This is a genomic window from Thermotoga caldifontis AZM44c09, from assembly GCF_000828655.1.
In the GTDB taxonomy this organism is placed as follows: Bacteria; Thermotogota; Thermotogae; order Thermotogales; family DSM-5069; genus Pseudothermotoga_A; species Pseudothermotoga_A caldifontis.
Genome location: NZ_AP014509.1, coordinates 1,441,789 through 1,499,459 on the forward strand (window position 1 = coordinate 1,441,789; position 57,671 = coordinate 1,499,459).

Annotated in this window: 53 protein-coding genes (2 of these 53 only partly in view); 34 read left to right on the plus strand and 19 right to left on the minus strand. The window is 49.2% G+C overall.

Going from position 1 to position 57,671, the window contains the following annotated elements; all coding sequences use genetic code 11:
* The 21 genes from TSP01S_RS07140 to TSP01S_RS07240 form a co-directional block, all read left to right on the plus strand.
* Positions 1 to 98: the 3' end of a glycosyltransferase family 2 protein gene (locus TSP01S_RS07140; RefSeq protein ID WP_041077410.1), read on the plus strand. 721 nt of this gene lie to the left of the window's left edge; 98 of the gene's 819 nt are visible here — the last part of the coding sequence; its start codon lies beyond the left edge, outside the window; it ends in the stop codon at positions 96 to 98.
* Positions 95 to 1,255, plus strand: coding sequence for a GDP-mannose 4,6-dehydratase (gene gmd / locus TSP01S_RS07145; RefSeq protein WP_041077411.1), 1,161 nt, complete (start codon positions 95 to 97; stop codon positions 1,253 to 1,255). Before TSP01S_RS07140 ends, gmd begins: the two co-directional genes overlap by 4 nt.
* A gap of 15 nt (positions 1,256 to 1,270) precedes the next feature.
* Positions 1,271 to 2,341: a GDP-L-fucose synthase family protein gene (locus tag TSP01S_RS07150; RefSeq protein WP_041077412.1), complete on the plus strand. Its 1,071-nt coding sequence runs from the start codon at positions 1,271 to 1,273 to the stop codon at positions 2,339 to 2,341.
* A gap of 79 nt (positions 2,342 to 2,420) precedes the next feature.
* Positions 2,421 to 3,548 (plus strand): glycosyltransferase family 4 protein, encoded by a 1,128-nt coding sequence (locus TSP01S_RS07155; RefSeq protein WP_041077413.1) that lies wholly within the window; start codon positions 2,421 to 2,423, stop codon positions 3,546 to 3,548.
* A gap of 56 nt (positions 3,549 to 3,604) precedes the next feature.
* Positions 3,605 to 3,823 (plus strand): hypothetical protein, encoded by a 219-nt coding sequence (locus tag TSP01S_RS07160; RefSeq protein ID WP_041077414.1) that lies wholly within the window; start codon positions 3,605 to 3,607, stop codon positions 3,821 to 3,823.
* 116 nt (positions 3,824 to 3,939) lie between these two features.
* A complete protein-coding gene (locus tag TSP01S_RS07165; RefSeq protein ID WP_231848628.1) occupies positions 3,940 to 5,112 on the plus strand; it encodes a glycosyltransferase family 4 protein in 1,173 nt (390 codons plus the stop codon).
* 233 nt (positions 5,113 to 5,345) lie between these two features.
* On the plus strand, positions 5,346 to 6,485 hold the full coding sequence (wecB, locus tag TSP01S_RS07170; RefSeq protein WP_231848540.1) for a non-hydrolyzing UDP-N-acetylglucosamine 2-epimerase: 1,140 nt from the start codon (positions 5,346 to 5,348) through the stop codon (positions 6,483 to 6,485).
* Positions 6,486 to 6,741: 256 nt separating this feature from the next.
* Positions 6,742 to 8,181 (plus strand): lipopolysaccharide biosynthesis protein, encoded by a 1,440-nt coding sequence (locus tag TSP01S_RS07175; RefSeq protein WP_041077416.1) that lies wholly within the window; start codon positions 6,742 to 6,744, stop codon positions 8,179 to 8,181.
* Between the two features lie 474 nt (positions 8,182 to 8,655).
* On the plus strand, positions 8,656 to 9,894 hold the full coding sequence (locus TSP01S_RS07180; protein ID WP_041077417.1) for an exopolysaccharide biosynthesis polyprenyl glycosylphosphotransferase: 1,239 nt from the start codon (positions 8,656 to 8,658) through the stop codon (positions 9,892 to 9,894).
* Positions 9,891 to 11,177: a glycosyltransferase family 4 protein gene (locus TSP01S_RS07185; protein WP_041077418.1), complete on the plus strand. Its 1,287-nt coding sequence runs from the start codon at positions 9,891 to 9,893 to the stop codon at positions 11,175 to 11,177. The genes TSP01S_RS07180 and TSP01S_RS07185 overlap by 4 nt, the downstream gene beginning before the upstream one ends.
* Positions 11,178 to 11,181: 4 nt before the next feature.
* Complete coding sequence (locus tag TSP01S_RS07190) at positions 11,182 to 12,210, plus strand: SDR family oxidoreductase (RefSeq protein WP_041077419.1); 1,029 nt, start codon at positions 11,182 to 11,184, stop codon at positions 12,208 to 12,210.
* Between the two features lie 31 nt (positions 12,211 to 12,241).
* Positions 12,242 to 14,431 (plus strand): bi-domain-containing oxidoreductase, encoded by a 2,190-nt coding sequence (locus tag TSP01S_RS07195; RefSeq protein ID WP_052463543.1) that lies wholly within the window; start codon positions 12,242 to 12,244, stop codon positions 14,429 to 14,431.
* A gap of 320 nt (positions 14,432 to 14,751) precedes the next feature.
* Entirely contained in the window at positions 14,752 to 15,726 is a 975-nt protein-coding gene (locus tag TSP01S_RS07200) for a glycosyltransferase (protein WP_231848541.1), read from the plus strand.
* A 423-nt stretch (positions 15,727 to 16,149) separates the two neighbouring features.
* Positions 16,150 to 17,508, plus strand: coding sequence for an O-antigen ligase family protein (locus TSP01S_RS07205; RefSeq protein ID WP_041077420.1), 1,359 nt, complete (start codon positions 16,150 to 16,152; stop codon positions 17,506 to 17,508).
* Positions 17,480 to 18,574, plus strand: coding sequence for a glycosyltransferase family 4 protein (locus TSP01S_RS07210; RefSeq protein WP_041077421.1), 1,095 nt, complete (start codon positions 17,480 to 17,482; stop codon positions 18,572 to 18,574). Before TSP01S_RS07205 ends, TSP01S_RS07210 begins: the two co-directional genes overlap by 29 nt.
* A 17-nt stretch (positions 18,575 to 18,591) precedes the next feature.
* On the plus strand, positions 18,592 to 19,707 hold the full coding sequence (wecB, locus tag TSP01S_RS07215; protein WP_052463545.1) for a non-hydrolyzing UDP-N-acetylglucosamine 2-epimerase: 1,116 nt from the start codon (positions 18,592 to 18,594) through the stop codon (positions 19,705 to 19,707).
* Complete coding sequence (locus TSP01S_RS07220) at positions 19,704 to 20,897, plus strand: glycosyltransferase family 4 protein (protein WP_041077422.1); 1,194 nt, start codon at positions 19,704 to 19,706, stop codon at positions 20,895 to 20,897. The genes wecB (TSP01S_RS07215) and TSP01S_RS07220 overlap by 4 nt, the downstream gene beginning before the upstream one ends.
* Positions 20,891 to 22,153, plus strand: coding sequence for an oligosaccharide flippase family protein (locus TSP01S_RS07225; RefSeq protein ID WP_052463546.1), 1,263 nt, complete (start codon positions 20,891 to 20,893; stop codon positions 22,151 to 22,153). Before TSP01S_RS07220 ends, TSP01S_RS07225 begins: the two co-directional genes overlap by 7 nt.
* A 22-nt stretch (positions 22,154 to 22,175) precedes the next feature.
* On the plus strand, positions 22,176 to 23,903 hold the full coding sequence (locus tag TSP01S_RS07230; RefSeq protein WP_041077423.1) for an asparagine synthase-related protein: 1,728 nt from the start codon (positions 22,176 to 22,178) through the stop codon (positions 23,901 to 23,903).
* Between the two features lie 493 nt (positions 23,904 to 24,396).
* Positions 24,397 to 25,626 carry a DNA recombination protein RmuC gene (gene rmuC, locus TSP01S_RS07235; protein WP_171816814.1) on the plus strand — a complete coding sequence of 410 codons (1,230 nt, stop codon included), beginning with the start codon at positions 24,397 to 24,399 and terminating at the stop codon, positions 25,624 to 25,626.
* Between the two features lie 12 nt (positions 25,627 to 25,638).
* On the plus strand, positions 25,639 to 26,085 hold the full coding sequence (locus TSP01S_RS07240; protein WP_041077424.1) for a hypothetical protein: 447 nt from the start codon (positions 25,639 to 25,641) through the stop codon (positions 26,083 to 26,085).
* 745 nt (positions 26,086 to 26,830) lie between these two features.
* Here TSP01S_RS07240 and TSP01S_RS07250 read toward each other — a convergent pair.
* A complete protein-coding gene (locus TSP01S_RS07250; protein WP_041077426.1) occupies positions 26,831 to 28,228 on the minus strand; it encodes an ATP-binding protein in 1,398 nt (465 codons plus the stop codon).
* A 407-nt stretch (positions 28,229 to 28,635) separates the two neighbouring features.
* On the opposite strand from TSP01S_RS07250, the gene TSP01S_RS10400 reads away from it, so the two are divergent.
* The gene (locus tag TSP01S_RS10400; RefSeq protein WP_331708175.1) at positions 28,636 to 28,806 is read left to right on the plus strand and encodes an RAMP superfamily CRISPR-associated protein; all 171 of its coding nucleotides are present in this window, start codon (positions 28,636 to 28,638) and stop codon (positions 28,804 to 28,806) included.
* A gap of 11 nt (positions 28,807 to 28,817) precedes the next feature.
* On the opposite strand, the gene TSP01S_RS07255 is transcribed toward TSP01S_RS10400, so the two are convergent.
* The 5 genes from TSP01S_RS07255 to TSP01S_RS07275 all read right to left on the minus strand — a co-directional run bounded on the left by TSP01S_RS07255 (position 28,818) and on the right by TSP01S_RS07275 (position 32,473).
* Positions 28,818 to 29,222, minus strand: a complete 405-nt coding sequence (locus tag TSP01S_RS07255; RefSeq protein ID WP_041077427.1) for a putative toxin-antitoxin system toxin component, PIN family — start codon at positions 29,220 to 29,222, stop codon at positions 28,818 to 28,820.
* Positions 29,219 to 29,485: a hypothetical protein gene (locus TSP01S_RS10390; RefSeq protein WP_041077428.1), complete on the minus strand. Its 267-nt coding sequence runs from the start codon at positions 29,483 to 29,485 to the stop codon at positions 29,219 to 29,221. Before TSP01S_RS10390 ends, TSP01S_RS07255 begins: the two co-directional genes overlap by 4 nt.
* Before the next feature lie 469 nt (positions 29,486 to 29,954).
* Positions 29,955 to 30,311, minus strand: coding sequence for a nucleotidyltransferase domain-containing protein (locus TSP01S_RS07265; protein ID WP_041077429.1), 357 nt, complete (start codon positions 30,309 to 30,311; stop codon positions 29,955 to 29,957).
* The gene (locus TSP01S_RS07270; RefSeq protein WP_041077430.1) at positions 30,262 to 30,672 is read right to left on the minus strand and encodes a HEPN domain-containing protein; all 411 of its coding nucleotides are present in this window, start codon (positions 30,670 to 30,672) and stop codon (positions 30,262 to 30,264) included. Before TSP01S_RS07270 ends, TSP01S_RS07265 begins: the two co-directional genes overlap by 50 nt.
* A gap of 634 nt (positions 30,673 to 31,306) precedes the next feature.
* Complete coding sequence (locus tag TSP01S_RS07275; protein WP_041077431.1) at positions 31,307 to 32,473, minus strand: ATP-binding protein; 1,167 nt, start codon at positions 32,471 to 32,473, stop codon at positions 31,307 to 31,309.
* A 256-nt stretch (positions 32,474 to 32,729) separates the two neighbouring features.
* Here TSP01S_RS07275 and TSP01S_RS07280 point away from each other — a divergent pair, with 256 nt between their 5' ends.
* Entirely contained in the window at positions 32,730 to 33,470 is a 741-nt protein-coding gene (locus TSP01S_RS07280) for a tetratricopeptide repeat protein (RefSeq protein WP_231848542.1), read from the plus strand.
* A 12-nt stretch (positions 33,471 to 33,482) separates the two neighbouring features.
* Here TSP01S_RS07280 and TSP01S_RS07285 read toward each other — a convergent pair whose 3' ends face one another.
* The 6 genes from TSP01S_RS07285 to TSP01S_RS07310 form a co-directional block, all read right to left on the minus strand.
* A complete protein-coding gene (locus TSP01S_RS07285; RefSeq protein WP_041077432.1) occupies positions 33,483 to 34,592 on the minus strand; it encodes an AAA family ATPase in 1,110 nt (369 codons plus the stop codon).
* 173 nt (positions 34,593 to 34,765) lie between these two features.
* The gene (hcp, locus tag TSP01S_RS07290) at positions 34,766 to 36,061 is read right to left on the minus strand and encodes a hydroxylamine reductase (RefSeq protein WP_041077433.1); all 1,296 of its coding nucleotides are present in this window, start codon (positions 36,059 to 36,061) and stop codon (positions 34,766 to 34,768) included.
* Positions 36,062 to 36,443: 382 nt separating this feature from the next.
* On the minus strand, positions 36,444 to 36,797 hold the full coding sequence (locus tag TSP01S_RS07295) for a hypothetical protein (protein ID WP_144380649.1): 354 nt from the start codon (positions 36,795 to 36,797) through the stop codon (positions 36,444 to 36,446).
* A complete protein-coding gene (locus tag TSP01S_RS07300) occupies positions 36,797 to 37,042 on the minus strand; it encodes a hypothetical protein (protein WP_041077435.1) in 246 nt (81 codons plus the stop codon). Before TSP01S_RS07300 ends, TSP01S_RS07295 begins: the two co-directional genes overlap by 1 nt.
* Positions 37,043 to 37,317: 275 nt before the next feature.
* Positions 37,318 to 38,628, minus strand: coding sequence for an MFS transporter (locus TSP01S_RS07305; RefSeq protein WP_231848543.1), 1,311 nt, complete (start codon positions 38,626 to 38,628; stop codon positions 37,318 to 37,320).
* 31 nt (positions 38,629 to 38,659) lie between these two features.
* The gene (locus tag TSP01S_RS07310; protein ID WP_041077436.1) at positions 38,660 to 39,538 is read right to left on the minus strand and encodes an MBL fold metallo-hydrolase; all 879 of its coding nucleotides are present in this window, start codon (positions 39,536 to 39,538) and stop codon (positions 38,660 to 38,662) included.
* Between the two features lie 88 nt (positions 39,539 to 39,626).
* Here TSP01S_RS07310 and TSP01S_RS07315 point away from each other — a divergent pair, with 88 nt between their 5' ends.
* Positions 39,627 to 41,159, plus strand: coding sequence for an L-lactate permease (locus tag TSP01S_RS07315; RefSeq protein ID WP_041077437.1), 1,533 nt, complete (start codon positions 39,627 to 39,629; stop codon positions 41,157 to 41,159).
* Between the two features lie 10 nt (positions 41,160 to 41,169).
* Positions 41,170 to 42,051, plus strand: coding sequence for a lytic transglycosylase domain-containing protein (locus TSP01S_RS10185; RefSeq protein ID WP_070098363.1), 882 nt, complete (start codon positions 41,170 to 41,172; stop codon positions 42,049 to 42,051).
* Positions 42,052 to 42,078: 27 nt separating this feature from the next.
* Here TSP01S_RS10185 and TSP01S_RS07325 read toward each other — a convergent pair whose 3' ends face one another.
* Positions 42,079 to 42,288 (minus strand): DUF2922 domain-containing protein, encoded by a 210-nt coding sequence (locus tag TSP01S_RS07325; RefSeq protein ID WP_041077438.1) that lies wholly within the window; start codon positions 42,286 to 42,288, stop codon positions 42,079 to 42,081.
* Between the two features lie 15 nt (positions 42,289 to 42,303).
* Entirely contained in the window at positions 42,304 to 42,498 is a 195-nt protein-coding gene (locus tag TSP01S_RS07330) for a DUF1659 domain-containing protein (protein ID WP_052463548.1), read from the minus strand.
* 311 nt (positions 42,499 to 42,809) lie between these two features.
* Between TSP01S_RS07330 and TSP01S_RS07335 the strand changes: the two genes are divergently transcribed.
* Genes TSP01S_RS07335 through hisIE form a run of 8 tightly spaced genes read left to right on the plus strand, consistent with a single transcriptional unit; the run spans position 42,810 to position 49,261 of the window.
* Positions 42,810 to 43,655, plus strand: a complete 846-nt coding sequence (locus tag TSP01S_RS07335) for an ATP phosphoribosyltransferase regulatory subunit (RefSeq protein WP_052463549.1) — start codon at positions 42,810 to 42,812, stop codon at positions 43,653 to 43,655.
* Positions 43,643 to 44,278, plus strand: a complete 636-nt coding sequence (hisG, locus tag TSP01S_RS07340; RefSeq protein ID WP_041077439.1) for an ATP phosphoribosyltransferase — start codon at positions 43,643 to 43,645, stop codon at positions 44,276 to 44,278. Before TSP01S_RS07335 ends, hisG begins: the two co-directional genes overlap by 13 nt.
* Positions 44,253 to 45,542 carry a histidinol dehydrogenase gene (gene hisD, locus TSP01S_RS07345; RefSeq protein ID WP_041077440.1) on the plus strand — a complete coding sequence of 430 codons (1,290 nt, stop codon included), beginning with the start codon at positions 44,253 to 44,255 and terminating at the stop codon, positions 45,540 to 45,542. Before hisG ends, hisD begins: the two co-directional genes overlap by 26 nt.
* Positions 45,539 to 46,573 carry a histidinol-phosphate transaminase gene (gene hisC, locus TSP01S_RS07350; RefSeq protein WP_041077441.1) on the plus strand — a complete coding sequence of 345 codons (1,035 nt, stop codon included), beginning with the start codon at positions 45,539 to 45,541 and terminating at the stop codon, positions 46,571 to 46,573. Before hisD ends, hisC begins: the two co-directional genes overlap by 4 nt.
* On the plus strand, positions 46,570 to 47,166 hold the full coding sequence (gene hisB / locus TSP01S_RS07355; protein WP_041077442.1) for an imidazoleglycerol-phosphate dehydratase HisB: 597 nt from the start codon (positions 46,570 to 46,572) through the stop codon (positions 47,164 to 47,166). Before hisC ends, hisB begins: the two co-directional genes overlap by 4 nt.
* 20 nt (positions 47,167 to 47,186) lie before the next feature.
* The gene (locus TSP01S_RS07360; protein WP_041077443.1) at positions 47,187 to 47,912 is read left to right on the plus strand and encodes a HisA/HisF-related TIM barrel protein; all 726 of its coding nucleotides are present in this window, start codon (positions 47,187 to 47,189) and stop codon (positions 47,910 to 47,912) included.
* Positions 47,905 to 48,669: an imidazole glycerol phosphate synthase subunit HisF gene (hisF, locus tag TSP01S_RS07365; protein ID WP_041077444.1), complete on the plus strand. Its 765-nt coding sequence runs from the start codon at positions 47,905 to 47,907 to the stop codon at positions 48,667 to 48,669. The genes TSP01S_RS07360 and hisF overlap by 8 nt, the downstream gene beginning before the upstream one ends.
* 1 nt (position 48,670) lies before the next feature.
* Positions 48,671 to 49,261, plus strand: coding sequence for a bifunctional phosphoribosyl-AMP cyclohydrolase/phosphoribosyl-ATP diphosphatase HisIE (gene hisIE, locus TSP01S_RS07370; protein WP_041077445.1), 591 nt, complete (start codon positions 48,671 to 48,673; stop codon positions 49,259 to 49,261).
* Positions 49,262 to 49,264: 3 nt separating this feature from the next.
* On the opposite strand, the gene TSP01S_RS07375 is transcribed toward hisIE, so the two are convergent.
* A complete protein-coding gene (locus TSP01S_RS07375) occupies positions 49,265 to 50,023 on the minus strand; it encodes an acyltransferase (RefSeq protein WP_041077446.1) in 759 nt (252 codons plus the stop codon).
* A gap of 79 nt (positions 50,024 to 50,102) precedes the next feature.
* Between TSP01S_RS07375 and TSP01S_RS07380 the strand changes: the two genes are divergently transcribed.
* Positions 50,103 to 53,084: an SLBB domain-containing protein gene (locus tag TSP01S_RS07380; protein ID WP_041077447.1), complete on the plus strand. Its 2,982-nt coding sequence runs from the start codon at positions 50,103 to 50,105 to the stop codon at positions 53,082 to 53,084.
* Positions 53,085 to 53,095: 11 nt separating this feature from the next.
* Here the strand turns inward: TSP01S_RS07380 and TSP01S_RS07385 are convergent, their stop codons facing one another.
* The 4 genes in view from TSP01S_RS07385 to TSP01S_RS07400 are tightly spaced (at most 40 nt apart) and all read right to left on the minus strand, a layout consistent with a single transcriptional unit that may run on beyond the window.
* Positions 53,096 to 55,012: a GumC family protein gene (locus TSP01S_RS07385; protein WP_041077448.1), complete on the minus strand. Its 1,917-nt coding sequence runs from the start codon at positions 55,010 to 55,012 to the stop codon at positions 53,096 to 53,098.
* Positions 55,013 to 55,052: 40 nt separating this feature from the next.
* Positions 55,053 to 55,925, minus strand: coding sequence for an acetamidase/formamidase family protein (locus TSP01S_RS07390; protein WP_041077449.1), 873 nt, complete (start codon positions 55,923 to 55,925; stop codon positions 55,053 to 55,055).
* A complete protein-coding gene (locus tag TSP01S_RS07395) occupies positions 55,903 to 57,210 on the minus strand; it encodes a replication-associated recombination protein A (RefSeq protein ID WP_041077450.1) in 1,308 nt (435 codons plus the stop codon). The genes TSP01S_RS07390 and TSP01S_RS07395 overlap by 23 nt, the downstream gene beginning before the upstream one ends.
* Positions 57,207 to 57,671: the 3' portion of an SDR family oxidoreductase gene (locus TSP01S_RS07400; RefSeq protein ID WP_041077451.1), read on the minus strand. The gene runs 462 nt beyond the window's last position; only the last 465 of its 927 coding nucleotides appear in the window; its start codon lies off the right edge, out of view — the gene reads right to left on this strand; it ends in the stop codon at positions 57,207 to 57,209. The genes TSP01S_RS07395 and TSP01S_RS07400 overlap by 4 nt, the downstream gene beginning before the upstream one ends.

Below are 57,671 nucleotides of genomic sequence, written 5' to 3' on the forward strand. Positions count from 1 at the left end.
AGATGCTGTGGAAAACGAAGATGAAATTCCTCACACCGTTCGTGAAGATCGATGAGGAAGTCAGACAGTTTCTCGAGAGGGGCGTCATGAGAGCATGAAGAAAGCCCTCATAACGGGGATCACGGGCCAGGATGGCAGTTTCCTTGCGGAACTGTTGCTCGAGAAAGGCTACGAAGTTCACGGCATAATCCGTAGAAGTTCCTCCTTCAACACGGCGCGCATAGATCATCTTTACCGCGATCCTCACGAAAAGGACGTTCGTTTGTTTCTCCACTACGGAGATCTCACAGATTCCACCAACCTGATCCGCCTGCTTCAGCAGATCCAGCCGGACGAGATCTACAACCTCGGTGCCCAGAGCCACGTGAAAGTTTCGTTCGAGACACCGGAATACACAGCCAACGCGGACGCGCTCGGTGTGCTCAGGCTGCTTGAAGCCATCAGGCTGCTCGGCATGGAAAAGAAGGTGAAGTTTTACCAAGCCAGCACGTCCGAACTGTTCGGGAAAGCCGTCGAAGTTCCACAGAAAGAAACGACACCGTTCTATCCGAGGAGCCCATACGCCGTCGCCAAGCTCTACGCCTACTGGATAACCGTCAATTACAGGGAGGCTTACGGTATCTTCGCCTGCAACGGTATACTCTTCAACCACGAATCGGAGAGAAGGGGTGAAACCTTCGTCACCAGAAAGATCACCCGCGCCGCAACCAGGATACTCGTCGGCACGCAGAAGAAACTTTACCTCGGAAACCTCAACGCGGTGAGGGACTGGGGCTACGCGAAAGATTACGTCGAGGGCATGTGGCTCATGCTGCAGCAACCTGAGCCCGACGATTACGTCCTCGCCACCGGTGAAGGCCACACCGTGAGGGAATTCTGTGAAAGGGCGTTCAGAGAGATCGGCATCGAACTGGAATGGGTGGGCCACGGTGTCGATGAAAAGGGCATCGTGAAAAATGTAGACAGGTATAAAACGCAGGAGCACGTTGAAAAACTGAAAGAAAAGCATCCCGATCTCAGGAACTTCAAACTCAGCGTGGACCATTTGAAAAAGGGTGACATCGTCGTGGAAGTCGATCCGCGCTACTTCAGGCCGACGGAAGTGGACCTTCTCATCGGCGATGCGACGAAGGCGAGAACAAAACTCGGCTGGAAACCGCGCGTGAGCTTCGAAGAGTTGATAAAGATCATGGTCGAACACGATCTGGGTCTGGCGGTCAAGGAGAAGTGGAGAAACGAGCGCATCAACGAGTGATACCGGGGTGGGACCGTGAAGAGGGATTCGAAGATATACGTCGCGGGCCATAGGGGAATGGTCGGCAGTGCGATCGTGAGAAAGCTGAAGGAAAAAGGATACACGAACATAATCGTGAAGACCCACCAGGAGCTCGATCTGACGGACCAGAAAGCGGTGCGCGAGTTCTTCGAACAGGAGAGGCCCGAGTACGTCTTCCTCGCGGCTGCGAAAGTCGGCGGCATCCTCGCGAACATGACCTACAAGGCCGATTTCATATACCAGAACATCATGATCGCAGCCAACGTGATCGAGGCTTCGTACAGATACGGAGTCAAGAAACTCCTCAACCTCGGCTCGTCCTGCATCTATCCCAGGCACGCGCCACAGCCCATGAAAGAAGAATACCTGCTCACAGGACCGCTCGAACCGACGAACGAACCCTACGCGATAGCGAAGATCGCAGCGATAAAGTTGTGCCGGTACTTCAACGAGCAATATGGGACGAATTTCATATCCGTGATGCCCACGAACCTCTACGGTCCCAACGACAACTACAATTTGGAAACGGCCCACGTGCTACCGGCGATCATGAGAAAGTTCCACCTCGCGAAACTGCTCATGAGGCAGGACTGGGATGGATTGATCAAGGAGATGAAGAGATACCCGCTCGGTTTCGGGCTGGACGGCAGGATAGACTTCAGCAGTAAAGACAGCGTCCTTCAGGCGCTCGAAATGGTGGGCGTGAAAAAGAACAGCGTGGTCGTTTGGGGAACCGGAAACGTCTACAGAGAATTTCTTCACGTCGACGATCTCGCCGACGCGTGCGTGTATCTGATGGAAAACGTCGATGCGGAAGACATGAGAAAGATCTGTCCAGACTATTTCGTGAACGTCGGAACCGGTGAAGACATCATGCTCAACCATCTGTACGAGCTGGTGAAAAACATCGTGGGATACGAAGGTGAGATAGAGCACGACACGAGCAAACCAGACGGAGTGGTGAGGAAGCTTCTGGACGTTGGCAGATTGAGAAGCTTGGGATGGAGACACAGAATCACGTTGAGTGACGGTGTGAGAAAGGTTTACACGGAAACTTTCAGTTGAGATGTGATCGTTCATTTGGTTTGGGAGTTTCGGTGTGACTTTCCAGCTGAGTGCCCCAGGGCTTCACGGGAGGTAAACGATGCGCGTAGGTATCAACTTACTCTGGTTGAAACCGAAAGCCATAGGTGGGGTTGAGGTATTCGTCAAGAACCTGCTGAGAGGCATCGATGAATTGTCTCCAGACATGGAATTCGTTGTGTTTGTCAACCGCACGGCGCTCGACTACGTGAAGTCCTGGAGGATAAGCGATCGGTATCGACTGGTCGTGAAAGATGTGGATCCTTTCAACGTCTTCAGAACGTTGATCTACCAGCGTCTGCACATGAAGAAATTGTGCGAGGAATACAGGATCGATCTACTGTACCATCCTACCCCGATTTACCCGATTGGAAAGATCAGGAAAGCCAAGCAAATGGTCACCATTCATGATCTACAGTTTCTCCATTATCCACAGTACGCGACGAAACTTCAAAGACTCAAATATCTCTACTCGTGGAAGAAATGCCTTCAACATGCGGACAAAGTGATCGCCATTTCGAACTTCACCAAACAAGATATACTGAACAACTTCCACGTGAAAGAAGACAAAATCACTGTCATCCACAATCCCGTGGTTCTACCGGAAACGCCGGCTGACTTTTCAGAAATCAGCAAACGCCTCGGTGTTGGGAAGAAGGAATATTTTTACACCATAAGCTCCCTGCTGCCACACAAGAACACAGAAGTCCTCATAAGGTTGATGAAATTGATAGAACAGGAAAAACCACTGGCACTTCCCAAAAAATTGATCATCTCTGGTATCGGAAAGATGCGAGGAACGAGGCTTGAACGAATGATCAACGAATTCGGTCTATCGGACCGGATAATATTCACCGGTTTCGTCAGTGACGAAGAAAAACGAGCCCTCCTGGAAAATTGTTACTGCTTTCTTTTTCCAAGTCTTTTCGAAGGTTTCGGAATGCCGCCAGTTGAAGCGCTGATGCTGAACGTACCGGTCGTAACAACGAAGGCAGGAGCCATTGAAGAAACCACCATGGGTCTTGCAATATATGTGGACAACCCTACTGACGAACGAGAATGGCTCGAAAAGATCGTGCACCAAGTACCGAAGTTCAGTGTCGTTGATGCAGACCGCTTGAAGGATGAGTACGACTTCAGAAATATATGCCAGCGGTATATAAATGTGTTCTACGAACTTGGCGGTTGAGATAAATGTGCCAAGTGGTAAAGCCGTATTTCATGTGATGTGCGGAGGGACCGTACTTGAAAGTCCTTTTTCTCACGAACATCCCGAGTCCATACCGGGTGGATTTTTTTGAAGAACTCGGCAAATACGTCGATCTGACAGTCTTGTTCGAAAGATTGCATGCGAAAGATAGAGAAAGAGATTGGCACAAACTCGCTTTCAAGAACTTTCGGGCTGACTTCTTGATATGCTGGCGATCGCACGCTGGAGGAAAACTATCCGACGGTGGACCTTGAAGCGCAGGCACGTGGCAGCTATGTGATCACGTCAGATTCAGGTGGGTGCAAAGAAACCATAGCTTTTTATACGCAGCCACATGGAGGCACGGGTGAGGTGACAAGATTTGAAGATTGTGCACGTTCACATAGGCCCTTACTCGGAAAAATGGGCTTATCATGAAAACCTACTCCCTAAGTATCACAAAAGGCTTGGTCACGAAGTGACATGCATAACCTCCACTCTGGCTTTGTCAGAGACCGGAAGGATCATCGTCGAGCCTGAAAAAACGTTTGTGAATAGCGAAGGAGTAAAGGTGATCAGATTACCCCTTTCAAAGTTTTTACCCGCGAAAGTCGCATACAGGCTTGGATTAATTGATGGATTAGGAGACGTGCTCCGGGCGGAAAGACCTGACCTGATCTATGTGCATGGCGCAGGGCGACTTTCTAACCTCGAGCTTGTTCGATACTTGCGTGAATGTGTGAAATCTCACGGAAAACCTATCCTGCTCGTTGACAATCACGCCGACGAGTTCAACTCAGCTCGTAATTGGTTAAGCAGGTTGATCCACAAAACACTGTGGAGATTTGTGGTTAAACAGTTAGACACGTACGCCACCGAGTTCTACGCGGTAAACGAAGCGTGCAAGAACTTTCTCACTAAGTACTATCGCGTGCCATCCGATCGCATCGAAGTACTCCCAATGGGGGGTGATCCGGACTGGTTTTCTCCTCAGAAAAGAGCATCAGTACGCAGAGCCCTCGAGATAGATGACGAAGATTTCGTTATGATAACCGGGGGCAAAATCGATGCCAACAAAAAGACCATCGAACTCATGCAGATAGTATCTAAATTACCGTTCGATAGGGTAAGGTTGATTGTCTTTGGTTCAATTCACGAGTCTGTGAGGAACAAGTTCAATGAACTGCTCGAGCGTAACAAAGAGAGAATCAGATTCATTGGCTGGCTTTCTCCCAGAGATATGTATGACCACTTCGTCGCAGCCGATCTTGGAGTCTTTCCAGGCACCCAGTCCGTGGTCTGGAATCATGCGATATTTTGTGGTTTACCGCTCGTGCTAAGACGATGGCCCGGCATGGTCGATTTCACACTCGGTGGGAAGTACTTATCCTGCTTGCTGATTGATGACGTTTTCGAACTCGAATCGGTTCTCCGGAGAATAATCACAGATTCCGAACTGTACGCAAAGATGAAAGAAGACGCAAGGAAAGTGCGAGACTTCTTCTCGTACGAGTACATTGCAATGAAGACAATAGAAAAAGTACATCCTAAGAGTCAATTCTAAAAGATTTAGTCTCGAAGGTCGTGAGTAGAGGGTCAAGTAATAGCTATCGTGGATTCTCAGGTACACATCGATTAAATCCAACGCGAGATCGATATTCAAAACGGTCGAAAAATTTTGTTGCAGAAACTCCTGCTTGCTACAATATAACGCGGTTAAGTTCGCGCAACTGCATGTACAAGGTGTGAGACCTTGTCAGCTCAGCTGAGTCAAACGACGGAAGGCAATTTTAAGGGATGGAATCCGACATTGCGATGAGTTTAGGGGTGCCTTCCCTCGTCCGGGCACGACCGCAGATCACAAAGGAAGCGGTACTGAATAAAGAATTTCAAAAAGCCGGGATAAATGAAATCCTGGTCCATTCAGACCAGCACTACGATTACAACATGTCCGACGTGTTCTTCAAGGTGTTGAACATAAGACAACCGGATTACAACTTGAACGTGGGCTCTGGCACCCACGCAGAAATGACAGGGAAAATCATGATAGAGTTTGAGAAAGTCGTGCTCAAAGAAAAACCGGACTTTATATTAGTCTACGGTGATACGAACACTACCTTAGCTGGAGCGCTGGTGGGAGCGAAGTTGAAGATACCTGTCGCACACGTCGAGGCTGGCTTGAGACAGAAACCGAAAGACATGCCTGAAGAGATAAACAGGATAGTCACGGACCATGTTTCGAGCTTGCTCTTCTGTCCGAGTGAGCTTGCCGTAGAGAATTTGAAGAAAGAAGGCATCATTGAGGGAGTGCACTTCGTTGGTGATGTCATGTACGAACTGTTTTTGAAGATGAAGCCTTATTTCACATACGAGCTGATAGAACAGCTGGGCTTAAAAGAGAACAACTACATCGTGTGCACGATTCACCGGGACTTCAACACCGATGCGAAAGAGAACCTTGAGGCCATTTTCAAAGAGCTTTCAGAAATTGCCAGAGAAATTCAGATCGTTTTTCCAATCCATCCCAGGACAAGAAAGAAGATAGCCGAGTTTGGACTCGATGATTATGCAAAGAATTTGACTTTGATCGATCCTGTGGATTATTTGAGCATGATGGGATTGGTTGAGAAAAGCCTTTGCGTGATCACGGACTCAGGCGGGCTGCAGAAAGAAGCGTACTGGTGTGAAAAAAGAGCCATAGTTGTGATGCCGGACACAGGCTGGAGAGAACTGATCCAGTGCGGCTGGAACATGCTCGCTGATCCAGGAAAGATACGCGAAACATTGAATGAATTGTTGAAAAGTGATAACATCGACTATCCCAGAAATGTTTACGGCGAAAGTGATTCGAGTCAGAGGATCGTTAGAATACTGCAGACCTGTGGAGCAGGTTGGAACGCGGGTCTGGTGAACCCTGGAGGTAGAATCAGATTGTGAAAGTCCTCGTTGTAACCAACCTCGCTTCATGTTATTGAAATCACGTTAAGGAGATAATGGCCATGGATAATGGTCATACTGGTTGTTCGTGTGTGATTTGCAAAGCTTTCATAAGGTGTTGAAACAGTGATACAGCTCAGAAATGCCATCATGATCCAGTTGTGAGAGTTGCCGAAAGGAATCAAGAATCAAAGAATTACTTGTTCATTGGATTACGAATTGCTAAAGAACTCCGACTACGCTTGGGAGGACCTCTATGACTCTCAACGAACGTGATCTTTTGAAGAAATACATCTCCTTCTCTCTTGGCACCTGGCTCAGAACGCTCATTTCTTTCTTCACCACACCCATCACAACCTGGTTGATCAACCCCGAAGAGTTCGGTAAAGCCACCATGTTCTCCACAGTGTATTCGATCCTTCTTCTTGTAGCTCTCCTCGGTACTACAAATTCTTTCCTCAGATTCTTCCCGCAGAAATCAGAACAGGAAAAACAAACTCTCCTGTGGAGTTGTCTGATCCCACCAGTCCTTTTGAGCATCTTGGCGAGCCTTGTTGTTTTCATCTTTAGATCTTCCATAAACACATTTCTCGTGGGAACATCTGATTCAAAAGCTCACGTCATTTTGATCGCTACGCTCATGACTGGAATTTTCCAAACCTTCAATTTGAACCTCGTGAGGTCCAAGGGAAGAGCCATTCTTTTCTCAACGATCGAAGTGGTTCAGTCTCTCAGTCAAGTGGGCTTCATCCTGCTCTACGCCCTGCTTGTGGGCCGCAACTTCTACGCTCTGCTGTATGCTCAGCTTTTTTCCAATCTCGTAGCACTCATGGTCGGTATGGCCTTCGAAAGATCGTACTGGTTTCCAGTAAAGGTAAACAGAAAGCTTGTCCTCGAGATTATAAAGTACGGATATCCCTTCGTTTTTTCTGGCCTTGTCTGGTGGCTTCTCCACTGGATAGACAGACTCGTGCTCCGTTTGTACACAAACTTTTCTGAGATAGGTCTTTACTCTGCCGCGTTCAAAATAATCTCAGCCATGAACCTTTTCACAACTGGTTTCTCCACCCTTTGGTATCCTTTCGCATACGAGCAGTACGAGAAGAACCCTGAAAACCAGACGATCTTCAAAAGAGCGCTCGATTATGTGGCTTTCCTGGTGTTCTCTGCCGGGTTTCTTCTTCTTTCCTTCAAGGACGTTATCTTCCTTCTGCTCGCAAGATCTTACCGTCCAGCTTCGGCAATTGCTCCGTTTCTGATCCTGAACCCTGTGATGATAACCATGGCCATCGTCGTTGCAAGAGGAATAGATTTTTCCAAAAAAACGTACTGGTTCATCGTGAGCGATGGAACAGCCGCCGTGCTCAACCTCGCTGGAAACTTCTTGCTGATTCCCATCTTCGGTGCAAGAGGAGCCGCCGTCTCCACAGGGTTGTGTTTCATAGTCGTGTTCGCCATCGAGGCGGGTGTGTCCAAAAGGTTGTATCCTGTTCCCTACGATTTGAAAAAGGTCTACTACCTCGTGGCTGTTTTTGTTTTCTCGGCGATCTTGCACACATTCTCTCAAAATCTGTTTCTGCCAGTTCTTTCGTCTGCATTGGGGCTTCTTGCCACGATCTTTCTGTACAGATCGGAGTTTTCAAAAGTTTTGTCCATAGCTGCCGATTTTCTCAAAACCATTCTCCACCGTAAATAGTTTCGACATCTTCATCCCAAAACACACAGAAAAACTTGCAGGAAAGAAAGCGCACCGAAGCGGAACCAGATTTTCACAGCTCCTGCGTCCTGGAAACTCCATTTTATGATTCACGTAGTTCACACCCTGTCAGCAAATGTTATGTTAGCCCAGTGCTTAGCTTGCCCATGATTATGTTCAACAAGCTTGACAGACATTCACTAAAATGTTATCATGTACGTGGAAATCACTTTAGAACACTTGCAAAATATTTTGACAGTCTGAAGCGAATGCGTTCGTCAGAACCGATTTGAAAAATGAAGATTCGACGTTTCCTGAATGGCTCTGAAGTTGTCTCATTCGAACGGATTGGGTATATAATGTTACTGCTCAGGGCGTTGAGCAACAGGCAGGAAAGTAATGTATCAATTATCCCCCGCTTGGTAGACGAAGCAAGGGTCCAGAAAATTGCTCAAGGGGGATCAAGGTGAAGAGATGAAAAAAGCAGCAGTGCTGTTCTTTCTGGATTGGTCGGTGCTCTTGCTTTTGAATTACACACTGAGTGAAGCTTTGCTTGCCAGTGTTGTATTTTCTTTCATCTGTTGTGTTCTTCTGTTTGCCTTCAGGGTGTACGAAGACGAGTACCTGACCGATCTTTATCAGCAATTTGTGAGAATTCTGGTCGCGCTGCTCCTTTCAGGTTTTGCCAGATACATACTCTATCCCTTATTTCACGACGCGATTGGGCTGAGACATCTTGCCATCAATGTTTTGCTTGGAAGCGTTACGATCGGCTCTGTTAACTGCTCGCTGGGTGTACTGTTCAGAAAGAAAGTCAAGCCGAAAAGATGTGTGGTGATCGGAAAAGCGGAGATAGAACCCGTGCTTGAAGAAATCGCGAAGAAGAGCAACGGTGAGTTCGTCTTCGTCGAAAGGATCAATCCAGACCCAGCCAAACTGAGGCAAAAAGCAAGCAGCGTCGATGCCGTCGTTGTGGCCGACTACGGACTGTTCCAGTCTGTGAGAAACCAGCTCGATGGAAAGTACCAGATACTCTTACTCCCGGAGCTCGCAGAACGCGTTCTGAAGAGAATACCACTTGAAGTGGCTGAATCTTTCAGAAGTTACTACGAAATACTCTTCACTCAGGCAAAAGAATCACCGGCAAAGCGTGTGCTGGATATCGTTTGTGGCCTTGCAGGTTTGATAATCTTTTCCCCCGTGATGCTCGTCGTGGCTTTGTGTATACTCGTAGAAGATGGAAGGCCGGTGGTATTCAAACAGCAGCGCGTTGGTAGAGACGGAAAAACCTTCACCATCTACAAATTCAGAACGATGAGGAACGAGAAGCCAGGCGAAGCGAGGTTCGTTGACAAGGAAGCACACAGAATTTTGAAGATAGGCAGGTTGATCAGACCGATAAGGCTCGATGAAACTCTGCAGTTCGTCAACATTTTGAAAGGCGACATGAGCATCGTTGGACCGAGACCGGAGCAGATCGATTTTGTGAAAGAGTTCGAGCAAAAACTTCCCTTCTACAGCTACAGGCACAAATTGAAACCCGGTCTCACCGGCTGGGCGCAGATCATGTACAAATACGCATCAAATCTGGAAGAAACCAGAACGAAGCTGTCTTACGATTTGTACTATGTCAAAAACAGAACGATCTTCATGGATATCGCGATACTGTTGCAAACGATAGAGGCAGTCATCTGGAGGAGGGGGGCTAAATGAGAAAAAGTAGGTTATCGATTTTGTTGATAAACAATTACTTTCCACCGGAGATCGGAGCAGCTTCGCATCTGTACTACTACCTTGCCAAGCAACTTGTCGCAAGGGGTCATGAAGTCACCGTTTTGACCGGTGTGCCGAGGTACAACGTTGCAAAGCAACTGTATCAAAGCTATTCCGATAGGTTCAAAGATAGGTCTGTACTCGAAGAGAACTACGAAGGGATAAAAGTCCTCAGAGTCAAGCTGCCCTACGTCGATCGTCGGAACGTTATCAGAAGAGGCTTTGAACACTTTGAAATCGCTTGGAAGTTGTACAGGAATTTCGTCAAACTTCTTGATCGTGGTTCACATCGTGTCGACGTGTCGCTCGTTTATTCTCCTCCTCTCACACTTTACTGGACTGCTGAAAAGGTGAGACAAAAAACGGGCGCACCTTACGTGCTAAATGTTCAAGATCTTTTTCCTCAAGCCGCGATTGACTTAGGACTTATGCGAAGTCCACTCATAATTAAGTTCTTCCGTTGGCTCGAGAAAAAAGCGTATGAATCTGCCGATTTGGTCATGACTCATTCAGAGAAAAACAAGGAATACGTTGCTTCGGTTGTTGGGAATCACAAGAAAGTCTTGTTCATTGAAAATTGGGTTGATACAGAGGAGATACTGCCAGGGCAGAAAAAGAACGAGTTCTCCGAGAAGTATGGCTTGGTCGACAAATTCGTCGTTTCTTTCGCAGGAACACTGGGTTTTTCCCAGGACATAGAAGTGATACTTCGCGCTGCCCAACTGTTGAGACAGCAAAAGGATATCGTTTTCGTGATTGTCGGGGACGGTACACGGCTTGAAGAAGCAAAAAGGATGGTGCATGAGCATAAACTGGAAAATGTTCTGTTGTTACCACCGGTTACTAAGGAAAAATACCCTCTGGTGCTTCAATCCTCCGATGTTTCCCTTGTCACGCTGACGAAGGATGTAAAAACACCAGTGGTACCCTCCAAAATCCTGAGCATAATGTCAGCTGGTATTCCTGTACTTGGAGCAATGAACCTGGATGGAGACGCCCCAGATCTCATAAGAAGAGCAAAAGCGGGTTACGTGGTGGCAGCGGGCGACTATGAGTCTCTTGCGCAGAAAATAATCTACTTATACCAGAATCCAGAGATCAGAAGGGAACTTGGTACGAACGGAAGGAAATACATCGAAGAGAACCTTTCTGTTAAGAGAGCTGCTGTGAAATTGGAATGCATATTTAACGATCTCTTGATCAGAAGAGAAGGGAGGCATTAGGTGAATGGACTATCTAAGTTATTACAAGGGCAAAAGAGTGCTGGTAACGGGTGGCGCAGGAGCGGTAGGTTCGAATTTGGTTAAAAAGTTGGTTGAGCTTGGTTCGTTCGTAGTTGTCATTGACAACCTCTCGAGCGGATACACCTGGCTTTTGCCTCAAGATTCTTCCAACTTGCTGTTTATCAAAGGGGACATAACCAACGATATCGACTTGAAACGTGTTTTCAACGAAGAACCAGAAGTAATTTTCCATTTGGCTGCTTTCTTCGCCAATCAGAATTCCGTTGACTATCCAGAAAAGGACCTAATGGTGAATGGGTTAGGAACTCTTAAACTACTTGAGTACTGCAGAATTTACGGAAAAGTGGAGCGCTTTGTGTACGCATCAAGTGGATGTTCCATATATCCATCGGACGCGCCGATGCCGTACAAAGAAGACCTCCCGCTCTCTTCATGGCTCAGCACACCTTATCAGATAACCAAGGCTCTGGGTGAACTGTATGGAAATTATTACTACAAGATGTATGGGATCCCCTTCACAAAAGCACGTTTCTTCAATTCGTTTGGTCCTGGTGAAGTGCCAGGTCAGTACCGCAACGTGATACCAAACTTCATCTACTGGGCTATGCTTGGTAAGCCTCTCCCAATAACCGGCACCGGTGAAGAAACGAGGGACTTTACATATGTTGGAGATATCGTTGACGGTCTCCTTAGGATGGGATATTACAAAGAAGCTATTGGTGAAGCTTTCAACCTGGCGGCTGGGAGAGAAATCAAAATAAGGTATCTGGCTGAGAAAGTAAACGAACTCACCGGCAACAATGCTGGCATTGTGTTCAAAGAAAGAAGAAAGTGGGATACGAAGCCAAGGATGCTTGCATCGAACGAGAAAGCGAAGAGGATCTTGGGCTTTCAGCCCGACACAGACTTTGAAAGACGGCTCAAAGAAACGGTCGAATGGTTCAAGGAAAATTGGGATAAAATCGTTGAGTGTGCTGAGTTTGGTCCTGGGATCAGCTCTGCGGTGAGGTAGAACTGTATTCTTGCTTAGTGAAAGGGGGTTAATGTTTCTGCTCCAACTCATTCAGAACTACAGAACAGGAAAAATCGAGCTCGTTGATGTACCCGTACCGAGGGTGGGATCGAAGTTTGTGCTGGTGAAGAACGCAGCCTCTGTCGTCAGTGTGGGTACTGAACGCTCGATGATTGAACTTGGTAGAAAGAGCTTACTCGGAAAAGCAAGAGCAAGACCTGATCTTGTGAAGAGATTTTTCGAGAAAGCGAAGCAACAAGGGTTCATCAAAACTCTCCAAGAAGCACTCGAAAGGCTGGACGAACCAGTCCCTCTTGGTTACTCGTCTGCAGGTGTGGTTGTTGAAGTTGGTTCAGCAGTGAGGAGTCTTTCTCCAGGTGACCGCGTTGCTTGCATAGGAGCTGGTTTTGCTTCTCACGCAGAGTACGTCTGTGTCCCTGAGATGTTGTGTTCGAAGATTCCGCCCAATGTGGATTTTGATGAAGCAGCATTTGGAATGCTTGGAATCATCTCGATGCATGGTATAAGATCCGCGAATTTGTCCGTAGGGGAAAAAGTAGCTGTCGTCGGACTGGGCCTATTAGGGATTCTAACCTGTCAACTCCTCAACGCGTACGGTTTCGACTTTGTGGGATTCGATATAGATTCATCTAAGGTCGAATTTGCGAAGAAACTGGGATTTTCAGGTGTTTATTCGGATGTCGAAAAATTCAAGAAAGCAGTACTAAACTCAACTAAAGGTTTTGGAACCGATTCCGTACTGATCACAGCAGCTACGGAAAGTTCTGAACCAGTGCGACTTGCCGTCGATCTTGTTCGCCCCAGGGGGAAAATTGTGGTTGTCGGAGTAGCTGACATCCATCCGAACCGCAACGAGTTATGGCACAAAGAAGCAGAAATAGTAGTTTCAAAGGCAGAGGGGCCTGGTATTAGCGATCCAGTTTATGAAATGGAAGGCGTAGATTATCCTATCGGCTATGTACGATGGACTGAGAACAGAAACCTCGAAGAATTTCTCAGATTGCTGTCAAAGAAGTCGATTAACGTAAGAAGCCTGATCACTCACAGAGTTAAAATCCACGATTCTGTCCAGCTTTATGAAGCAATTCTATCCGGTCAGATAAAGCCAATAGGAGTGGTAATTGATTATGATACAACCCAGGAAAACAAAAACAAGTTTGCTCTTATCAATCAAAGAAATGTCTCTTCTAATCAAACCGATCACAATGTTACAATTGGCGTAGTTGGTTCAGGTCTTTTCGGCAAATCCGTGCTGTTACCTAGGTTACGAAAGCTGGTCAAAAAAGATCCACGGGTGAAGTTGAAATGGCTTGTTAGTTCGCGTGGATATACAGGATTTCATGCCGCACGGAAATTTGGCTTTGAGGCTTGTTCTACCCAGTTTGAGCAAGTGCTAGAAGACCCTGAAGTTTCTGCCGTCATGATACTCACACGACATAGTCAGCATAAGCATATGGTGATAGAGGCGTTGAAGAACGGGAAGAAGGTGTACGTAGAAAAACCCCTCTGTGTGAACGAGCAGGAGCTGGAAGAAATAACGAGCGCCTATACTGACCTGATAAAGCAGGGTGGATCTCCCGTTGTGTTCGTTGGTTACAACAGAAGGTTTTCGTCCCATGCAAAGATGTGCAAGGAGTATTTCCGCGATCGACGTTCGCCAATGATGATAAACTATCGCGCCAACGTTGGTCCAATACCAGCAGATCTCTGGGTACACTCTGAGAAAGAAGGTGGGGGAATGATCATCTCAGAGGTGTGTCATTTTGTCGATTTGTTGATATACTTGATCGGTTCGAGACCTATCAGAATATATACTGAAGCGATAAGAGGTGATGGACAAACGGTGATCCATAAAGACAATGTGGTCATAAGTATTGGATTCGAAGATGGATCAGTTGGTAACATCTTTTACACTGCTGTGGGTTCACGATCGTATTCAAGAGAAAAGGTGGAAGTCTTCTGTGACGGTAAAGCAGCTGTTATAAACGATTTTCGGCGAACAGAGTTTTTTGGAGACCGCAGATGGAAATTCCAGACAATCAGCCAGGATATGGGATATGAGAATGAGTTAAAGCATTTCCTGGAAGTTATCAAGGGTAAACAACCGCTTTCCCTCACGTACGAGGAGATATACTATTCCACACTCGCGATTTTCAAAGCTGTGGAGTCACTCAACAAGTGTTCATCGGTGAATTTGTGAGGGTAGTTTGATGAAGGTGTTGCAAATAAACACAGCATGTGGTAGAGGAAGTACAGGACGAATAGTTCTGAACATTCATAAAACGCTCCTGCAGATGGGTCACGAAAGTTATGTGGCGTACGGTAGACCTCTTGCTATCTGCTGCCCGGAAGCCATAAGGATATATAAAGGCGACTGAAGGAGGAAGTTCCGCCTTGCGAGTTTGTGTAGTATCATTGAAATTCTCACCCGGGCATTTTTCACATATGATTGCGTACGCTGAGCTGTTCCGCGAATTGGGCCATGACGCGTTCTTATTTCTGTCAAAAGATTATTCCAAGATGATCGAAGGGCAAGAAATACCGGTTTTATTCTTCGAAGAAGATGCCCGATATCCGGAAGCTGATCTTGTGTTTTTCCAAAATGTATCAACAATCAATCACAAGGTTGCAGCTTACTACAGGAAGATTGGTAACAAAATTCTATATCTTTATCACGAGCCATTCGACAGTATCTCCGAGTATCTGAAACAAGGAGTAAAGCAGGCAATAAAAGCTGTAGTAGCGCATCATTTCTCCGTCAAGCTGTTGAAACTGTCAGATTTGGTAATTGTACCCTCTAATTTCGCTTTGAAGCTTTACCAGAGAGGCGACGTAAAGTACTGCAAAAATGTAGTAGTCATACCACTCCTGTTCACGGATGAACTGCAGGAAGACCTGGATATTCAGAAAAAAGAATACTTCTCGTACATCGGCCATGCTGTGATTGGCCATGCGTTTGATGTTTACCTGGATTTCATCAAGTACGCCTACAAAAACCAGAGCAGGCTTAAATTCATGATCGCAACCAGAACAGATCTGAGCAAAGTTATCTCGAAGGACGAAATCCTTCAGGAGATGATCTCAAAAGATGCTTTGAAGGTAATGCACGGAAGGCCCTTGAAGAATTCCGAGATAAACGATGCGTATGCAAAGAGTTTTTGTGTGTGGAACATTTACAGAAGAAGTACTCAGAGTGGAGTTCTGCCAAAAGCCTTCATGTTTGGAACACCAGTTTTGGCGTCCAGTGTTGGTAGTTTTCCAGAGTATGTTGTGAACGGTAAGAATGGATATATTTTTGACATAGACAGTGCGAGGAACTACGAGAACCTCCTGCGAGTTGTTTGCGAAGTCCAGGCTAGATTAGAAACCATGAGTCTGGAAGCAAGAAGAACCTTTGAGAATATCTTCCACTATAAATCGCAGGTAGAGAATGCAAAAAATATAATAGGCTCCCTTTTCGTGCGTACTTTCGAAGATGGCAAGACTTTAGATTAAACGAATTCCCACCTAGAGGTGAAAGCAAGAATAACGGGGAAGGGACTAGAAAGCAAGGTTTGGATACAGGGAACTTACAAGATTTCTTTGAAGGAGGTGGAACACTTGGGGCAAAAAATCTTAAGCGTTGTAATTCAATTCGATGAGGGCCGACAGTCAGGGAGTTATATATTACGTGTTTTATGGTAAGATGCGGAGCAGAGGAGTTGGAGTTAGCTGGTATCGAATACAACAATAGAGCGGAGCTAGGAAAGAAAAATTCAGCGGAAGGCATTGCTACAAAATCTTTAAGATCATGAGAAAAGAGATAAATTGACAGAAGATCCTGGCCAGCACATTCGAGATGTGTTTGGCGTGCCGAAAGAGAAACTGCCACAGCGAAATTCCTGTTGCGTGTTTATGTAACGCTCAAGGAGGACGATGATGACTTACAGAATTGACGTTTTGAAGGTAGTTTTCATAGGGTGGTTGCTAGGTATCTCTTCGCTGATTTGGACATCATCCGATTTGCTTAAACAGCAAACGTTTCTGCTCTTCGTACTACTTGTTCCTTCCGCGCTGTTTTGTCTTGACGACTCGCTTGCCTTGCCTACGTTCCTATATTTTTACCTCTTGAGGAGATTCTTCATAATATTCGACAACTATATTTCGACATACCTTATATATTTCCTGGGCAGCGCTGCAATCGTCAAAGTTAGTTTTAGAAAGGTTCCATTAACCGCGAGTTTTCTCAGATCACTGCTATTACTTTTTACTGCTCTTGCTGGGTACGATCTTTTGATCAAGTTTGCACTTTATGGCACGAACAATGGTATTGAATCATTTCAGACAGTTGCTTCAAGCCATCTTTTATCGTGGCTCTCAACCTTTGCGACTATTATTTTGGCATACTATTACTGTTACTTTTTCGAAACGCGACTAGCAGGTAATAACGATAAAAGCCTCTTTGTTACTTTGTTTTTAGCCAACATCTCGTACGCTTTATTCCTGGTGAACAACGCTTCCATTTTACAAAGAGTTGTAGTTGTTAGTGAAGTCATCGGTCTCGAAACGACAAGTTTTACAAGGGTAGATCCGAATTTCTATGTATCTGAAACGCTGATTATAGCTTTACTGTTTTTAAGGAGGAAAGGTCTCCTAGTTGCATTGCTCATGCTGCTCTTCGTTCTCAATGCACTTTATCTCAACTCAATGACTGGTTTCGTTCTGATCATATTTGTTACAGTTTTCCTATTCCTCCGAAAAAAGACTCCAGCTAGGTATGCTGTGACATTAATTGCAGTCGCATTGATACTTTTTATTGCTTCAATACCTGCGTACTTGAAGTATCTGGAAATTACAAACACCATAGGTGTCTCCCAATATGGTGCTTTGAATCTCATCCTCACTGGCAGAATCGAAAAGTGGTTTGGCTATATCCGACTAATATTAGACAATCCATTCGGTTTAGGACGGGATAGCGCTTGGAAGTTCACCACAAAATACATAGGTTATGCAACGTATGCACACAATTTCTACATTCAGACAATGGCGGATCATGGGATTTTACTCGGTGGGGTATTGATAATTTACCTTCTTGCGCAACTGAGAGACCTTTATCGAATCAGAAAAAGCGAACCGCAAATGTACATTGCGTATCTTCTTTTTCTTTTGGCAGGTACCGTTCTTTCTAACAATTATACTGTTCCTATGTTCTTTTTGCTAGCTATGCGGTACACTAAAGAGTTGAAAGTAGAAAGTAGGAGGAACATTTATGAAGATCGCTATTCTCTCAGCACATAAGAGTTATGATTACAGAATCCACAGGCATATTAGAATGCTCCTGTCATTAGGACATGAGGTGGATTACTACAACATCAGCAATGAATCGGCGCCGGACCCAGGTATAAGTGACTCTCGTTTTAACTATATACACCTTTATTTGAGGAAGAAATTTTCACCACAAACTCTCAAAGTAGCGTATAAGCTGATCAAAATGCTCATGAAAACGCATTATGATTATTACTTCGTTCAGGACGAGGAACTACTTGCCTTGTTCCCTTTGGTTCGAACCATCGAAAAGGGAAAAATCATTCTTGATGTTCATGAAATGCTGCGCGGTGATTTTCTAAAGCGCATCTTGATACGTACTTTGCTTAGTTTTCCAAAAAAACACAGGGCTTGTCTAACTGCGTTGCACAGCAACGTTGAATACCTGAAGCGTTATTTCGATGATGTCTATGTTCTCGACAACCTGCCTTTATACACCGACTTCGACGTCTGTGCTGAAATGAAACAAAAGGAAAAACTGAACGTCATTTATGTTGGAATGATAACCGAAGAAAACAGGCAAATGTTGAAGACCTTGGATGTCATGCACAAATTAATCGATACAGGTCGATTCACGGCAACGTTGATAGGACCTATCGCAAACCGCACTCGTCGTGATGAGATTGAACGCAGAATAAAGCATCTTCAATCAGAACACCCACAGGACTTCCATTACCTTGGTCCACTTGGAAGAAAGGAAGTGGTTGCTTATCTTTGTCATGCTGATATCATGATAGTGTTACTAAGCTTTCCAAGCGAATGTAAGGTGGCGTCAAATAAATTTCTCGAAGCAATCGCCGCCGGGTTGGTTTTGGTCACTGACCACGTTAATTTCTCGCCAGCTGTTCCCGAGCATTTGATTGTGAAGGTGGACAAGAATGATACACCAGATTGGATTGCTGATAGGATAGTAAGTTTGTATGATTGCCAAGAGAAAATTCTCACGGCGAAAAAAGAGATAAGAAAATGGTTCAAAAATTCTAGGCTATTTTGGGAATCATACGAGTACGTTTATAAGCAATTGTTCCGAACAAATTGACTCGAAAGTGAAGGAGCATGAAAATCCTTTCCCTTGTTGGGGCACGACCGCAGATCATAAAGGAAGCGGTGCTGAATAAAGAATTTCAAAAAGCCGGGATAAATGAAATCCTGGTCCATTCAGACCAGCACTACGATTACAACATGTCCGACGTGTTCTTCAAGGTGTTGAACATAAGACAACCGGATTACAACTTGAACGTGGGTTCTGGCACCCACGCAGAAATGACAGGGAAAATCATGATAGAGTTTGAGAAAGTCGTGCTCAAAGAAAAACCGGACTTTATATTAGTCTACGGTGATACGAACACTACCTTAGCTGGAGCGCTGGTGGGAGCGAAGTTGAAGATACCTGTCGCACACGTCGAGGCTGGCTTGAGACAGAAACCGAAAGACATGCCTGAAGAGATAAACAGGATAGTCACGGACCATGTTTCGAGCTTGCTCTTCTGTCCGAGTGAGCTTGCCGTAGAGAATTTGAAGAAAGAAGGCATCATTGAGGGAGTGCACTTCGTTGGTGATGTCATGTACGAACTGTTTTTGAAGATGAAGCCTTATTTCACATACGAGCTGATAGAACAGCTGGGCTTAAAAGAGAACAACTACATCGTGTGCACGATTCACCGGGACTTCAACACCGATGCGAAAGAGAACCTTGAGGCCATTTTCAAAGAGCTTTCAGAAATTGCCAGAGAAATTCAGATCGTTTTTCCAATCCATCCCAGGACAAGAAAGAAGATAGCCGAGTTTGGACTCGATGATTATGCAAAGAATTTGACTTTGATCGATCCTGTGGATTATTTGAGCATGATGGGATTGGTTGAGAAAAGCCTTTGCGTGATCACGGACTCAGGCGGGCTGCAGAAAGAAGCGTACTGGTGTGAAAAAAGAGCCATAGTTGTGATGCCGGACACAGGCTGGAGAGAACTGATCCAGTGCGGCTGGAACATGCTCGCTGATCCAGGAAAGATACGCGAAACATTGAATGAATTGTTGAAAAGTGATAACATCGACTATCCCAGAAATGTTTACGGTGAAGGTGATTCGAGTCAGAGGATCGTTAGAATACTGCAGACCTGTGGAGCAGGTTGGAACGCGGGTCTGGTGAACCCTGGAGGTAGAATCAGATTATGAGAGTTCTCGTTGTAACCAACCTTGCTCCTTTGAAGACGAATCCGAACGCTGGCATATTCGTTGTTCGAAGATTGCAGCATTATAGCGTGCATGGTGTGAACTTCGATGCTGTCTCACTGGGTTTCGAAAACAGCAAAACGGTGTTGCTGTTGAAAAGATTTCTGCGAAGGTCCACTACAGGAAATCCCTTAGAAGAACATGAAGGTGTGAAGTTCAAGCCAGTCTTGATCCCGAGGAACCTGGGCATAGTTTTGATGAACAAAGTCTCTCGAAATTACTTTGTGAAGATCGCTGAACGCTGTGCCGAGAGGATCGAACGATCGTTCAAGATTGTAGAATACGATCTGATACACGCTCATGGCATGTACGATGTTCCAGCAGGCTTGATAGCGAAGATTCTTGCAGATAAGTACAGAAAACCATTCATTGTCACCGCACATGGAAGTGACGTTAATATTCTTATGCCACGGAGAAGAGAAATATACGTGGACGTTCTTGAAAGCGCATCGGCAACAATATTTGTTAGTAATGCGCTTCTTGAAAGAGCAAAATCTTTAGGATTTTCCGGCAGAAATGCGGTGGTGATACCAAACGGGTATGATGAAACGATATTCAAACCCATGGACAAAGAAATGGTCAGGAAAGAACTTGGAATATACAAAGAAGGGTACAAGTACGTGGGCTTTGTGGGAAATCTCATACCGATAAAGCGGGCGGACAAACTGGGAGAGATATTCAACCTAATTGCAAAGGAAATTCCAGAAACGTTCTTCATCGTGGTCGGGGATGGCTCACTGAGACAAAGGATAGAAAAAGAAACGAAAGGACTGAACATAATCTTCACCGGGAGACTACCACAGACTGAGGTCGCAAAGTACATGAACGCGATGGACGTGATGGTGCTTCCAAGCAGGAATGAAGGATGGCCCTGTGTCGTCCTTGAAGCTCAGGCCTGTGGAACATGTGTGGTGGGGAGCAATAACGGAGGAATTCCAGAAGCAATAGGATTTTCAGAATACGTTGTTGAGGAAGGAGATGACTTTGAAGAGAGATTTGCAAAAAGAGTGGTGGAGGTATTGAAAGAAGGGTACGATGTGAATGAGCATTTAGAAAGAGCAAAAGCGTTTACCTGGAGAGGTGTTACGGAAAAGGAGATACACTTATACAAGAGGTTGATAGGACTGTGCTAAGTTCCTTGAAGAATGACCTTAGATTCGCTCTCAAGACAGGTTTCGCTTACATATTCTCTGCAAACGTAGCGAACAAGATCATTCAGTTTGGTACTTCCATTGTAGTTGTGAGGATCGTTTCCAAGGAGATTTATGGACAGTGGTCGTATGCCAACAATATCTTAAACTTCTTTCTTCTCCTCAGCGGTTTGGGAGTTGCCTCTGGCCTTTTACAGTTTGCGAGTTCTTCAGCTAATGCGATTGATAAGCTATCGTACCTCAAATACAGCCTCAGGGTCGGGGCAAGCTTCAACCTAATCATTGCTGTCACGCTGTTTTGCCTTTCCTGGATTATCAAACTCCCACTGGTCGGAAGCGTCGAAATCCTGAGATGGTTATCGTTTCTTCCGCTATTCACAATTTCATTCGATATCGCCCAGTGTTTTCTGAGAGCAGAACTGAAGAACGCGCAATTTTCGATCGTAACAATGGTGAATACGTTCTCCCTGTTTCTCGGTATCCTGGTCTTTGGTTACTACTACCAGGTGAAAGGGCTCATTCTAAGCAGGTACATCGCTTATTTCATCACACTGATAATTGCTGGTTACATGCTGAAACCTTACTTAAGCATGTATAAAACCGTGGCACTACCTGACGCGGAAAGTAGGAAACATTTTCTGAAGTTCTCCATCACAAACATGCTTTCGAATGTCATGTCTCAGATTCTTTATCTCATAGACGTATTGCTGGTTGGCCTCATTGTGAAATCTGACACCGTCGTGGCAACATACAAAACTTCCACCCTTGTACCATTCGCGTTGAACTTCATTCCGTTATCGGTCATGACCTACGTGTATCCATACTTCGCCCGAAAGAAAATGGAGAAACAATGGATCAAAGAGCGTTATCGCCGATTGGTAGAATATTTATTGCTTTTGAACAGTTGCATCTCGATATTTTTGATCATAACTGCTCCTTTGGTAATTCGAGTACTCTTTGGTTCCAGATATCTCGACGCAGTGACAACCTTCAGGATCCTTGCCTTTGGCTACCTGATCGCAGGAACTTTCAGAATACCGGCTGGTAACATTTTGGCGAGTCTGGGAAAGGTAGAGGTGAATCTCTGGAACGCTATTATTAGTGGAATTGCGAACGTGATACTGGATGTAGTATTGATAAAAGCCTACGGTGCTATTGGAGCAGCCGTGGCTACTGTCCTCGTTTTTCTAATATCCTCCCTCTTTGGATCGCTCTATCTGAAAAGGTATCTGTCTTAACCCGTAGAAAGGGGGAAGCTTTATGCCAGGTTTTCTTGCGGAAATATCTCTGAGGCAGGGTAGGGTAGAGAAAAATTTCAATCCCACACGTGAGAGTAACTTGATAGTCGAGTCTGTGGAAGGAAAGCATTACTATATCGAAAGAAGGACTATAAGGAAGTTTGAGCGAGACAAGGTGTTCGATGAGGATGAAAACTACATCGTTTTGACGGAGGGTGTGATACTCAACTCTTCGGAGATACTGGAAAAATATAGGTCCGGTGATTTAAAAGAAGCCATCGTGAAAATGTACCAGCAAAATGGAGAGACATTCTTTAACGAATTCAGAGGGAGCTTTTCTGGACTGGTGTACGACAAAAAAGCTGACAAGTGGCTCATCTACACAAACCACTTCGGAGATAAACAGATATTCTATCTGTTGCTTGAAGATAGGCTTCTGGTTGCTTCAGAGATGACCTGGATCGTCGATTACATGAAAAACAATCGCATACCTTATTCTCTCAATGAAATCGGAGCATATTTTCTTCTCACCTACGGTTACATGCTGGAAGATTACACCATAATAGAGCCGATAAAGAAGTTGACGGCAGGCAGTTACATAAAAGTGGAAAATGGCATATTCAGCGTTAATCGCTACTTCGTAGTTGACAACGAACCGGACAACACGCAGACGGAAGACGAAATCATTGAGAACATAGATAAGCTGTTTCGTAAGGCAGTTAAGTTAGAGTTCGAGAAGGACAGAGAGTACGGTTTCAAACATATCGCTTCCCTGAGCGGTGGACTCGATTCAAGAATGACAGTGTGGGTCGCTCACGAAATGGGTTACACAGAACAGCTGAATGTCACGTTTTCGCAGACGGATTACATAGATGAAGTTGTGGCGAAAAGCATTGCCCGAGACTTGAGACACGATTGGGTTTTCTTCTCCCTTGATAATGGTCTGTACCTGACTAACATTTACGACATGCTCAGGATCAACTACGGGAACGTTCTTTATTCCGGCGCTGCTCATGTTCATCATGCTGTGAGTAAATTGAATTTTCAGAATTATGGACTGTATCATACAGGCCAGTTGGGGGACGTGATTCTTGGAACCTACTATGGTTCCGAAGATCCCAAACGGCCTTACACACCGGGTGCGGGCGCGTACTCTACAAAATTGATCACGACAGATGAAGGAAAGTTTCTGCAATGGGAGTGCCCAAATGAAGAGATTTTCAAGTTCTACAATCGTGGTTTCAACGGTATCCTGTCTGGTAATTTACCAGTTCAAAGGTACACCGAGGTAGCTTCACCATTTCTGGAAGTGGACTTCTTCACGTATTGTTTGAAGATACCTTTGAGGTATCGCTTCGATCACAGGATATACAAAAAGTGGATCTTGAAGAAACACCCTGATGCCGCGAGATACGTTTGGGAGAAGATACAGGGGAAAATAACGGATCCTTCTATAACAATACGAGGTCGCGCCGTGGCTTTGAAAGCGCTACCGAGGAAGGCTTTCATAAAGCTTTTCAAGAGGAACCCTTTGGCCAGCAAATGGCACATGAACCCCGTGGACTACTGGTACAACACAAACGAGAAACTCAGAGATTTCATAGACTCCTTCTACGCTGAAAACATAAATTCTGTGCAGAATCTCCGTGTGAGAGAGATGTGTGAAAAACTTTTCAAACAAGGAACCGCTCTGGAGAAAACTCAGGTTCTTACAGTACTTGCGGCATGGAAAATGTATTTTGGAGATTAGTATGCGTTGAAACGTAAAACAGAACATACCTGGGACACGTTGTTCGAAAGCCCAGCTTGAGGTGGGATAAACAACCTGGAAAAAACATGATGAACTGAAAGTCATCGGAAGCTTCACAAACAGTCCAGCCGCCGTGAAACCGATCACTCACCGCGAGAGACAGGAGATAGAACTTCAGAAAGTCACAGTAACACAACAGATAGCTGAAAAAACGACCTGTACCAAACTCAATCGCTGCGAGTCTTTCGGTTTGCTCGCAGGCCCAGTTCTTTGCCACGATCGCAAAGAAGGAATTCGTGCCTTGTGGAGTATGTGCAGCAAAAGCCCCCAAGATAATCTGAAAGGTTCTCGGCCGGAGAATGTGAATGGTCGAACAGGAAAGTGTGGGTGGATCGAACGGAGCATCGTGAGTGAAAGTCTTTCTACAGACGAGCGAATCTTGATTTAGAATAGAATAGCACGCGCGATGCAGCGGGGGGATTCGATGGATTCCATGAATTTGTTTTTTGTGGCTCTCGGAACAGTCTTTCTTTTTGGATTTCTGCTCGGGTACGTTGTGGGACGATCGGCCGCAAAGAGCAAAAGCCAGAAGAACGTCGAATCGTTGTTGGCGCTTTTGCTGCAACAGTTCTCTGAATTTGTGAAGCAGCAAGGTGCTTTTTCGTCCCACATGAATTCTCTGAGCAACCTTTCCAGTCTCGTGGCGGAACTCAAAGCGAGGTACGAAGAGATCAAAGACAGCGAGAAGAAGCTGACGCTGGAGCGCGACAAAAGGATGGAGGAGTTCATGCAGAACATGAAACGCACCTTCGAGGAATTCTCCAAGAACATGCTGAAGATCGATGAGGAAAAAGAGAAAAGAATAGCGCAGCTTGTCGAAAACATGAAACGTTTCATCGACGAACAGAGAGCTTCCACCGAGCAGTTCCTGCTGCAGCAGGGCGTCACGAGGGAAGAGATAGAAAAGCGCCGTGACGCGGAACTGAAGGACATGAGAAGGATCATGGAGAACATCATGCACACGATCTCCGGAACCGCGAGCAGGGGAAAGATGGGAGAGATGCTCCTGAGCGAGGCTCTGAGCGAAACGATAAAAACAGGAACGGTTGTCAAGAATCTCTCTGTAGGTTCGATGACCGTGGAGTTCGCGTGGAACCTGGGCGATGGAAAGTACATCCCGATCGATTCCAAGTTCCCGGAGATTTTCTCTCTGGCTGAAGAATACGAAGAAAAAGAAAAGCCTGAGGAGCGAGAGCAGCTGAAGAAGCAGATCGTTCAGAGGGTGATGAAGGAAGTGGAGAACGTCAAAAAATACTGCAACCATGCCAACACGATAGACAGCTGCATCATGGTGCTGCCCTCGCTCGTCCTCGACATCGCCCCTGAGCTCGTCGCGGCAGCGAAACAGCACAACGTTTTTCTGTGTTCTTACAAAGAAATCCTGGCGGTCGCGCACTATCTGGAAGCGAGGTACTTCACCACGAAGCAGAACGAAGCGGGAAAGTACAGACAGATCGTGGAGGCTCTGTTGAAGCTCCTCGAAGACATAGACAGGAGGATCTCGTCCATAGATAGGGCACTGAAATCTATCTCGAACGCGAGCGACGAGATAAAGAAACTCGCTTCGAAAGGTAGATCGATCGCAAGCGGTGACGTTTCGATGGAGATGAACACGGCGGACGAAACGATCAAAGCGGATGAAGATGTTCGCACAGGTAGCTGAAGGGTGAAACGTGTGAGCCTGACATCTTTCTTGAAAGATGAAGAAGTACGCAACGCGTTCAGAAAGTTTTTCAAAATCCCGAAGTTCAACGTTTCTGCCGAGCTTTTGGCACCTACTTTCACGGAGAACTATTCGCTCGCTGGAACAGCCTTCGATTATCTACTGCGTTTCTACGTGAAACGGTTGAATCGTGATGCCATGGAGAGTCCGTGGGCCAGCGAGAAGGCCCTCGATCTGCTGTTTTTGGCACCGCTTTTACAGTCGCGCGACGCGTTGCCTTTCGATACTGGTATCATACGAAAAGCTGAAGAAACGATCGAATTTGCAAAGAAGCTTACGGCGAATACCTCAAAACGGGTGTTGCGAACCATGAGCTGTTCAAAGCGGTGTTGCTGTTGGCACAGCTGGAAAGGGTGTACAGGGAAGGTCTGGAAGTGGCGTACAAGGAAAACTTTTTAGATGAAAGCAGATATGCATCCTGAACCCAACCTTTGGGAGGGCGTCTCGACTGGTCCGTGGGGCAGATTGCGATCTGCTGATAGACGATGCGCTGATCGATATAAAAACTACAAAAAAGCTCGAGCTGAAGCAAAGCTACTTTCACCAGCTGGTGGGTTACTACGTTCTCCACACGATCGGAAAAATCGACGGCGCGCCGCCAGACCACAGAGTGAAAAGGTTGGGGATATATTTTTCCAGGTACGCGTACCTTCACACCTTCGATGTGCTTTACATCGCTGGAAGTGACTTTCTCGACTTTGTGAACTGGTTCGAAAAGAAAGCGAGGGAGAAGTATTTCCGATCATCTTCGTGATGGTATTTCATTCGCTCAGGGAGGAAACGTGGGGGTTCGAGACTTTCCAGTTCGATCGCCTTTTTCACTTCTGTAAGCATCTTCCTGGATCGGGTCTTCCTACACCACCAGAAGTTCGACATCGCCTGAAGGTGATGAAGTTTCCTTCGCGTACGAGCCAAGGAGCACCACGAGTGTCAGGCGATCTTTTCAGCACGGCTCAATAGGCTCATTGTAGAAACTGTGTCGTATTGACTTGACCAGGCTTCTTCTGAAATCGTTATTCCTGGTGGAGGCTGATCGACATTCATGAAAGCACTGTGGCTCGTGGAGCTCACCTTTCGAACTGATGAAAGCTTCCTCGTGTGCTGAGAGCAGAGATTTCTTCGAACAGCATGAACACAGAGGTTGCTATTCGTTGCCTTCAAACACCGCAAGGAAGAGCCACGCGGGGATCGCCACGATGTTCTCGTCCCTGAAAGCTGCATCCTGGGTGATGAGGATTCCCTTCTTGAAGACTTTCTTCATTCCAAGATAATCGGATCTGTTTATCTTGTTCTGGTATATGATTTCAACCGGTATGAAAGAACCTCTGTGTTCGAAAACGAAATCTATCTCGTTTCCACGATCCGAATACCAGAAAAATGGTCCCTCGTAAAGGTTAGTGCCGTTCAGCAGGGTCTTTCCGCTCCCTATAAGGTGTCTCAGAATCAGCATCTCCACGATCTGGCGAAGCTTGATCTGTTTTCCGCTGATGTCTTCAACAATGTCAGCCACGATCTTGTCGATAGGGTACGTTTTCTTTTGTTTCTTCAACCTGATGGTCTTTCTGGAAATATCAACGAAGAACACGTTCACGAGAATGAAGCTGTAACCGAGATAATCGAAGTATTTCTGAATCGTGTCGACACTTTCTATAGCACCGCTGAACACATTGACGAGAGAGTTCCAGGAGAAGCGCTGTCCAGCTATGTCTGGAAGTTTTTTGAAGAATTCCACGATCCTGATCCTCGATCCCAAATATCTTTCCGCGTCGCCCAGGATGAAATCGCGGAAAGTTCCTTTCGTGATCTCGTCGATCCTGCCTTCTTTCAAGAAAGCGTCTATCACTTTTGGGAATCCACCCGTGTTCAGATATTTCAAGAAGTACTCCTTCAAAAAGGCGTTCTTGAGACACAGAGTTCGAAGTTCCTCATCGCTCCGTGCGAAGACATCATCCACTGACATTCTTTCCACCGAAACTCCCATACTTTCCAGAAATTCTCTGAAGGTGAGAGGAAGATACACCAGATCTTCACCGTGGTCTTTTCTTCCCGGAAGCCTTTCACTCGATTTCTTCAGGTCGAAAGCGGAAGAACCGGTGAGTACGACGAGGCAGTTTTCAAGCAAACCGATGTCCACCAGATATTTGATGGACTTCTGCCAGTCCTCCAGCGATGTTATCTCGTCTATGAAAAGATACCTCGTCTCGTTCGCCTTTCTTTCGAAAATCTGAAAGTAGATCTTCAGCGTTTCTATCAGCTCGAACCTATCTTTCACCGCGTCGCAGGTGAAAAAGAAAATGTTTGAGGGCTTCACGCCGTCGTTCAAAAGCTTTCTTATGTAGAGCTTCAGGAAAGTTGTTTTCCCTATCTGGCGGGGACCCCTTATCGTGTATATCCCGGGTTTGCTCGATGGGATTTTCTTGAAAAGACTCTCTGGAAAGTACTTGAATCTGCAGCTTTCGAACGTCGATACGTGCCGATCAAAGTTTATACCCTCTGGATCCCGCCACCAGGGGTTCATTATGTAGAGCTCGTCCATTCTCACCGCGAACCACTCCCTGGAGGAATACTATCCTGTTCTATCATATTCGTTCGAATTTCTCTATTTCGTTCGATAAAATCGTACGAATTTATCGAATGCGGTCGATAAATACCGACACGATTTTCAAATTATAAAACCCTGCCAGCGAAAAAACTGTCGAGCCTGTCCATCATCCATCGAGTATGTCGACGATGCCAGGATTATGAATGCCGTTGCCCTGGAATTTAAATCGAATGGTCTCGTTTTGAGGAAAAAAGATTGAACAGGCACGCATTCGGTGTGTGCGAACTGGCAGACAAAATAAGGAAATCGTCTATAGGGCACAGAAAGCTCAAGGGGCGTCTAAGTGAACTTTCAAAAAAGTAGAGTATTTCAGGTATGAAGAAACGTTCTATTTATATCTTCGTCAAATTCGTGCGAAAACTCCTGTATGGGCAGGGAACAGTGATTCAAAGAGCGACACTGTTCAGGCAACTGGAATAATGCGTTCCCTGCGATGGTGGACAGAAGCTCTTCTCAGAGGTATGAGTGATTTTGCGTATGATCCCATTGGGAAAACAAGACGCCCTGACGATGCATAAGAAAGAGCATTTCAAAGAGTGCGTCCAATGAACTTCTCAATGAACTCAGAGGGAGTGTACATCTCTGTTCCTTTCATGTTTCCAGGATGCTTTTTATTTCCTGTCACGATAGGGGCTTTTGCTGAAAAGGCAACTTCTAAAAAGGGAAGATCCGACTCGTCGAGTGGATCTATTCCGAGAAGTGATGGTACCACGAAAACAGACTTTCTTTTTATGAAATCCAGGAGTATTCTCACAGGCTCGCCAGGAAAAGAAAACTTTGGACTTAGAAGAACTCTTTCATACTCACTGTATATTCTCGAATCAATACAGAGTATGAGCCTTCCATCAAGGACAAGATTGAGGATATGGGCAGGCCTGCCGTGTGGATTTATGATTCCAGACACCAAAACGTTTGTGTCAACAACGACTTTCATTTCTGTTTCCTTGCCTCTCTTATTATCTCTTCGATTTCATCCTCTGAGAGCCTGTTCAGTCCTTTTTCCAGTGAGAACATCCGTAACTTCTCAACGGCCATCTGGACCCTCATTCTTTCTATGAAATCCAGAATCTCTTTTGGATCTCCTTCGATTCTCACAACAACAGCCTTTGGCTTTCCATTCACCGTGATGACCGTTTCGCTGTCCTTCCAGAGCACGGCCGGATTGTTCCTGATATCCCTGCTTGAAACAAAGCGCATACCATCACCTCCAGTAATATCATACGATATGTCCTACAATATGTCAAACAAAACATCACAATACTTCTGAGACTGCGGGTTCTTCAGGTGCGCTGAATCCTTCGCCACCTTTTAGTGTGATTTTATCCATTCGGTGAACTACCCGCCTTATAGAAGGCTTTCTGCTTGGACCTGTGATGGCTCGTGAAACTCTTTTGAGTTCCGCCGCCTCTGAACCTGCAGGTTCGAAGCGTCTTTGTCACGTCATCAAGATTTGATGTATTTTTGTAATCCATTCCGCAGAAAACTGCGCTAAGTTATAAAACCCTGTCAGCGAAAGCTGTGAGTCTGCCAGCGATGCCAAGGCGGTAATGAAAATCGAATGACACGAAGGTGATTTTGTGAAACGAACAGCAGCCGATCTTTTGAGTGTTCTGGTGGACAGAAGATCTTAATTCAATATCGGGCACTTCAACGCAAGGATTCCCATCTATGGAATTTCTTCCTTGTAAACAACCACTCCGTTTTCGATCATCTTCGCGATGGTCTTTTCCATCTGTCTGTACTCGCTCAGGGAATAGACGTGGGGTTCGAGGCCTTTCAACCTGATGGTCTTTTTCACTATTCTGTAGGCATCTTCTCTGATTGGGTCATCATAAACTACGAGGAGATCGACGTCGCTGAAGGCGGTGAAGTTTCCTTTCGCGTAAGAGCCAAAGAGCACAACAAGCCTCACGGGAAGTACCTTCAGAAGCTGTGGAAGGGAGTTTCTGATTATCTCCAGGACCTTTTCTTTGTCATATTCTGGATAGAAGATCCTCACAGAACCTGACGATCTTTTCGGCATAGTTCACCAGCCTTTCAGCTTCGATTCTGGTATATCTGTTTCTGGGAGATCCAGAGGGGAGGGCATCCGGGTACCTGGTGGGGATATAGGCTTTGTCCAGTTCGAGAGCAAAATCCAGGAGTTCTTCAGGGATTTCAAAGTGGCTGGAGAGTTCCTCGAGCAAATCTGCTACGGAGTGTCCCCATGCCTGTGCACCCATTCTTTGGAACACAGCTTTCACAGCTTTTCCTGCCGCCTGCTGGGAAGAAAAGCATGCCCAGTTGTAGAAACCGTGCTCCAGATCGTGTTTGGCGTGCTCCAGATCATCTTTTGCCGCATCCAGCCAATCTTTGCTCTTCTCCAAATCAATACCACCTTTCATTTTATTATACTCTGCCGGTTTGAAAAACTACGGTCCCTTTCAACACCTGTCGTGTCTCTCGATGATACTTGGCTTTCCATTCACCGTGATGACCGCTTCGTCCTCTTCCCAGAACACGGCCGGATTGTTGCTGATGTCTCTAATTGAAACAAAGCGCGAAATGTCCTGCTTTATAGAACGCTTCCCGCTTGGACCTGTGATGGCTCGTGAAATTCTTTTGAGTTCCACCGCTTCTGAACTGTTACGCCACAAACATGCTAAATCCGTAGATCCATCTCAATTCCACAGAAAACTGCGCCTTCTTTGCGATGTTCGATAAGATCGTACGAATCTATCGAATGCGGTCGATGAATACCGACACCTTCAATCTTCTGGGCAGGAAAGCCAGTTCCGAAGGGGGCAGGTTTGTCAACGATGTTGAGACGAAAATTTCAGTCATCGAAGAGGTTCTCCGTATTTTTGTAAAGCCCGACAGGATTCCCTGTTGCCTACAGGGGCTCGGGAAGAAATAGATGGTGATGAAAATCTCCAGCAGGAGCCTTCGGCGAAGCCACTGTGTGAATGTGACCTGCTGGAAGGTCAACGTGTTTCAACAAGTGCCTCATGCGGCAGGTTGTCGAGATCGTTGAAGGTTTCACCACAGCATGCCGAGCATCCACAAAGGGATCACATTTCTCAACGGAAGGTCGATATCGTCTCTGAGCACAAAATCGCTCGATTTGGAAGATTTCTTCTTGCCTCCGATTTCAAGTTTCAGACCTTCAAAGATGAAATCTGCCTCGCGTTCATCCTCCGCAGCGTAGATCTTTCCTTTCTCTTTCAATGCGAACACGGTGAAAGCTTCTCGAAAGTTTCCAACCTCTCCTTCAAAAACGTAGTACAGGGTCGGATCGGCGAAGAACATCTTTGAACCTTTTGAGTACGGTCTTTCAACCTTTCCCTTAGGCACGATGTTGATCAAACCGACCTGTTCCATGGCCATGAGCAGCTGATAAAGTTTCGGTTTTCCTATCGACCATTCCTTGCACATGGATTCAACGTTGATGGTTGGAATCTCTGAATACAAGAGATGACTGATTATGGCCTTCATGACTCCGAAGTGGTTATCGCTCACAGCACCAACGAAGTGGGTGATATCGTAATATATTGTTTTTTCAAGGATGTTCATCATCTTTTCTCTGAAATTTCCCTCAGTGTAGAACGGTCTTGTTCCTTTCTCACGGTAGTCTTTGAAGTAGTTCATCACATCAACCTGTCTCATCACCTCAGTCGCGTAGCCCAAAAGATCTTCTGAAGGAAAACGCAGTCTGTCTATGACCTTGCCCGTTTCAAGGTAGATATATTCTCTCAGGGACATCAGGGGGAGTTTGATCAGCACGAACCTTCTTGAAAGGTCCACCACGGTTTGCCTCAGTATCACCGAGCTACTGTCGCTGGCCCATACGATCCTGTTGGGAAACGAATCGTAGATGTTTTTGAGAATGAGGCTCCAGTTTGGTAGAGAATGGACTTCGTCTATGATGATGCCGTGATAATTCATGAGGATCTGTTCGATCAAACTGTGTAGAGGACAACTCAAAAGTAGCGGATCGTCGCCGGAGATGTAGAGTAAGTTCTGCTTTTTTGCCATGAAGAGCAAGAAAGTAGTTTTGCCGACACCCCTTGGACCATACAGCAGGATCGCCCTGTTTTGAAATTGTTCTTCTAAATCGTCGAAGTAAAGCCTTTTTCTTTCCGGCAAGAAGCTGATCAGCCTGTTCATACGCAGTTCGAGTTTTTCAATCATCCGATCCAGCTCCATGTCGCATTCCCCCGCATGTTCATACTTCAAAACTGATTACATCATAGACCGTTTTTGTGTGAAACGGATTGTGGCAATTTTTCCAAATATCGTTTCGATACGAAACGATTCAGGCTTAAAAACGTTTCACAGTGAAACGGATTTAGTCGTTGCTGGACGCAGGTGATTCATCGGCATGGAAAGATATAATAAAACTGAAATCGTCGGGTCTCAAAAACCGTCATCGTGTTTCATCTTCATGAAGGGGGGAACTTCTGTGAAGAAGGGCTTGCTGGTGGCGGTACTGCTCTTTGCGGTGTTCATCTTCGCATCGTTCGAGAAAGAAATGAACCAGCTGTTTTACGAGGCGAGAAGGGACAGAGACGTGGCAAAGATGGAATGGATAATCAAAACGATCGAAGCCAGAAGTGATTTGAAGAGTAACTCACTTTTGCTCACGATACTGGCGGACTGTTATCTGGAGTACGGAGACTGGGGCGTTTCGAAAGAACTGAAGGAAAAGACCCTCGAGCAGGCGAGAAAATACGCGGAAGAAGCTCTGAAGCTGGACGGCAACAACGGTAGGGCGAGCTACGTAGCCGGTGCGGCGATCGGAAGACTGGCTCAGTACAAAGGAATCGTCCAGAGCCTGTTCATGCTCGGTGATTTCGACAAATACATAAACAGGGCGATCTCTCTCTTGAACGAAAACGATGAAGAACAGAGACTGTACAAAACCTTCGCCCTGATCGCTTCAGGAATGAGGTACAGAGACGTTCCCTGGCCACTGAACGATTTCAAAAAATCTGAAGAACTGCTTCTCGCCGCGGCACAGCTCACACCGAACTATCCGAACGTATATCTGGAACTCGGTTTTCTCTATCTGAAGACGAACAAGAAAGACAGGGCGAGAGAGATGTTCCAGAAAGTCGTGGTGGGTGAGCCACACCCACTGTTGGTAGGAACACACAGAGAAGCTGTGAAAACGGCTCAAGAAGAGCTCGAGAAGTTGAAATAGCGGCCGGACCTTTTAAAGGTTCATCCTTCTTTGAATGTATTTTTCGAACAGAGGATCGGTTATCAGATACTTGCCCCTGGCTATCTTTTCGACGATGCCGTACTCGCTCAGAACCCTGATCGTTTTGTTCACGATCGCGGGGTTTGGAATCTCGTACTTTCTCAAGGCGTCCTGGCTGAATATGTCCTGACCTTCCATGGAGAGGAGTGCGAGGACGTTCTTCGCGTAGCGATAGCCGAGCTGGTCGATGAGCGCATCGTAGCTGTAAGCTTCACGGTCTAAAAGAGCTTCGAAGGATTCACGGACGATCTCAACCGTTGCAGTGTTTTCGGTTCTGTTCCAGACTTCGAAGCAGAGGAGCTGGAAGAAGTAGGGATGACCCCGGGTGAGCTCGTAGATGAGATCGGCGGCGTCGTCGCTCAGGTTCTTGTGAGAGTTTTTGAACTTACCCTTCGCGTACGCGATGCATTCGTCTTTTGGAAGGTAGGTCTCTATGTCCAGTCTGAGCGCGGAGCGGAACAGCGTGCCGGAGTTGTGGAAGAAGAGTTTTTCGAGCATGTGCCGCCTCGAACCGGCGAAGATGAAAGACACTCTGTTTTCGGATTGAAAGAAGCTTCGGAGACTTTCTGGAAGGTTCGCGTGGATCCTCTCGTACTCCTGAAATTCGTCGATTATCACGATCACTCTCTTCTTCAACGTTGAAGCCAGGCTGGAAAGGAGATTGTAAGATTCGTTCAGCAGCGTTTCGTCGTCCACCTCCGGTGAGAGGCTGAAGGTGACGTTTTTGAGCGCGACCGTGAACGAAACGTACCTCGCGAGGTTTTTGAGATATCTGCTCACGAATGCCACGGGATCTTTCGCCTTCAGAATCTTGAAGGACCTGTCTATGATCTGCATCGCGAAACCTTTGAGCGAGATCACTCCGAAAAGGTCCACGTACACGACCGTGTGGGGCGTCTCTTCAGCGAACCTGTGAAGAAGCCAGGTCTTGCCGAACCTTCTCGGAGCCAGAAGGACCAGATTGTTCCCGCTCTCGCTCACCTGCTTCATGTACGCGAGCTCTTTGTCTCTGTCTATGAAATGTTCCCTGCTGTACTCTTTGCCCACCTTGAACGGGTTCATAACGTTCGCCCCTTCGTTAGAAGCTTTGTCACGCTGTGATTCTACCACGGATGGATTGTTTTAAACCATACGGTTTAAAAGATTTTGTACTTATCGGTTAGTAACCAGAGCGGCAAAATGTTCAAAAGGGAAAATAAAAGGGCGGCAAAAGCCGCCCTTCAGAGAGAATGTCTTCAAGATTTCAGGATCGCTTTGATGTCTTCTTCTGGATCGCTGATCAATCTGAGATCGTAGCTGGTTTTCAGGATGTTCAGTATCTCCTCGTTGATCCAGGCAGGTAGCACCGGACCGATGTATATACCCTTGATACCCAGCGCGAGCAGCGTCCAGAGAATGGCCACCGCCTTCTGTTCCATCCACGTGAGAACGAGCGTCAGCGGCAATTCGTTGATTGGCCTGTTGAAAAGCTGTGACAGAGCCTGGGCTATCTCGATGGCGACGATCGTGTCGTTGCACTGTCCGACGTCTATCAGTCTCGGAACACCGTCTATTTCACCGAAGTCGATGTCGTTCAGCCTGTATTTTCCGCAGGCAAGGGTGATGATGACGGTGTCCTTCGGCAGCTTCTGAGCGAACTCTCTGTAATAGCTGCTTTTGCGCATGGGCGTATCGCAACCGCCTATCACGAAGAAGTGCCTGATCTTTCCAGATTCGACCAGATGCTTTATTTTGTCCGCCAGGCCCAGCACTGATGTCACCGAGAAACCGGTTGTGATTTTGTAGTTACTCGGCCTTTCTTCGAGCTCGGGCAGAGAGAGCGCCTTCTCTATGACGGGAGAATAATCGTAACCGTCTATGTGTCTCACGTTTGGCAGCCTCGCGATGCTCGTCGTGAACATCCTGTCCCTGTAAGCCTCTGTGGGTATGAGGACACAGTTCGAAGTTCCCAGGATGGCCGCCGGAACCTTCGCGAACAGGACTCTCTGGTCGTGCCACGCACCTCCAAGGTTTCCTGCGAGGTTTTTGAACCTCCTCAATCGTGGATAACCGTGCGCGGGCAACATCTCCGAATGGGTGTAGACGTACACGTTGGTTCCTTCCACCTGCTTCAAAAGCTCCTCGAGCGCCTTCAGATTGTGACCGGTGACGATGATGGCATGACCCTTCTTCGTTCCGGTTTCCACCTGTGTCGGTGTTGGTTCACCGTAGGTTTCTATGTGGGCCTTCTTCAAAAGCTTCATTACCTTGTAGTTCATCATGCCAGCCTCGAGGGAGAGCTGAACATAACTTTGGGCGTCGAAATTCACGTTTGTGAGAGTTGAGTAGAGAGATCTTGCGAAGAACGCGTCGATCTCTTCGTCCTTGTAACCGAGTTCTCTGGCGTGGTAGTAGTAGGCCGAAATACCATCCAGAATGTACAGGAGGTTGTCCTGAAGCCTTGTCACCGTCGGGCTCTTACCGCAGACGCCAACCTTCGTGCATCCTTCGTTGTTCAGAGCCTGCGAGCACATGTAGCAGAACATGTCCATCCGAAAACACCTCCCTTGGGAATTTCTTCACAAAAATGATAGCACAAAATTTCGACCATTTCAATATGTATTTCTATGCTCAACAGCACCGTCTCTGCATTCTTACAGGGTTTTCAGAGCTCATAGATGACCATAACTGTGGTAGGATTCTTTGTCAGCCTGGCTAACAAGCTTGCCGTAGAGATTCAGCCTACCAGCTGAGCGATCTCTCGCACGCCGAGTACGCAATGAGAAACTTCATGGAACAATGAGTTGCTCACAGTTCACTTTTAGAAAACTGATCGGCATGGGACTGGACATTTTTGATCGAACCGCCGGTGGAAGAAGAATTCATAAAAACAAAAGCCCCCTTGCGGGGGCTTTCTTGCGTTTGAACCGTCTTTCAGCAGTGAAGGATCGAGCTGTCGTAGAGGTCCAGAGCTTCGTCTTCCATGAGATAGACAGTAGCCTGTTTTCTTTCCTTCGCGCAGGTGAACGGATGGTTGTTGTGATTCGGGGCGTATTCGCCGTTGAAGAGCATCGCCTTCAGTTTGAGAGTGACGTAGTGGTAGATGTATTTGTCTTTGTCCATCTTTCCTTCTTTGTAGGTTCTCAGCGCCATGAGCAGGAGGTAGTGACACGTCTGGAGCAGATCCTCGTAAGAGATTATGAAGTAATGGTACTTTTTCCAGAACTGGTTGCAGACCATCCTGACCGTCCCCTCGTATTCTTGCCAATCAGCGTAACGTTCGCTCATCAAGCGGCATTCTCCTTCCACAGCGTCTTGTTCAGGACCTTCACGATGTTGTCGATCATGAAGTCGAGCACGAAGTCGAACACGGGCTGTGGCATCGGCACTTTGATGTTGAAATCGTTCAGGAACTGATAGACCATCTTCTTCACTTCCTGTTTCTTGTTCGCACCGTCCTTCGGCCTCTCCACGAGACAGACTCCCAGCATGACGATGCGGCCGATGAGGTTGAACAGTTCGAGCACGTTCATACAGCTCACCTCCTTCGGGTGGGTTTGACGATCCCTGGCGGGAGCTCCCACTTTATATATACGAAAGTATACATGAAGAGTCCGCAACGACTTCTTTCCTAAAAGGTTTCGTTGCGCTCAGCGTGGAGGATCGAAACAACGATCCTTCGCTTCTGAACAGAAAAAGAAGCTGTCAGAAAGGATGAAGCGGTTCAGGGAAGATCGAACGGAGTCCTTCGGGGTGATTGTTCACCATGGGAGTATACTTATGTATACACATGGCTTCGAACGCCACGTTAACTTCGTGCTTGCTCTTTTCGCCTTGGGTCTGAGATGAACTTCAAAAGGAAGAAGAAGTTGAACACACCGATCGCACCCGTCAGGGCCATGGGGAGTGTGTAACCGAAGCTGTCTGCGAGCTTGCCACAGATCAGCGGTGCGAGGAAAGAGAACGGGGCGGTCAGAAAGTACAGCGAACCCATGTAGAGTTCCTTGCGCTTGCCGGAAGTGAGATCCAGCGTGATCGCCATGCCACCCACGTTGCCCGTCGTGTTCACGATGCCCATCAACCCGTAGACCACGTAGGCTTGGCTCAAGCGTGTGCAGCTGATCGTCAACGCGAGCGCCACCACGTAGACGATCTTGTTCACGAGCAGGTTGACCTTGTGACCCTTTCGATCGCCGAGCGGACCGAAGAAGAACGAAGAGATGCCCTGTGAAGCCATGACGATCGCGGTGAAGTTCGCCGCCGTGTCGTCCGGTAAGGACAGTTTCTTCAAAAGGTACACCGTTACGAAACCGCTCGCACCGAAGGTGAAGCTACTGATGATCCTCTCGAACAGAAAGTTTCTGAAGTTCCTGTCCGTGAAAACGTTCTTCATGTTCCTGAAGTAGTTGATCACGGGTTCGTCTTCGTGGAGCTTCGGATCGGGCACTTCCCTCGTGAGTGCGAGGAAGAAGAAGGAAGCCATGAAGAAAAAGAAGGCCGTGAGGAAGACGTAACCGAAGTTCTGCGGGAACGGGTTGCTGGCGAGCAGATTCTTCGCGATCATCGAACCTCCTATGCCCAGGATCGCACCCATACCACTACCCATGGCGAAGTACGTTCCGCGCCTTCTGGCATCGATCACCTTCTCTATCATGCTCATCCAGGGTGGACCGAGGAAGCCCATCGTATACACTGTGAGTGCCATCATCAACGTGGCCAGATACAGCGAGAGCCTCGCAAAACGAGAGGCCAGGAAGAAGCTGATCAGCGCGAGGAACAGATAGGGTAGTCTCTCTCCCATCGTGTATTTGAGAACGAGGTTCAGCTTCTTCGCGGAGCGTTCGGCCATCTTCGCGCCCCAGATGGCGGGAATGCCCCAGCCGAGGTTGATGATCGCCAGGATCAAACCCAGTTCCACGTTCGACGCCCCCAGGTTCTTCGCGAAGACGGGAAACAGCGTGAACATGGAACCCATCGCCATGCCAACATTGAAGAGCGCGTTGTCGGTGCAGTTGACGATGAAGTTCCAGCGATAGTCTTTTTCAGTGAGCCTTTCTGGTGTGTGGCGGTCCAACAGCGATTTCACCAGACTCAACGCACACGATCTGTTCGCCTTCAAAACTGAACACCTCGAGGAAGATTATAACGTTTCAGGCTCGAACTTTCCAGAGCAACACGTTTTCTTTGAACACCGTTTCGACCATGTTTTCGCTCAGGAGATAGCTCAGATACGCGTGAACGGTGGACCTGTAGAGGACGAACTGCACGAGGTTTTCGATTTTCACACCGAACGCATCGAGCAGCTCTTTCAAAAGACCTTCCGCGGTGAGCGGGGTCTTCAAAAGCTTCAGGATGCGTTCGACAACGTCTTCGACCGTTTTTCTGTTGATTTCGAGCAGATCTTTTATGTCGCTCGTTGCCTCTCCGTGGGACGGGACGTAGAGATCGTAGTTTGAACGGCTCAGAAGATCGAGCGTTTCGAGGAACTTTTTCACATCGTACACGACGAAGATTCTGTGCTTCTCGATCGCCGATTCAGAGAAAAACGCGTCTCCACAGAAAAGGACGTTGTCCACAGCGACGCCGATCTGGTTCACCGAATGCCCCGCGAGCGGAACGATGTTCAGAGTGACGTCTTCAAGCTGCAGCGGTCCTTCTTCGAGCGTCCCGTCGACGGTGCAGGGTTTCGCCATGAGGAACTTGGTGCGCAACTGCTCTGGGGGTGACGCAGTGAAGAGATAGAAAGGCTCCAGGATCGGATCTTCGATGATGTGCGATTCTATCCCCGGTGCGAGGATCTTCGCGGAAAACTGCTTTCGAAGATAAGAGTTGCCGCCACAGTGATCGGCGTGGGAATGGGTGTTTATGACGAACCTTACAGGCTTTTCCAGTTCGCGGCACAGCTTCTTCGCCACAGATTCGTCTATGCCGCTGTCGATCAGCAGGCTGGAGTGCGACGTGTAGACGACACCGATGTTCACAGGATTCGGCGCGTAGAACACGCGTTCCTTCAACCGCTTCAAGCCCATAGTTCACCTCGACAGTTCAGGATCATTATACAACTCGAACCGTTCGAAGAATGCACGATCGCGTTATCATCTCTCTGGAGGGTGTCTCTTGAGCGGTGTTCTCGCCTTCAGTCCGGTGGTCGTGGTGTTCTTGCTGCTGCTTTTGACGAAGGCGTCGGTGTTCACAGCGGGGCTCGCCGGTTATCTTGCAGCCGTTGTGCTCGCGCTCAGCTATTTTTCAACATCGCTGGAAGTGGTGCTCCGCTCGACGATCGCAGGATTTCTGGCTTCGCTTCCGGTGTCGATCATCGTGGTCGCATCTCTATTCCAGCTCACGCTGATGGAAACTGCCGGGGCGATGGGTACGATCGTCGAGTTTTCGAAAAAACTCTGCGAAAAAGACAAAGTGTTTCAGATCCTGATCATCGTCATCGGGGTGGGTACGTTGCTCTCTTCCGCCGGTGCGGTGCCCGTGACCGTGATCACACCGATCCTGGTGGCGCTGGGTTATTCACCCGCGGCGAGCATCGCGCTCTCCGCTCTGGGATACGACGCGCTCTGCACCTACACGATCTTGGGCGTTCCGCTGGTTGTGTACGCGGAGATGGTGGAGACGGACCTGATCACGGCCGCGAGATACTTTCTGCCGTTCGTGGGGATCGTGTCGGTCGCGATCTCGCTGGCGGTGCTTTATCTGGCTGGGGGGATGAACTTTCTCAGGCGCGGTTTTCTCTTGACAATCCTGGTCGGTGTCGTGTCACTCCTCGGTGCGATGGCTGGAATATGGATCGGGGCACCGGTGCTGACAGGTTTGATCACCGGGTTCCTGATCGTTGCGAGTCTGTCCATCGTCTACAGGTTCAGGAATCGCACACGCATCGTCGCTGAGGGACTGGATGTGAAGCGTCTGCTGGTCGCTTCGTCACCATGGCTTTTGCTCATATTCTTCATCGTCTTCGTGAATCTCGTAAAGCCCGTGCACGAACTCTTCTACCAGAAGTGGTCGATGCCGATCGATGTGTTGAAAGGAAAAGCGGTACACCTGAGAGTTCTGTGGCAGGCGTACACGTGGATCTTCGTGAGCGCCCTCCTGGCGGTCTTCATCTACCGGGTGGATACAAGACAGCTGAGGGAGATCTTCACCAAGACGAAGAAGAGGGTCGTTCAGCCTTTCTGGTCAGCGACGATCTTCTTTCTCATCGCCTACGTGATGCTGCATTCTGGTTATGAAATGACACCGCACGGACTGAAACTGGTCCAGATCGAGAAAAACATGATACACGCGATGGCGGTCTCTTCCGCGAAGCTGTTTGGAAGTTTCTATGCGTTCTTCACACCCTTTCTGGGCGTGCTCGGAGGCTTCGTGACGGGTACGCAGACTTCTGCGACGGCGATGTTCGCGCGCTACACTTTGGAGACTTCGAAACTTCTGGATCTCTCAGGCTTCTACATGGCGGCGGCCGTAGCGTTCGGCAGTGGGCTCGCGTCGGCGATATCGCCTTCGAAGCTTCAGAACGCGGCAGCATCGATCGATAAGATAGGTGAAGAGAAGAAGGTCCTGCCACGGAACGTCCTGATCGTTCTTTCGATGGCGCTTTTGACAGCCATCGTCGCGTACACGCTGAGAAGACAGTTCGTGTGAGGTGTGAAGGTTGAAAAAATTGCTGTGGCTCTTTTCTCTCCTGTGTCTGAACCTTGTTCTGGCGAATCCCTTAGTGCTTCTGAACGAACCTGCAAAGGGTGTCTCTGTCACGTACCAGCCCGAACAGTTCAGGCTCACGGTGCTTTTGCCGGTGGTTCACCCCGTCGCACCGATCGACTGGTTTTTGCCCAAAGACAGCGCGAAAATTCTCAAAGGCCTGATCGGCGTGGAATCGAATTTCTTCGTCCACGCGGTTTCCGAAAAGGGTGCGATGGGTCTGACCCAGCTGATGCCAGCGACGGCGAAAGAGCTCGGCGTTCCGAACGCCTTCAACGTGTTCTCTTCGATCGATGCCGCGAACAGATATTTGAACCAGCTGTTTGCAAGATTCAGCAGCGTTCAGCTCGCGCTCGCCGCCTATCACGAAGGACCGGGCAGGGTTGAAAGGCAGGGACCGAGCACGGAGGGGATCGGCTACGCTCAAAAAGTTCTGACACGTTCGCGGCAGCTTGAAGGTAAAACCATCTTTTTGAGAGACGTGACCTATTTTGAACCGTACGTCGAACTGGGGAAAGACGTTTCAGGCGGGCTGAACGTTTATCTGTCACTGCTCGGTGCAGGCTACGTGGTGGGTGGGTTTGAGGTTTCGAACAGTATTTCGCACCAGGTACTGTTCTATCCAGCCATCACGCACGATTTCAGCTTGATCATCGGAGAGAAAGATCTCAAACTGGTTGGGGGATTTCTCTACAGGAAGGTTCCGAACTTCGGATTTCAGGTTCTTTTCGGCGAGAAGGATTTCGATGCGAGTGGGATCGTGCGCGTGTGGAAGTTCTATGTGACGGCGGGCTTTTCCAGCGGAAAGCTACGCGTGGGAATGATCTTCAAATGAAGAAGGCCCCCTCGCGGGGGCCTTCGTTCAGAGCAGGTTGAAGAACTCGTTCGTGGTCGTTTCGACTATCGCCGCTCTGTCTTTGACGTAACCAGACGGGATCGCTCCGAGACTTATCAACGCGTCCATCGCTTGAGACACCTGTTCGCTCGTGAGATCCAGCTTCGGGTTGGGTATGGTGATCCTGCGTCTTTTTCCATCGCTCTGGTTCACGAAATCGAGGAAGAGTCTCTTCATACATCACACCTCCTTTTAGACGACCTGGACGGTGGTGATCAGATAGGCTTCCTGGACCGTGTAGTTCGTGAGCGAGTCGATGACGTTGGTGATCTGTTCAGCCTGAACCATCGTGACGGAATCTTCCACGGCGAAGCTGGCGCGTCTGAGGATGGGCCTGCCCGATTCGTTCACCTCGCCCGTGTTGTAAACGAGCCTGAGCTGTTTCATAACAGCACCTCCCTTCGGTTTTGGGAGCGCTCCCACTTAATAGATACGGAGGTGAGCTGTTACCAGAAGGAAACGGTTCTTTGAAGATCGCCCCTTGACACGCTCGAAGTCCCGTGGTATCTTATAGCCAAACAGGTGAGTGCGCATGGGCGTGGTTGAAGGGTTCTATAACAACGTTTTGAATCTCGTTCACCATCACGTGTTCGACCCGGTAGCTTCTCCACCGGGCGTTGCGTGATGGTGGAACGTTGAGAGGCTACCGGGTCACATCCGAAAGGGTGTGACCCTTTTTCTTTTAAGGAGGGACTTCGTTGAGAAAGCTCGACAGATTGATCCAGAACTTCATGCAGACGTGCGTGCGGAACGAATTCGAACTGTTTCTCAGTCCGGAGACGGAGCCGATGAAGGATCTGTCCCGGATCGGGAACGATGTCGTCTTCTTTCAGGCGAGGAACGGGCAGCTGTTCAAGCTCAGAAACGACTACACCGCTTCGATCGTTGAGTTCTTCAACAGGAACGTGCCTGATTCCCTCAGGGTCTGGTACTCGGGCTTCGTGTACCGTTACGATCCACTGGGACAGATTCAATCTGTCTACCAGCTCGGAATCGAGAAGATCCCGTACGTTTCGTTCGAGGACAACCTCGTGGTTCTGAAGATGCTGGTCGAATCGATTCTCTCTTCTCTGACGGACGAGGTGCTCGTCGAGATAGGCGATTCCAGGGTGATAGAAAGATGCGTTCGGCACGTGCCAAGGAGTTTCAGAAAAAAGCTCTTCGAACTCATAGACAGAAAGGACATCTCCGAGCTGGAGCTGTTCGCTTCCCTGAACGGTCTGGATCTGTCCGAGGTGCTGAAACTCGTCGAAGCGAGCTTCACGAAAAGGAGTGTGGACCAGCTGAAATACTTCGAACTCGAACCCTCGATCGGGGAAGAGATCGTGGAGGTGGTGGATTTCCTCTCGAACTTTCCCGGGGTGCGCGTCGAGGTTGACTTTTCCATAGCGAGAACCGTGGAAGAGTACGACGGGCTCACGTTCACGATCTTCGATCTGAGAGAACCCGCGTTGATCGCCGCCGGTGGCAGGTACAGCGTGAACGAGAAGGTGCTCGGTGTGGGCGGAACGATCTTTCTGGAGGAGAGAGCATGGTCAAGGTAGCGCTGGCGAAAGGGAGGCTGGAAGAGGAGGCGTTCCCCTTTCTCGAAAGGTGTGGCTTCCGGTTCGAAGAAAAGGGCGAGAGGTCGCTGATCGTCACGGACATCGAGGAAAGCTTGAAGATCTTCATCGTGAAACCTGCGGACGTTCCAACGTACGTGTCCAGCGGTGTGGTGGACGTGGGCATCTGCGGCACAGATTCGATCGTCGAATCGCAGCTCAAACTGATCCAGCCGATGAAACTCCCCTTCGGGAAGGCGAAGATGGTCGTGTCTGGCTTCGAAGGTTTCAAAATGAAGAACGGCAGCGTGACCGTGGCGACGAAGTTTCCCGTGAGCGCGAAGCTGTACTTCGATTCAAAAGGTGTGGATGTGAAGATCGTCAAGTTGAACGGTTCCGTTGAACTCGCACCGCTCGTGGGTCTGGCACCCCTGATAGTGGACATCGTTCAAACCGGAAGGACGCTGAGGGAGAACGGGCTCTCGATTCTGGACGAGATCTATCCCATCAGTGCTGTCGTGACGCTGAACGACGTTTCTTACAGGATCAAGCGTGGAGAGATCCTGAGATTTTTAGAACGGCTCGAAAGGGGGTGCGGGCGTGAGGATCTTGATAGAACCCGCTGAACGGCAGCTGCTCGAGATACTCGAAGCGAGAAGGCTGGACTTCGCGAACATCGAAAAGACGGTGAGAGAAATAGTGGAAGACGTGAAGCACAACGGACAGGCCGCGCTGGAAAAGTACATCGCGCTGTACGAGAAATGCGCCTTGAAGGATGAACAGATCCTGGTCAGTGAGGAAGAACTTGAGGCCGTAAAGGTCGAGGAAGAGTTCAGAGATCTGTGCGAAAAGCTCATCGAAAGACTCGAAAGGTTCCACTCGATGCAGCTGCAGGCTTCTCTGTGGAGTCTGACTTCTCACGGCTCTTTCGTGGGGTGTCTGATGAAGCCGATCGAGAGCGTCGCGATCTACGTGCCCGCCGGCAGGAAGGTGTACTTCACGACGCTACTCATGTGCGCGGTGCCGGCGAAGATAGCGGGGGTCGAAAGGATCGTCGTGGCATGCCCACCGAACGAGGATGGAAAGGTTCCAGATCGAATACTGTATCTGTGCAGAAGATTGAACATTCGAGAGATCTACAAGGTCGGTGGGGCACACGCGATCGCGGCCCTGGCCTACGGCACGGGCATCGTGAAGAGGGTCGACAAGATCGTCGGACCGGGGAACGCGTACGTATCGTGTGCGAAGAAGCTCGTGTTTGGAGATTGCGGGATCGATTCCGTGGCGGGACCGACAGAGCTTCTCATCGTCGCCGACTCCACCGCGAAGCCTGCGTTCGTGGCGGCGGACATGCTCGCACAGGCGGAACACGACGAGATGGCCATGAGCGCGCTGATCACGGACGACGAGAACCTGATGGACGGAGTGCTCGAAGAACTCGCAAGCCAGCTCAACTCTCTGAGCGAGCCGAACAGGTCCGTGGCGAAGGTTTCGCTCGAGAAGAACGGTCTCGCGATACTGCTGAAAGATCTGAAAGACGCGATCGAGGTGGTGAACCTGCTGGCGCCGGAACATCTCGAACTGTTCGTGGAAGATCCCTTCTCCTGGCTGGGCAGGGTGAGGAACGCGGGTTCCGTCTTCGTTGGCAACAGCTCCGCCGAGGCGTTCGGTGATTACGGTATCGGACCGAACCACGTGCTCCCCACACTGCAGAACGCCAGGTTCGCTTCCGGTTTGAGCGTTCAGGACTTTTTGAAGAAGATCTTCGTGACCGTGGTGAGCGAAGAAGAGGTGCGAGAACAGGGCGAATTCTACGCGCGGCTGGCGAGGCTCGAAGGTTTCGAAGCCCACGCACGCTCGATCGAAGCGAGAATGGGGGGAGCAAGGTGAGTTTCAGTTCGGTCGTTGAAGAGATCAGAAAGAACGTAGAGGCGTACCGGTCTGAGCCGAGGACTCTCACGTACCTTGCGCTGAACGAAAATCCCTATCCTTTTCCGGAAGAACTGGTGCGGGAGTGTTTCGAACGGATCGACGCGAGCAGGTTGCCGACCTACGTCGATTCGCCGTCGGAAGAATTTTTGAACGAACTGGTCGACTACGTTTCGATCGGAGGATGGAAGGCGCAGAAAGAACAGATCAGCGTCGGAAACGGTGCCGATGAGATCATCTACGTGCTTTTGAGCATGTTCAAAGATCTTTCAATCTACGTCTTTCCACCGACCTACAGCTGTTACGAGATCTTCGCCAGCGCCGTTGGCGTGAAGCTGAACAGGGTGCCGCTCGCTGGTGAGAGGATCGATCTCGAGAGGTTGAAAGACCTCAACGAGGACTGCGTAGTTTTCCTGCCGAACCCGAACAATCCGACGGGACATCTCTTCACGGACGAAGAGATCTTTCGGCTTTTGAACAGCGGTGCGCTCCTCGTTCTCGACGAGGCTTACTACGAATTCTCTGGCAGGACCTACGCACCTTTGATAGAGGATTATTCCAACCTGATCGTCGTTCGAACCTTTTCCAAGGCCTTCGGTCTGGCGTCGCAGAGGATAGGCTATCTCATCGCGAACACCGCACTGATCGACGCCTACAACAGGATCCGACTACCTTACAACGTGAGCTATACAGGACAGCTCTTCGCGACGGTCGCGCTGAAGAACAGACGCATCTTCGAAGAGAGAATAGAAAGGATCGTCGAAGAGAGAGAAAGGCTCAAGAGTGCACTGCGAAGGCTCGGTTTCAACGTGAGCGATTCGAAGGCGAACTTCGTCTTCGTCTATCTGGATCAGAAAGAGGCCGAGAGGATCCATCGGGCGTTGCTGGAACGCGGAATAACCGTGAGGAAAACAGGTTGGGGGCTTCGAATCAGTGTGGGACAGACGCAGCAGAACGACCTTGTGATCGAAACGCTGGAGGGATTAATGTGAGGCTGGAAAAGAAGGAAAATTCCTGTTCTATCGGGCGTGAAACTCAAGAGACCGCCATCGAGCTAAAGCTCGTCGAGGATGGAAAAGGAACTTTCTCTGGCTCGAGCAAGATCGGATTTTTGGACCACATGCTGAAGACCTTCTGCAAATTCTCGACGCTGTCTTTGAACGTGGAACGTTTCGAGGCGGATCTGCACGTGGACATGCACCACGCGGTTGAGGATCTTGCGATCGTGCTGGGCATCGCTTTCAGAGAGCTCTTCGATTATTCAAAGATCGCGCGTTTCGGTCACGCGATCGTCCCGATGGACGAAGCTCTCACTCTGTGTTCCATCGATTTTTCAGGAAGGGGTTTTCTGAACTTTCAGGTGTTCTTCGAAACGGAAAGGATCGGAGAGTTCCCCACCGAGCTCATCGAAGAGTTCTTCAGAGCCTTCGCGATGAACGCGAGGGTCACGCTCCACATCGTGAAAATGTTCGGGAAAAACTCGCACCACGTGGCAGAGTCCATCTTCAAAGCGTTCGGCATGAGTGTCAAAGAAGCGATCAGGAAAGTTGAATCCGTTCAGAGCACGAAGAACGTCATAGATTGACCGTGAAGGAAGGTGGGGCGATGCTCGTCATTCCCGCGATCGATCTTTACGAAGGGCGCGTCGTGAGGTTCGAGAAGGGCAGGAAAGAGAACTGCCGTTTTTACGAGCTCGATCCGATTGAGCTTCTGGAAACCTTCGTGTGGGAGGGTTTCAAACTCGTGCACGTCGTCGATCTTTCTGCGGCGATCGATGGTTCGAGGTCGAACGAAGCCGTTTTGAAAAAGATCGCGAGCAAGGATCTGGCGCGCTTCGTTCAGCTGGGAGGTGGGATAAGGGACGTTGAGCGTGCGCTGAAACTCAAAGAGATGGGTTTTGAAAGACAGATCCTCAGTTCCGCCCTGGTCGAAAACCCATCGCTGGTTCGTGAACTGCTCGCGCGCGGTGTGGACGTGATCTTCTCTCTCGACACGTCGCAGGGTAAGGTACGCGTCAAAGGGTGGAACGGTCAGAGCGATGTGGACGCGATCGAGCTGCTCGAAAGGCTGAAAAATTTCGGTTTGAGGCGGGTGGTACACACCGACGTGGACGCAGACGGCACCATGAAGGGTAGAGATCTGCGGTTCACACGGAAGCTCGCGATCGAAACACAGCTCGAGTTCATCGTGGCTGGAGGTGCAGGTTCAGTGGAAGATCTGAAGCGTGTGAGAGAGCTTTCTTTCGAGGTTCCAAACGTGGTCGGACTGATCGTTGGAAGGGCGTTTTACGAGGGAAAAATCTCTCTGGAGGTGATGAGAAGCTATGTTTAAGAGAATCGTGGCGTGTCTGGACGTGAAGGACGGTAAGGTCGTTAAAGGAAGACAGTTCGTGGACTTCGTCTATGCGGGTGATCCATTACAGCTCGCCGAGAAGTACTGCGAAGCTGGCGTGGACGAACTGGTGTTTCTGGACATCACCGCATCTCTCGAATCGAGAAGAACGATGATCGAGCTGGCGAAGAAGGTCGCTGAAAGGGTGAAGGTACCCTTCATTGTCGGTGGGGGAATCAGGGACGTTGAGACCGCAGCGGAGTTGATCTATGCGGGTGTGGACAAAGTGAGCGTCAACACCGCGGCCATAGAGAATCCGAAGCTGATCGAACAGCTCGCATCCAGGTTCGGACCTGAAGCCGTCGTGGTCGCTGTGGACGCCAGGAAGGCCGAGACAGGTTACGAAGTGGTCGTGCTCTCGGGCACGAAGGCTACGGGGATGAGGCTGGAAGAATGGCTGAGGATCGTTCAGGACCTGGGAGCGGGTGAGGTGCTCTTGACGAGCATAGACAGAGACGGGACGAGAGAGGGCTTCGATCTGGAGATGATCTCGAAGGCGAAAGAAGTTTTGAAGATCCCACTCGTGGCTTCGGGCGGTGCGGGAAGGAAGGAACATTTCCTTGAAGCGTTCAGAGCCGGTGCGGACGCGGCGCTCGGCGCTTCGGTGTTCCACTTCGGATTGATCGACATCGCCGAGCTGAAGAGGTATCTTCTTGAGAACGGTGTGAAGGTGAGGCTCAGCGCGGGGGTCGGATGATATGCTGCGGCCCGTCGTGGTCCAGGAGATACACACGAAGGAAGTTTTGATGCTCGCCTACGCCGACGAAGAGGCGTTGAGGTTGACGAAGGAAACGAATTTTGCACATTTTTATTCCAGATCGAGGCAGAGGATATGGAAAAAAGGAGAAGAGTCGGGGAACACGATGAAGGTGGTGAAAATCGTAGAAGACTGCGATGGGGACGCCTTGCTGTATCTTGTGGATTTCCCCCACGGAAAGGTGGCGTGCCACACGGGAAGGAGGAGCTGTTTCTTCAACGTTGTGCACGGAGACGATGCCGGGGAGAACGGCCTTTGGTTTCTCGAAAAACTGTATGGCATCGTCGAGGACAGGAAGAAGAACCCGGTTCAGGGTTCCTACACGGCGAAGCTGTTCGAAGAGGGACTGGATAAGATTTTGAAGAAATTCGGAGAGGAAGCGATAGAGGTGATCGTAGCGGCGAAGCATCAAACGAAGGAGAGATTGATCGAAGAGCTGGCGGATTTGATGTACCACCTCACTGTGCTTTTGAGCGCCGAAGAAATCCGCTGGAGCGACGTGGTGAGAGAGCTAAAGAGAAGATCCAGGTGAGTTTCAGCTTCCTTTGTAATAGCTCTGGTTCTCCAGAAGTTGTTCCGGCGGAACATCCCGGACGACCCTTGCCGGCACTCCCATGACGATCTTTCTGGCTGGAACGTCCTTCGTGACGACGGATCCTGCGGCAACGAGCGCGTCCTCACCGATGACCACGCCCGGAAGGATGGTGGCGTTCGCGCCTATCCTGGCGCCCTTTTTCACGGTGGGACCTTTGAAGTACTTTCTTCTCTCTTCGGTTCTTCCCAGGAAATTGTCGTTGGTGAAGGTGACCTCGGGGGCTATGAAACAGTAATCTTCTATGGTGGAGAGCGCTGTTATGTACGCGTTCGTTTCTATCTTGACATACTCGCCGATGGTCGCTTTGTTCTCCACAGTCGCACCCTTGCCAATGATGGTGAACTGGCCTATCTTTACCTCTTCCCTTATCACGACCAAATCTCCAACAAAAACGTTGTCTTCCAGAACGCTCCCCCTGTATACAACGCTTCCGGCTCCTATCACAACGTTTTTACCGAGGATCAGAGGTGGTAGCTGTTTTTCTTCCGTCACAGCGGACATGGCCGACCTGAAGGGTTTCTTTCCCAGCACGGCGTTGTCGAAGATCACGCAACCATCGTTGATCACAGTGTCTTCCCTTATCACAACGTTGTGACCAATGATCACGTTGTCACCGATTGACACGTTCCGTTCGATGACCACGCCGTGACCAATGCTAACGTTCTTCCCGATCTGAGCACACGGATCGATGTAGCCCATGAACTTCCCTCCAATTCAATTATACGTTTCACATGCTAATATTTTGATGAAAGACGAGCGCGGTGCGGGGTGATGAACTATGAAAAGAGAAATCTTTTCGCTGATTGTAATTTTGATCACGGCATTGTCTTTCGCTTACTCGATCCGCGTGGGTGATGTTCTTGCCGTCGAAGTGCTCGGCTATCAGGAGCTAACGAGAGAATGCTCCGTCGACGTGGAAGGTTGCATCACCTTCCCGCTCGTTGGCAGGGTCAAGGTCGAAGGCATGACGGTGGATCAGCTGACGGAACGTCTGACGGAACTGCTTGGAAAGCACATACCTGAACCAGAGGTTTACATAAGTTTGGTGAAGATTGCTCCGAGGAATGTCTACGTCAGTGGTGTTGTGAACACCGTTGTGGACCTCGGCATGCTGGATCTGACTCTCTCGAAGCTCGTGGCGCTCGTCGGGGCAGATCTTTCCATGGTCGATCTGAGCAAAGTGAAACTGATCCGGGATGGGAAGATTCAGCAGATAGATCTTTCCGGTCTTATCTTCGGAGAGGTGCCCAGCCAGGACGTGTTGTTGAAAGAGAACGATCAGATCGTTCTACCTGAAAAGACTTACGCGGAGATGGTGAAGATCGTTGGAGCTGTGAAAGACCCTGGTGTCTATCCTTTCAAAAAGAACATGACCCTGCTCGATCTGGTATCCGCTGCTGGCGGTATCACGAACGAGGGTTCCGGGAGGATCGTTCTGATCTCAGACAGAGTGGAGGTCTTCAATGAGAAGGACGTTTTCGAAAAGACGATTCTTTTGAAACCCGGCGATACGGTGCACGTTGAAAAGTACACCGAGAGGTTCGCCTACGTGGTCGGCGCTGTTCAAACGCCTGGAATGTACCAGTTTTCACGCGAAGAAACGCTCACACTGAAGAATCTGCTGGCGAAGGCCGGCGGACTTTCACTGGAAAAGAAATTCATCGAGAAAGTGCGGATAGTAAGGCAGGGCGAGATCGTGGGAGAGTACGGGGCGGACATCGTCGATCAGAACGTGCCGATCGAGGTTGGCGATCTGGTTGAGATAAAAGCCTTCGAAGATACAGAAGTTTACGTGCTGGGGTATGTGAGAAATCCGGGTTCTTACAGGATCTCACCGGCCGAGCGCATGACGCTGCAGAAACTCATCTCGCTGGCTGGAGGTCTGAGAGGCAATGCCGAAGAAGTTGAGAAGATCTCGATAAAGCGCGGTGAACAGCGACTCAACCTGGGTGTGGACCAGCTCGATTTCGAGGTCAAACCCGGCGACGTGGTCCACGTGGAAGAGTACGTGCCCAGGAGGGCGTACGTGCTGGGATACGTGAGGAACCCGGGACTGTACACGTTTGCCAAGAAGGAAACGTTCAGTCTGCGCAACTTGATAGCCAAAGCCGGAGGATTCGTTGACGAAAACGATGTGGAATCCATCAGAATAGGCGATCGTTCATTCGCATTCGATGAGGTAATCAACCAGGACGTTCCGCTCGAAGATGGGGCGTTCGTTTACGTCGAAAGGTTCTCGGGAAGGTTCGTCTACATGGCCGGGGACAACGCGAGCAGAAACGGTCGCATGGCGTTCGAACGCGACGAACCTTTCACGCTGCTCACCGCGGTGAAGAAGTACGGTGTGGAAGATCTTTCTTCGATAAAGAAACTCGCACTGTTGAGGGACAGTAAGGAGATTCTGTTCGAACCTTCGACGCTGATCCAGAACGATGTAACTCTTGAAGCCGGCGACACGGTGATAGTCCGCTTCGTGGGATCGAGAAGGGTCTACTTCACAGGTGACGTGTACGGCTACGTCGAGTTCTCGAAGGAGGAGCAGATGGATCTGGAACGGGCGATGGCGAAGTTCGGCAAGGTAGAAAACAGATACATCGAACGGCTCAGGGTGTTCTCCCCGAACGGCCCGATCGAACTCGAGGCGGTCAAACCGCTGGCACTGAACGATGGTGACGTAGTGGAAGTGAAGCTCAGAAAATCCGTGCGCGTTTATGTGGACGGATTCGTCAACGTTCCAGGGAGGGTTGTGTTCGAACCGGACGAGAAGGCAACGGTGGAACTGGCGATCGTCAAAGCGGGAAGTTTCGTAAAAAGTGAGGTTTTCGAACCGAAGGATGTCCTGCTGTTCAGAGACGGCTCACAACAAGAGATCGGGCTGAACGAGTGGGGAACGTTCGCGCTGCAGGACGGAGATTACGTGTTTGTGCGCCGGAAAGAGAAGGTGCACGTGTACGTCTTTGGAGAAGGTGCGAACAACGCACTGGTCAGCTTCGAAAAAGAGCAAGCGCCTACGCTCAGGAACGTGCTCAGCAGAGTGGGAGGTCTGAAGCCTTCCGCGTCGAGGAGGCTGGTCCTGATCTCTCCGGAAGGCACGGTTAGAGAGGTCGAGTATGAAGAAGTGGTGAAAGGCACTGACCTGGTTCTCGAAAGTGGGACGGTCGTGCTGGTTCCCATCGAGACGGAGAACTTCGCGTACGTGGTTGGGGAAGTCGCGAGGCCCGGCGCGTACGAGCTGATCGGGGACGTGGATCTGGTCAAGCTGATCGCGCAGGCCGGTGGACTGAGCAACTGGGCGATGAAAACGAGGATCGTCCTGAAGCGCGGAAATCAGGAATTCACATACGATTTCACTGACCTGTCCATCGTGCAGCAGGTGAAGGTGCTGCCGGGAGACGTCGTGTACGTGCCATCGATTGAAACGAATGTGGCCTACGTTCTTGGAAACGTGAGGAACCCCGGGGTGGTCAGGATCGACAGGTTCAGCACGCTGTTCGATGCAATCATGAGGGCCGGCGGGTTCACGCAGTCTGCTGCGGTGAACAGGGTCTTTCTCTTCAAAGGAGGACTCGAAGGAGAGGTACAGATCTGCGATCTCTCCGGAATAATCATGGGCAAGGGTTCGAGCGTGAACCCGAACGTTTCGCCAGGCGATGTGATCTATGTGCCGAGCAGTCCAGCGGCACAGCTGAGCGACGTGCTCCCGATCGTGAGAGATGTTCTGAGCATAATCGTAACATCGAAGAATCTGTTTGGATGGTGAGGCACAGCCTGTTATGCGACCGAAGCGGAATTTTTCGATGTCAGACCGTTGAGCAAGAAGCCGTGGACCTTTTCCAGGTTGGGAATAAGTTTGAGTTTTTCGCGCGGTGTGTGCTCGAGTCGCACGACCATGTAGACTGTGTCAGATAGATCCATCAGTTCGGCAATGTGCGGTGTTTCCACCGTCGGACCGTCAATGACGATGTGCTGGTAGTGGTCTTTAAGGTCGGTGAGGAGCGCCGGGTTAGACATGAGTTCCAGCAACTTTCTGACATCGTACGTCGAGCCGCTGTGCTCCTCGTCTGTGAACAGGAGTGTTCTACCCTTCTGCGCGAGCAACGAGGCCAGTCGCTGAGAAACGAAAGATTTACCTGCCCCAGCCTCGAGGCTCGTCACGAGGATGGTCTTCCCCGCTCTGACTGCCGCGATAGCTAAAGATTTCTCCACGGCGCGTCGATCTCTGGATATGGGAACTCTTGCGATGATTCTGTCTGCACCCAGCAAGTATTCGGCTTCGCTCTCGAGCTTCACAGTTTTATCGAGGGCTTCCAGCAGGAAGACGAACAGAACTCCCAGAAACAGTCCAAGCACTCCCCCGATCGCGAGCGTGAGCTTCTTGTTCGGTTTCGAAGGTGAAAGAGGAACAACGGCGCGGTCCACAACGCTGAACGTGCCAGCCATAGAAACTTCGGTGATCAGGTTCTGATATTTTCCCTGCAGGAGAGTCGTGTATATGGTCTCTTTCACTCTGTAGTCTCTTTCAAGGTTGATGAGCTCCTGTTCGAGGGCGGGCAGTTTCGAAAGCTCAGCCTGCGCTTGTTCGTATAGCTTCCTGTACGCCTCGTACTGAACCTGATGGACCAGCAGATCGGCCTGAGTTTGAACGTAACTGGAAATCACCTGCTGATACACCGGGCTCAGCGACTTTCTGAGGCGGGAGTTCAAAAGATTTTTGATCTCCTGCTCCAGCTGTTTTTTGACTTCTTCCAGTTCCGCCTTCCTCTGCCTGAGCTCGGCGCTCCCGGCAGGGTACTTCTCTGAAACTCCCGCCATCTCTATCTGGAGTGAAACGAGCTTGCTTTTCAGCTGAGTAACTACAGGATCGAAAGTCACGCTCTCGCCGATGCGCTGAATCTCTGCATCGTACTGCTCGAGTTGCTTTGAAAGAAAAGAAAGCTGTGACGAGAGTTCTTCCAGTGCTATTCTTTCTTCTTCGATGCGCTTCGCCAGCTCAAAAAATCTTTGAACCATTACTTCGCTCTGGGCACTCAGCTGGTAAATCTTGTTCTGCTCCTTGAAAGCTCTGAGCCTCATCTGGGCTTCCTGAAGCTCTTTCTCGAGCCTTGGAATCTGTTCCTCTATGTACGCCCGTTTGACGGCGGTTTGATCCTTGATGACCTGCTCCCTCACTTCTGCGTAGTGATCGATGAGCGCGTTCACGACGTCCGCTGCGAGCTTCGGATCCGTCCAGCTGAACTTCACTTCCAGTATGTTCGTGTTCTTGACCGGATTGATGGAGATGAGATTCTTGCCGACCAGATAGCTGTACAGTGAGAGCTTCAACTGATCGATAGTAAGGCCCTTCTTCAACGCCTTTTCTATGTCTTCCTTTTTCATCATTCTGTTCACCAGGTCGAGCTTTTCTATGACGGGCAGGAGGTTGGTCTTCGACAGCATGACCTCGATCTCTTCCTGAACGCTACCCGAAGTGCCGGTGCCGAGTAAGAGACCTATAGCGGAGGAACCGGAGGCGCTCACACCCGTGGCAGATTGAATCCTCACCTTCGCGACCGCTTCGTACTGTGGTTTCGCGACGAGCAGATAAATCCCGGTGACGAGCAACGTTACAACGAGGACGAGCCAGAAAATCTGCTGCCTTCGTTTGAACATCAAAAGCAGATCGCTCAGAGTCAGTGTCCTTTCTTCCACGCACGTTCCCTCCCGGTGTCTGAGTGACCATCAACGTATTCTACAACAGAAAACTCTTCGGAATCCTCGCCTTCGCTGTCAGGTTCGGATCGACGAGCTGGCTGATGCCCACATCGACGATCAGGCTCGCGAGCATGTAAGCATCTTCGAAGGAAAGTTTCTTCGCCTCGCTGAGCATCTTCACCGCCACACGCGTGGCTTCCTCGCACGCTTCTTCCAGACTCGGTAGAGAAACGAGCACGTAGAGATCTTGGTCTGTCTCCACCATGGGCCATTCGATGGTTCTATCCAGAACGTCAACTCTCACCGTTACGGTCGCTGGAACTTCGCACGCGGACACGCACACCTCACCATCACCCATGACGGCGTGCACATCCCCGAGCGCGAGCAGGGCGCCTTCCTGAAAGATCGGAAGATAGACCTTGCTTCCAGCAGTGATCTGCTTTGTGTCCATGTTGCCGCCGTGTCTGTGTGCGGTGCCGGTGGGAAACTCCTGCCCCTGAGGTGCGACACCGATCACACCGATCATGGGCCTGATCGGGATCGAGAGATCGTTGAAAAGAACGTTTCCACCCCGAATCGGGAGAATCTTCGCCCTGAAGCCTTTCACGACGTCCCTGAGCACTCCGAAGCCCTCTTCGACGACGATCACCCCACGGTCCGAAGAGATCTCTATATCGATGATCTCCACAACGAGCGTCTTTCCAACCTCTGCACCTTGAACGAAGACGGGACCCGTGGCAGGGTTGACCTTGGAAAAATCCAGATTCATCACGTCTTCTTCGTTGCGAATCTGACCACCGAGCGCGTCGAGCGTTTGGAACTGAACAGTTTCACCGGCCTGAACGCTCAGGGCTGGTTTCATGTGCGGGCTGAAGGCGTAGATCACTTCACTCTTCGGCACGATCTTCATTCTGATCTTCCCCCCTGTTTCCCCAGAGCTGTTCCAGTTTCTTCTTTATCAGAGACTCTCTGCCGACGTCCTTCGGTACGTACAGCTTCACGTGCTCGAGGCCTTCGGGCATGTAGCTTCTTCGCACGAAGCCTCCGACATCGTGCGGATACACGTAACCCTTCCCGTAACCCATGTCTTTCATCAACCTGGTCACGGGGTTTCTCAAAAAGAGTGGCACCTGAACGTCTTTCGTCTTCTCCACCAGCTCTTTCGCTCTGCTGAGAGCTTCGTATGCGGAGTTGCTCTTCGGCGCTGTGGCGAGGTAGATCGCCGCCTCGGCGAGGTTCAAGGCGCACTCCGGCATACCGACGTACTCCACCGCCTGCGCGGCGCTGACCGCCATCACGAGCGCGAACGGATCTGCCAAACCCACATCTTCGCTCGCGAGGATGATCATCCTCCTCGCGATGAACATGGGATCTTCTCCCGATTCGAGCATCCTGACCATGTAGTAGAGCGCGGCGTCCGGGTCGCTTCCCCTCAGGCTCTTGATGAAGGCGGACGCCAGATCGTAGTGACTCTCTTCGGTGTAGGCGAGACTTTTCGGCGAAAGCATCGTCAGATCTTCCAGACGTATCTTCCTCACACCCTTGGACAGGGCTGATTCTACGAGCGTTTCGAGCGTGTTCAGCGCGTACCTCGCATCGCCGTTCGCCTCCTTGGCGATGTGAACGAGCACGTCCTCCTCGATCTCGACGTTGTTCTCCGTGAACAGACTGTCCTTCTCGATCGCGCGCTTCATGATCTTCAAAAGGTCCTCCGGCGCGAGGGGTTTGAGCTGTATCACCCTGCACCTTGAAAGCAACGGTGCGATGATCTCGAAGGAGGGATTTTCGGTGGTGGCACCGACGAGCACGATGGTCCCATCCTCCACACGTGAAAGGAGGATGTCCTGCTGCGCCCTGTTGAGCCTGTGGATCTCGTCTATGAACAGGACCGTTCGTCTGCCGTATTTCTTCAGTTCCTGGGCCCTGCTCAGGACCTGTTTTATCTCGGCCGCACCGTGCAGTGAGCCGCTCAGGGAATGGAACTCCGCATCGACGTACTTTCTGATCAGCTCGGCGATGGAGCTCTTACCGCATCCGGGAGGACCGTAGAGGATGCACGAGAAGATGGAACCGGACTCGAGGGCGCGCCGGAGAACACCGTTTCGACCGAGGACGTGGTCCTGACCCACGAGTTCGTCCAGATCTGTAGGTCTCATTCTCTCCGCGAGGGGTTTCGCTCTCTGCGTGGGGATCACCCTCCGGATTTGAAGAACTCCACCGTGAGGGCCAGGCCGGTTCTGAGATCGATCTTCGGTTTCCAGCCGAGTATCTTTTCAGCCTTCGAACAATCGAGGACGCTCTTTCTCAGATCCCCTTTCCTCGGCTCGGTGTACACGGGCTGTTTTGGATAATTCGTAAGCTCGGCGAGCATCCTGAAAAGCTGGTTCACCGTTGTGCCGACGCCCGTGGCGATGTTGAACACTCCGCTCACATCAGGTTTCAAGCACAGAAGGTTCGCTTCCACCACGTCACCGACGTACACGTAATCCCGCACGTGTTCACCGTCACCGAAGATGTAGACGTCTTCGCCCTTCAGCATCCTCGAGGTGAATATGGCAACCACGCCGGCCTCACCGTTGGGATCCTGCCTCGGACCGTACACGTTGCCGTAGCGCAGGGCCACGTAATCTAAACCCTTTTCCTTCTTGTAGAACTC

Bases quoted from the DNA above. Each gene is read 5' to 3' on its own strand.
- TSP01S_RS07210 (WP_041077421.1), top strand. From the start codon at position 17,480: ATGAAGATCGCTATTCTCTCAGCACATAAGAGTTATGATTACAGAATC.
- TSP01S_RS07190 (WP_041077419.1), top strand. From the start codon at position 11,182: ATGGACTATCTAAGTTATTACAAGGGCAAAAGAGTGCTGGTAACGGGT.
- TSP01S_RS07200 (WP_231848541.1), top strand. From the start codon at position 14,752: ATGATCGAAGGGCAAGAAATACCGGTTTTATTCTTCGAAGAAGATGCC.
- TSP01S_RS07310 (WP_041077436.1), bottom strand. From the start codon at position 39,538: ATGGGCTTGAAGCGGTTGAAGGAACGCGTGTTCTACGCGCCGAATCCT.
- TSP01S_RS07360 (WP_041077443.1), top strand. From the start codon at position 47,187: ATGCTCGTCATTCCCGCGATCGATCTTTACGAAGGGCGCGTCGTGAGG.
- TSP01S_RS07195 (WP_052463543.1), top strand. From the start codon at position 12,242: ATGTTTCTGCTCCAACTCATTCAGAACTACAGAACAGGAAAAATCGAG.
- TSP01S_RS07380 (WP_041077447.1), top strand. From the start codon at position 50,103: ATGAAAAGAGAAATCTTTTCGCTGATTGTAATTTTGATCACGGCATTG.
- TSP01S_RS07220 (WP_041077422.1), top strand. From the start codon at position 19,704: ATGAGAGTTCTCGTTGTAACCAACCTTGCTCCTTTGAAGACGAATCCG.
- TSP01S_RS07325 (WP_041077438.1), bottom strand. From the start codon at position 42,288: ATGAAGAGACTCTTCCTCGATTTCGTGAACCAGAGCGATGGAAAAAGA.
- TSP01S_RS07255 (WP_041077427.1), bottom strand. From the start codon at position 29,222: ATGAAAGTCGTTGTTGACACAAACGTTTTGGTGTCTGGAATCATAAAT.
- TSP01S_RS07270 (WP_041077430.1), bottom strand. From the start codon at position 30,672: ATGAAAGGTGGTATTGATTTGGAGAAGAGCAAAGATTGGCTGGATGCG.
- hisF (WP_041077444.1), top strand. From the start codon at position 47,905: ATGTTTAAGAGAATCGTGGCGTGTCTGGACGTGAAGGACGGTAAGGTC.
- TSP01S_RS07390 (WP_041077449.1), bottom strand. From the start codon at position 55,925: ATGAAGATCGTGCCGAAGAGTGAAGTGATCTACGCCTTCAGCCCGCAC.
- rmuC (WP_171816814.1), top strand. From the start codon at position 24,397: ATGAATTTGTTTTTTGTGGCTCTCGGAACAGTCTTTCTTTTTGGATTT.
- hisIE (WP_041077445.1), top strand. From the start codon at position 48,671: ATGCTGCGGCCCGTCGTGGTCCAGGAGATACACACGAAGGAAGTTTTG.
- TSP01S_RS07375 (WP_041077446.1), bottom strand. From the start codon at position 50,023: ATGGGCTACATCGATCCGTGTGCTCAGATCGGGAAGAACGTTAGCATT.
- TSP01S_RS10390 (WP_041077428.1), bottom strand. From the start codon at position 29,485: ATGCGCTTTGTTTCAAGCAGGGATATCAGGAACAATCCGGCCGTGCTC.
- wecB (WP_231848540.1), top strand. From the start codon at position 5,346: ATGGAATCCGACATTGCGATGAGTTTAGGGGTGCCTTCCCTCGTCCGG.
- TSP01S_RS07155 (WP_041077413.1), top strand. From the start codon at position 2,421: ATGCGCGTAGGTATCAACTTACTCTGGTTGAAACCGAAAGCCATAGGT.
- hisG (WP_041077439.1), top strand. From the start codon at position 43,643: ATGGTCAAGGTAGCGCTGGCGAAAGGGAGGCTGGAAGAGGAGGCGTTC.
- TSP01S_RS07300 (WP_041077435.1), bottom strand. From the start codon at position 37,042: ATGAACGTGCTCGAACTGTTCAACCTCATCGGCCGCATCGTCATGCTG.
- TSP01S_RS07175 (WP_041077416.1), top strand. From the start codon at position 6,742: ATGACTCTCAACGAACGTGATCTTTTGAAGAAATACATCTCCTTCTCT.
- TSP01S_RS07285 (WP_041077432.1), bottom strand. From the start codon at position 34,592: ATGAACCCGTTCAAGGTGGGCAAAGAGTACAGCAGGGAACATTTCATA.
- TSP01S_RS07265 (WP_041077429.1), bottom strand. From the start codon at position 30,311: ATGCCGAAAAGATCGTCAGGTTCTGTGAGGATCTTCTATCCAGAATAT.
- TSP01S_RS07230 (WP_041077423.1), top strand. From the start codon at position 22,176: ATGCCAGGTTTTCTTGCGGAAATATCTCTGAGGCAGGGTAGGGTAGAG.
- gmd (WP_041077411.1), top strand. From the start codon at position 95: ATGAAGAAAGCCCTCATAACGGGGATCACGGGCCAGGATGGCAGTTTC.
- hcp (WP_041077433.1), bottom strand. From the start codon at position 36,061: ATGGACATGTTCTGCTACATGTGCTCGCAGGCTCTGAACAACGAAGGA.
- TSP01S_RS07205 (WP_041077420.1), top strand. From the start codon at position 16,150: ATGACTTACAGAATTGACGTTTTGAAGGTAGTTTTCATAGGGTGGTTG.
- TSP01S_RS07295 (WP_144380649.1), bottom strand. From the start codon at position 36,797: ATGAGCGAACGTTACGCTGATTGGCAAGAATACGAGGGGACGGTCAGG.
- wecB (WP_052463545.1), top strand. From the start codon at position 18,592: ATGAAAATCCTTTCCCTTGTTGGGGCACGACCGCAGATCATAAAGGAA.
- TSP01S_RS07180 (WP_041077417.1), top strand. From the start codon at position 8,656: ATGAAAAAAGCAGCAGTGCTGTTCTTTCTGGATTGGTCGGTGCTCTTG.
- TSP01S_RS07185 (WP_041077418.1), top strand. From the start codon at position 9,891: ATGAGAAAAAGTAGGTTATCGATTTTGTTGATAAACAATTACTTTCCA.
- TSP01S_RS07275 (WP_041077431.1), bottom strand. From the start codon at position 32,473: ATGGAGCTGGATCGGATGATTGAAAAACTCGAACTGCGTATGAACAGG.
- TSP01S_RS07330 (WP_052463548.1), bottom strand. From the start codon at position 42,498: ATGAAACAGCTCAGGCTCGTTTACAACACGGGCGAGGTGAACGAATCG.